Source organism: Paenibacillus sp. J31R122, from assembly GCF_056269185.1.
Genome location: NZ_JBWDNM010000019.1, coordinates 56,647 through 108,770 on the forward strand (window position 1 = coordinate 56,647; position 52,124 = coordinate 108,770).

Genomic DNA, 52,124 nt, shown 5'->3' on the forward strand with positions numbered 1-52,124 from the left:
TGCGTTAAAACGCTAGGTAAGTATTCTTGTGGATGCAAAATAATCACCACCAACACGCTTATTAGTATGGCTGCAATCCAAATCAAGCTTTTGAATACTCTTGATTTTAATTTTTGAGTGATAAGCTGAGAAATTAACAAAATAGTAATATTTAAAAATATTGTTATCGGAATACTTACAACTCTTCCAAGACCTGTATAAGGGAAGTATTCGATTAATAAAAATATGGCTGATATACTCGGAATCATGGCTAAAAAGAAAGATATTACCGACTTCTTCATGTTGATCTCCTAATCTGGTCCTCTGAAGTTTTACATAACGTCTTATTTATAGACTGCTGGTGAGGAAAAATAAAGTTCTTTAATCATAAAAATACTCTATGAGACAACACGAGTAAAGTGAAAATAGAAACGCCTAGTGCGGACCAGCATGCTAGGAGTTGTGAGAGGTCGGGGGCTAGCCACCCCCTCCTGCTCGATTACTGCTTTTTTCAGTTCAGTCGAAGTGGGACATTACGGACATTCTGGTTCAGAAGGAGCTTTGTAATCAAACGGCCGCCGATGATGCTGGACACAATAAGCGACAGCATGAGCTGCATCAAAATGTAGCCGGTACCGGACGCCGAAGTCCCGATAACAGCTTGCGAGAACAGCGAAATGTATGTGATTGCGCCGAACATGCCCATCCCCATCAAGAAGCCCGATCCCCCTGATGGCGCGGAAGACGATAAGCTGTGTCATGTCCTGCGACAAGCCACACAGCACCGAGAGCCAGCGAGGAACAGTCCCATGTCCTTGTAAAAATGTACTGTACAAACTAACATAATCAGCAAAAAATAGCCTTGACCGATTAACGGCCAAGGCTATTTGCATACGAGTGAATCGGAGCCGGTTCGCGATTAGTGACCCATCATTGCCGGGTCCGGATTTCCCCTGCCGGCGGTCCTGTCTTCTTCCTGCTGCTTCGGTTTACGCAGAAGGAGCGACAGTGCGACACCTGCGGTCACGAGGCACGCGGACAGGAAGAACGTGTCGCCGTAACCCGCGACGACAGCGTTTAGCGGATTCGCGTCCGCTCCCGTGCTTGCTGCGTGGGAAGTGATTTGCTTCGTCAGATAGCCCGTCAGGCCCGCGACCGCGAACGAGACGACGACTTGCTGAGCTGCTGTTGTCAGCGGTGTGACGCGGCCCACCAGACGACGAGGCGCAGAGTTCAGGACATGCGTGTTGAGCGGCATCATGGAGAAGCCCATACCGAGACCCATGATGCAGATGCACAGGATGATCACCCACAGCGAAGTATCCAGCGTTATGCCGGACAAGATGAACAAGGCGATGGATACAACGGTAAGACCGGCGAAGGCGAGCGGACGCGCGCCGATCTTGTCGAACAGCCGGCCGCTGATCGGCATGCCGATTCCCGCACATAGCGCATAAGGCATCATGATCCAGCCCGTTTCAAGCGCGGTGTAGTGCATGACGCCTTGCAGGTACAGCGGCACGATCAGCATGGCGCCGAACAGCGCGAGCTGTACGATCCACGTCAAGATGATGCCGCGTGTAAAGTCGGACGACTTGAACACTTTCAACTCCAGCAGCGGCTGCTTCTGTCGCAGTTCCACGATAATGAATAGGATGAGCGCAATGCCGCCGACGGTCAAGCCCGTGATCGTCGAAGTACTCGACCAGCTGGTGCCGCCTTCGCTTACGCCGTACGCCAGCATGGAGAAGGCGATCGGCGCGAGGCACATGCCGATGACGTCCAGATGCGGCGCCGCATGGCGGTCCGATTTCGGCAAATATTTATACCCGAGAATGAGGGCGATAATGCCGATCGGCAGATTGATGATGAAGATCCAGTGCCAGCTGACGGAATCGACCAGCCAGCCGGATAGCACCGGACCGAACGCCGGCGCCATCAGCATTGGGATGCCGAGTACGCCCATGATGGATCCGCGGCGCTCTGGGGGTGCGAGCCTGAACACCATGGCCATCCCGATCGGGCCCACCATGCCGCCGCCCAAGCCTTGAATGATGCGGTAAATGATCAACTGTTCCGGTGTTTGCGCGATGCCGCACAGCACGGAGCCGATCGTGAACAGAGCGATCGTAATCATGAAAATTTGCTTGAAGCCAAATTTATCGGTCATCCAGCCTGCAAGCGGGATAACGGCGGATAAGGCCAGCGTATAGCCGGTGACGGTCCATTGGATCGTCTTCAGATCGGTGTCGAAGTATTCAACGAGTTTCGGAATGGCATTATTGACGACGGTGCTGTCCAGAATAACCATGATCATAGCGACAATAATAGCCATGAGCGGCGGCAAAATGGCTTTCAGCGAGAAGTCGTCACCGCCGGCTGCCATCGGTTTTGTTTGCGTAGGAGCTGACATAGGTCCCTGCTTTCTGCTCATCGAGCGGTGTATGGATGAAAATAATGGTCGAGGAACAAATCAATCTTTTCTTAGGTGGACGCCGACACGAGGAAATAGGAGTCGTCGTGGGATTCTTGCTTACAACCGGCCTTGATGACGGGCTACAGGATGGCGCCGAAGATTTGCTGAATCATGAGCGCAGCTTATCGCGGCTGACGTCGCCCCCGATCCGTCAAAATGGCGCTTTCTCGTACAAATTCGCAGGCAATGCCTGCACGAACGGCGACCAATCGCCCGTCGTGTAAAGATGAAGCCGGTGCATGGCCCGCGTACACGCCGTATAAAGAAGCTTGCGTTCGTTGTCCCGGCCGTAAGCTTCGGGCGAAGCATCATAGACCAAAACTGCATCGAACTCGACACCCTTGGCGAGATACACAGGAATGACCATCACTCCTTTTTCAAAGCCCAGCGTCTCCTTCGTATTGAGCTGCAGAGCTTCTCCTCCTTGAATCCGTAACGATTCATGGGCCTCCCGGCTTTCGGCTGCGGTCTTCGTAATGACGGCGATGGAATCGAAGCCCTCAGCCCTGAGCGCCGCGATGTCTGCCAGAATTTGCGCATCACGCTTCTCCCCGCCGTCCAGTCTCGTCAGAAGGGGCTTTGGGCCTCCCCTCTCAAACGGTGTAATTTCTGCCCCGCCTGGAAGCATCGATTTCGTAAATTCAACAATCTCCCTGGTTGAACGATAACTGCGTACCAGGCGGACAAGGCTTGTTTCGGCTTCGCCGAAAAGGCGGACAAGCGGCGAATCAGCTGCGTCCAAGCTTGTAGCCTGCATGAAAATCGCTTGCCCGAAATCGCCGAGCACCGTCATCCGGGCATGGGGAAACAGCTTTTTTAGATACTCATACTGAAACGCCGAATAATCCTGACCCTCATCAACGAACACATACCGGATTTCCGTGTTCGTCCGGACGCCTTCGATCAGTTCTTTTACATACAAATATGGAGTCGCATCCTCGTAGAATAACTCGTTCCGGAGCAGCGCTTCCTTGGTTTGCCTGCATATTTCAGGCCACAGCGTCGGGATAAAGGCCCCATTCGTTTTCTCCCGATAAGCGGCTTCGTCGTCAAACAATTGACCATATATGCCTTTAACATCTACAAACGAAAATTTCTTCACATTTTTCCTTAGCGGTTTAAAGCTTTCTTTCGCGATCCTTCGGCGGAGCAGGTCTTCCTCCCTCCGGGCGAAGTCAAAGTCGCCTTCATCTTCCCGGCGCTTGTTGTTCATTTTCTCGCGGACTACGGCGTATTGTTCAGCAACGTGGAATACTTCCTTCTCTTTATGCAGCATTCCAAAGACTTCCGCGTACTGCTCGATGTCGAGATAATTCAACTCTTCCTCTACCCAAGTCGCTTCCCGTTCCATGCGTTCCAGCGAAGCCAATTCCTTCAGCAGCCATTCCTGCAAGAGAACGACGCGATTGAACAACGGCAGGGAATGGTCATAACCGTAAAATTTTGCTCTCATTTGCTCCGCGGTAATCAAATCGTGTTCCCGAAACCGAATCCCGTTGAATCGCATTCCTTCCCGTCCCAACCACTTTCCATAGTACTGCAGGGCTTGCAGGAAAACCTCGGAAGCTTTGTATTCGATCCCCCGAAGACGAGCCTCATATCCCGGCGCCCCTTGCGCGGTCAGTACATATTCGATCTGATCAAAGGGATCCTCCGGCCGTAACGAGGAACTTAACCAATAGTCGAGATATTCTTGAAAAGTCGTCTGCTGCATATTCTCTTCGCCGAGCTCCGGAAGGACGGTGGAGATATAACTGGTAAACATCGGATTCGGTGAGAAAAGAACGATCTGATCAGCCCTGATCGTCTGGCGGTGTTTGTACAGCAGGTACGCCACCCGCTGCAATGCCGCGGAAGTCTTACCGCTGCCGGCCGCCCCTTGTACGATAAGCATCCGGCTTTTGTCATTGCGGATGATGGCGTTTTGTTCCTTCTGGATGGTTGCCACGATACTCTTCATTTGCGAGTCCGCACCTTTGCCGAGCACTTGCTGCAGCAATTCGTCTCCGATCGTTTCGCTCGCGTCAAACATGTTGCGGATTTGCCCGTTTTGAATCTGAAACTGCCGTTTGAGCTCCATCGTCCCTTTGATTCGACCGGCCGGCGTGACATAAGACGCCAGGCCGGGGGAATGGTCGTAGTACAAGCTCGCGATCGGCGTACGCCAGTCATAGATCAGAAAGCTCAATCCGTCTTCGTCGACGAAGGAAGATACGCCGATATAGATCTGCTCGCTGTGGTTCAGGCCATCCTCCTGAAAGTCGATGCGTCCGAAATAAGGAGATGGGAGCAGACGGTTCATGCTTTTCCATTGCTGCGTCAACAGCTTGTGGCCGCGCTCCCGTTCGGCCAATATCGCGGACTGCTGGTTAATCGTGTAGAAGGTTTCTTCGAAATCTTCGTACGTGCTTGTGTTGATCGTAACTTCTTCCCAAAACCGCATGCGGATGTCCGTAGCCTGATCGCGCAGCCCGGCAACCTCTGGCTCCAATTCGGTGATTCTCGCCTGCAGCTTGTTCCTGACCCGTTCCAGCCGCTCCTGTTCTTGCCGCCAATCCTTCGTATCCATCTCTCCCTAAACACACTCCTTCTTCCGTTTTTTGGGATAAAAAAAAGCATTGACAAATCAAAGTTCCAGATGTACAATTAAAGTAGGAATAAAATTGGTTACACTCCTTATTTTAATTTGTCAGTAACGCTATCGATTATATCATAGCGTTAATTAGTGTTCAATTTATTTTTTTCATTACCCTCCGGCAGAGCTGAACACTGACCCGGATTGTGGACAGTTTAAACAAACCACTGTGGAGTTAAGCTGCCAGGATATGACTCTTGAATTCATCAGGGTCATTTTTTTTATGTCCACTGGCTCTGAATTGTAATAGGTAATGTTGTAAAGACCAAAATAAAAAAATGAGGGAACCGGATCATATCCAGCCCCTCGCCCCTATCAAACCTGACTCTCGATTCCCTTGCAATACTCTTTGATCTTGGAAATATCGTTGCCATACCGCTTCACCAGAGTAAGCAGCTCGAGCTGAGCTAGCCACAGAGCATCGTAATCTGGATTGCTCAGCAGCTCCTCCCAAGCGGCGTTCTGTATGTTCCCACAGGCTGCTTGCGCTACCTGTTACCCTTGGTTTCGGCTTTTCACAGCGTTTAATTCCTGATCTAACGCAATCACCTTGCTCGATAATTCTTGAACCGCCTTAATCAACGGAGCGACAAACTCTTCATACCGCAGGCCCTGCTTCTTCGTCGCCTGATCTTCAGTCCAACCGGCGAAATCGCTGATTCCTAACGACATCAGCACCTCTTTCACTTCTTGTGAGATCAAGCCGTAATGCGGCCGGTTGAATTTATGCCGGATTGTCCGCTGGACAGCTGTCTGTTCTCCGTCAGCCCCGTCAGTCATTTCGGTAATCACTGCATCATAGTCTTTAAATTTATAGGATACCGGACGCAAAGCATTGATAAAAGACAAACCTAAGTCGCTGTCGTGGATGTTCTCCTTATCCCTGACGTCGGATGTGACGATCGTAGGAGAGCCCGCGTAAATGGACTTCCAACGGTTTGACATCGAACCTAGCGTATATTCATTGTCGTTTATCGGATTGAGCTGCTTCGTTTGTACCATCGCGCCATTCAAGAAGAAGGAGTTGGCTCGCCATTCCATTTGAGTAACCGTAGTTCCTAAACGAGTAACTAGCTCATAATTGACCGTCTCTCCTTCCGAATCGTTTTGGATTTGCCGGTTCAACCCCCCGTTGTTTATCGTCCATTTCCAATTTTTCTGATCCGCCGCCCCGTCAGTCTCCCGCATCACCAGATAAGGCTGCTTGCTTTCCAACTGCAAATCTTTCTGAACAATTGAAATACGGCTTTTGTCGACTGCCCCGTATTCATACTTCGTCCAGCCGTTGGAGAATACATGCGTACCGATCACGCAATCTCTCGTATTGTTCTGAAAGCTGAAGCCGACGCCGGAGACACCTTGGAAATTGATCCCGTCATATACGTTCTGTGGACAATTGTCGAGATAAATGCCGTAATCCAACCCAAGCCCAGGAGTCAATCCGTCGCAGTTTAATGCCCCGCAGTTCTTGAAATGGAAGCCGTAGGCCGTACCTGAAAATTTCGTAATGCTCGTATCCGCCTGCACACGAATGTTGCTAATCCAGGATTTGTTCACTTGCTCGAGCTTAAATCCGTACCATTCTCCACCGTGATCGTAGCCGGACTTATGCCGTCCGACTGCTACATTATGGATCGACGTCCAGGACCGGTTGTTTAAGTGTAGGCAAACTCGCTGGGAATTGAAGAGGCTATCGTGAATTCGTCCCTCCGAAAAAACTGTAGTGCCGGTCGATACGAGGCCTTCGTAGGAATGCGCGACATCTACATGCGAGATAAAGAAAAACACACGATCCCCGATCTCGATCCCTCTTTTAACCCCATGTATAGTTACTCCGCTCACCCTAACAGAAAGCATTCCGCCCGCTGCGGACATTTTCAGGAACGTATGGTCGGGCTGCGTTTGAGGATCGAGACTCGTCTGGTATATGCCGATTGCGTCGATCTCCTCGATATACGCTCCCCAACAGTCGCCCATCCGAATGCATGTTTCCCAGCCGTAATCGTAAACAAAACCGGATGAGATCGACTGCAGAATATTTCCGCGGAACTCCAAACCTCTAAAGAAATATCTTGTTCGATACGTGAAGTAAAGCGAGGAGTCGGTCGGAGTGGAAATCGCGTGTCGTCCGTGTGCCCCTTTACTCATCAGGGTCATATGCTCGACTCCGCCTTCCCGTCCGGCGATCGTCTCCGCTTGAAAGGCGAAACCGTCCAAACCAGCCATTTGATCGAACACGACGGTGGTTCGCCCACTGCCCTCTCCGACCAGCCGGATCAAAGGGACCAACAAGGTGGAAGTAACTCTATACGTCCCGGCTGGGAAATTGACATTCCTCCCATTAGCGGAATTCAATGCCTCCCGGATGGCCGACGTATCGTCTGCTGCACCGTCACCCTTTGCCCCGAATTCCCGAACGTTAATCCAATCCGCTCTTCTTAAAGGATGATCCGGGTGATCGGGACGGAAAGACTGCCCGTACACCGAGTCGGTCACGGAATTTTCTTTCGCATAGGCCGATTGCAATGAATTTCCGAGCAGCCCACCGGCTGCCAGTGCGGCGCTAGCCATCCCTAGTCCGGCCAAAAACGTCCGTCTAGCCATTGGTGCTGCTGTACTGTTATCGTCACCGCTAACGACACCCAGATTACCTTCGAATGATTCGACTTGTTCGTTCTTATCCTTATTATCGTCCATGGACACGTTCCTCCGTTCGGATTCAGTTATCGTTACTTGTTCAAAGCTTGAACCTTCCGGTATAAATCTCCAAAGATGCGGTCGCGGTTCACGCTATTCGCGCATCGAATAAAATGACGCTTCGAATCAAAGCTCCACCGGCACATGTCGGAATTCGTAATAATCGGGCTATGCACGAGACTTGTCGGAACCCAATTTGGTTCCAAAAGCCAAGCGACTGCGGACATATCCCAAATGACACGTGAATAGGCAAAATGGTCTTTGCGGCAATGCTCAAATGTTTCTACTAAATAATCCCCGACAGGGCCTTGATGCCTCAGAAATTTCTCCGTTTCCGCCAAGGTGGTTATCAAGTGCGAGGCCACTCCATGACAAGGAATCAACACTAACGGCACGCCGCTATCAAATACGACACGGGCGGCATGTACATCCTGGCGCAGGTTGAATTCATCACAGTTAGGCCAGTGAAGAGCGTGACCGCCTAGCCACACGACGACAATCTTATTGCGAATGCTGGGCTCCAGCAGAATGGCCGATGCCACATTCGTAATTGCTCCTATAGCAACCACGTACAGCGGGTCATCATCCGAAGAAGCCAATGCTCGCTCGATCAGATCGGAAACAGCTTCACTTGGAACCGGTGTGGCGGCATCAGGCAAGTACCGGTTGGAGCCTTTAAAAGCATAGCCTTCGGGCGTCAGGCCCATCAGCCTAAGTATCTTCCCGATTTCCTGAAAGCTCTTCTCCATTCCGTCCCCGGGACTGTCAGAATTCGAATTATAAAAGGGGGCAGCGTATATCGCTTCTACCTGAAGCCGTTCCGGAGAAGTCAAAGCATGTACAACAGCAAATTGGTCATCAATTTCATTGTAAGTATCAGTATCCAGCACCATCCGGACCTTGCCAGTCGGTGGACTTAACCGATTCAAAATAATGTCTGTATGCAGTGCAGGCAGATTCATTTTAATCCTCCATCTCATATTAAAGGTGACTGCGAGACGCTTTTGTGTTCATCTGTGTTGCGATAGCTTTGCGGCGTGACACCTTCTGTTTTTTTGAAAATACGCAAAAACGTTGTCCTGCTGTAGATGCCGACCTTGTCAGCGATCTCACTGATCGCCAAATCCGTTTCAGACAAAAGCTGCTTCGCCCGATTGACACGTACCATGTTCACGTATTGCGTGATGTTCATCCCTGTCTTCTCTTTGAATATCCGCGATACATATTTTGGGGATACCCCCAGCCGGTCTGAGATACTCTCCAGATAAAGCTCACGGTCGTATTCCGTTTCGATCATTTCCGTAATTGCAGAAATCAGTGTATTCGTTTTGTTGGCTTGTTGACGGGAATGCAGCTCGACTGCGAGACGATCATAGAAATCAAGCACCGCTTCTTTCTTCAGATCAAGCTCCACGGGCCATCCGTTGGAATCACTTAGCAGCTTATGGAGCTCTCTGGTCACAAGACGGTCACGTTCCAATCCCTGTTCTAAAATAAATCTCAAACCTGTTCGGTATACCTCCGCAATCCACATGCCCAGAGCATGGGGCGAGGCGCTTCGGGTCTCGTGATGAATGATTAGCTGAGCGATCTTCTCCCTTAAGGAAGGTTCTCCAGCCTTCAGCATGTTCAACAGCTTGATCTCGTCTGTAAACGTATACACGACACTTGGGCGAATATCGAGCCGTTCATAAGGTATAATCTCGCAATCCCGTGTGCTGTCGGCGTACTGCAGGGCCAAGATGGCTTCCTTATACGATTCGGCGATTCCTTTCATACCCTCATGAACTTGCCCGATTCCTACGTGAACGATGCAGTATTGAAGGTCGAACTGAAACGTTTGCATGAAGCTGTCCAACGCATCGCGCAACCCGGCTTCATCATTATGGTCGTCATTCGGTTCGATCACACAGGCGTACAGGTGACGTGTGCATTCCAGCACGTACAGACGGAAGTGTTCACTCAAGAAGCTCCATATCAGCTTCTTAAGTTTACTCCATACAATAATGCGGTCTTCGTCCGGGATTTGTTCGTAAAAGGCGTCTTTGAACTGAAAGTGAATGCTACAGCAGCGATACCGATCCCCTTCAAAACCAAGCCGTTCACGAAACATCTGATGAAGATCAATATCGTTCGGAAGCTCGCGATCATGGAACAAATGAAGCAGCGCCTGATCCATATATTCCTGCCGCACGCTTTTTAACTGCCGCTCGAATTTCAGGTTATGACGGATCAGCTTGCGGATACCGATGCCGATTTCGTCAAAATCATTGTCGGCCTGCTCCGGATCGTCCATCGTTTCACTCTGATCTGTGAGCGCATCCTTGATCCGCTGAATTGGCGTATAAAGCTTAAAGGCAAAGATGAAAGAGAACAACAGCCCGATGACGACCAACACAAGACAAATCACTACGATCATGCGTAAAATGCCGCTTGCTTGACGGTTGAATTCATTGACCGGCGTCAAGGAATACAGCTTCCATCCGTACAGATTCGATTGGACGTAGGAAACAATGTAGGGCGTTTCTCCAAGGAATAATTCCGTACTGGCCGGATCGTCGGATGGAAACGTTTCCGTCAATTTACTGATCAAGGCTGCCTCACTGCCTTCCTTGTCTTCCGGACCAAGCACAGCCCGGCCGTATCCGTCCAAGGCAACAAATTGTGTAGAGGGATACGGCGCATAGCCTTTCAGTTTTTTTTGCAGAACGTCCACTGAGATATTGGCCACCAAAATCGCATTATACCCTCTCACCATACTGCTGACGATCACCGGAACAACTTTTTTGACAGACTGAAAGGTGTGCATGGAAGACGGTTCCAAGATTTCGATCGACCGGTCAGACAGGATCGAACGTTTCCAATAGTCGGGCCCGAACGAATCATAACTTGCCGCACGCTTGAAGAACGGATCAAAATCTTCAATGCCTGAGGTCGTATATACTTTCTCGTGATCGATGAACATGAACAGATCATCGGCAAATTCGGTCAGAATCGCCCCTGTTCGTTTCAGGCTCTGGAGAATGTCAATCAAATTTGCCCTGTCTTCCAGTGTATACTGGGCATCGGGCTTTAAAAGCCTATTGACGGAAACCTCGCTGAAAAAGCTGATTCCTGCTTCCTGAACCGTCCGCAAATGAGCGTCAACCAAATCTGCTGAAATTTGTAGACTCATCCTAGCATTAGCCGCGAAGTCTTGCTTGTATTTGGACACAAAATTGGCGTATGTCGCAATGCCAATGATAACTATCGGAATAAGAAGGGACAAGAAATACAGCAAGATTTTATAATAGAGCCGGTTTGCCGGCATCAAACCTTTCATCCGCTTCATCGTTGTTCCCCCCTCGATCCTTTTATAACGTTTCGATCGGTACTCTCAGAGCTGAAATGCTTTCCTTGCAAACCGAGTAAATGACATGAAGATATCCGTCGTGCACCAGCGTGTGAGGATACCCGTAATCGCCGCCCTTGTACATTCCTTGGAAGAGCCGTTCACACATTTCATTTTTCAGAATGAAGTGGCGGTTGAACAGCATCCCATCTAGCGATAGCGACAGGACTAACGGACTGCGTTTGCCTCGGGGCTCTGGATCTGGCGTTCCAACATAGTAAATCGTCCCGTCCGGTAACCGACCAAAATGAAATTTGCTGTTGTTATCGGAAAAACTAGTCGGCAGCGGATTCGACCAACTCGCCCCGTCGTCTGCGCTCCGCGTCACCCATAGCTTGCGGCTATTGCTTCTCAAAAGCATATGAAGGATTCCGTCGGCAGTTTGATAGAACGAACCCTCGCATAAGCCAACCGGCCATTGGCGCGCTTCCTTCACCTGCCAGAATGATTCAGAGTCGTCACAGATCGTTCCGGACATTTCAGGCGGATATATACCCGATTGAACCCACCCGGTCATTCCAGTTGGATCGTCCGAATACGGAAACATGATATTGCCGCTGATGATCAGCCTGCCCGATTGCGTCTGCTGCGGTCCGTGATTCGGGATGATGGGTAGATACATCGGGATCGGCTCGCTCCAGCTCATTCCATCCTTTGTGACTATGGCATACAGGAACGTATTCATATGTCCTTTGTCGCCGCTCTTACGCGATCCGTTCTCCAAATGCTCCAGTTTGTATTCGTACTGCCCATAGTAGACAATTAACGTGTCGCCATACTGGTGAAATCCAGCAGCAGTCAGCACCAGATCCGAATATATTCCCCCAGTAGTGTCCACTAAAGCCTGAGGTACCGACCAACGAAGGAAATCATCCGAGACCGCCATTAGCACTCGTTGGCCGACGTCGTCCTCGTTAATTCTCCCATTCGACCAAATGGCATAAAATTTACCTTTGTAATGCGTAATGTGGGCATGGTGCGAATAGGACCAATCGTACTCGCTTGCCGGCTTGTAAATCGATACGGTTTCAACTTCGAGTTTAGGCCGCTTGCGGTCGTTAAGCGTATTGGCTATCATTTCTTCACTCTTCCGAGAGCCGAATTATATATGGTTTCGAGCTCAGGCGCTCCGTTATCATTCAGAGCCTTTGCGAAAGCGTCAAATTCAGAAAGCGGCTTGGATCCCATAATAAATTTCACGACATCAGCCGTTATCGGACTTAATTTGGAATTAATTTGCTTGATCTTCTCGTTCTCATCCTCTGTAAAAGGCGGCTTCAAAGACGGTGCGCGATTTTTGGAACCCGGGTCCTTGTCGATTTGCTCTCCCCAACGAACCAAATCAGGATTTGAAACTTGTACGATTGGCGTTTCGTCCACATGCGGCGCCAGACTTAAATATCCCGCTCCTAGCTCAGATAGCAAAGCTCTTGCCGGATCTGCTGCCGTTTTATATTTATCAAGGACACTTGAAAGTATTTTGGGCTTGCCGTCTACGAGTTCATATGTTTCGCCTAGCACACCGAAGTTGGCGACCTGAATACCCTCATCGCTGTATAACCAATCGTAAAACTTTACGACCGCCGCAGGTTCCTTGACCTTGGAGCTGATCGCATATAATTCCGAAATCCATCCGGATTTCGGGTAGGCGAAGCCTCTAACCTTGCCCTGACTGTTGCTAAGATACGGAATTAGTTCCAACTTTGCTTCCGTGTCTTGCTGCTGCAGCGCCTGGTTGTAGTTCACCGCAAACGTATTATTATCAAAATAAAAGAATGCTTTGCCGGCAGTCAGCTTCTCCGCCCACTTCTGCTGCGTGTTCACAGAAAAATCAGGGTCGAGCAGTTTTTCGCTGTAAAGCTTATTCAAGTAAGTAAGCACTTCCTTGAAAGCGGGTTTGCTAGTTCCGTATACATAAGAGCCGTCTTTCACATCGTAATCGAAATACATTCCGTACCCGCCACCCATACCAAGAGCGACAGCGTCCAGAAAAGAACCCATCCCCCGAGAAGTCCATGGCGTCGAATCCGGATAAGCCTCCTTCAACTTTTTTAGCACCTGATAAAGCTCTTCGAATGTTGAGGGCGTTTTCAAATTATGCTTTTTCAGCAAATCGGTACGAATCATCGGAGCCTTTCCAGCCGACAGCTGGTTTTGGGCGGTAATTGGGAAGCCGTACAATTTGCCTTCGATCAGCAGCTTGTTTGTTTCCGGATTTTCCTCCAACCGTTTTTTAAGATTCGGAGCTTGATCCATATATTCGGAAATATTAAGGAAGACGCCTGTCTTGGCGTACTGGTTGAGATCGTTTTGATCAATCAGAATAATGTCAGGAATATTGTTCGTGCCGATGAGAACCTGCTTTTTCTCTATATAGTTGCTTTGTGGAATGCCTTCCACCTGGAGCTTGACTCCCATTTTTTTTGCGATTTCATTCAGTACTAGCGTATCCTGCCTAAGCGCCTGCGACGGATGCTCGTAGCGGATCATCTTCAGTGACATTTCTTTCTGGCCTTCCATCGCGGAAGGCTCCCCCTCGCTGTTTTTGGCAGTGCAACCTGAGAATAGCGCTACAGCTAGCGTGACGAAAACTAGGAGTTGGAACTTCATTATTTTGTTTTCCATATTACCCCTCCATGATCATAATTAATTGTAACAGCTTGCCTAACAATTGAATATGTCAAAACTTTCGCACAAATCAGCTCTAACCTTTCAAAGAGCCAATCATCACCCCCTTGATGAAATATTTCTGAATAAAAGGATATACCGCGATAATCGGCGCAACCACAATCATGATGACGGCATATTTGATGTTAGTTGACGTGACCCCCGCGTAAGATCCACTTAGCTCTTGGCTTTGCTCCGACATTTGTCCCATAACGACCATATTCCGTAACAAAATTTGCACCGGATACTTCGCCTTTTCATCTAAATAAATCAAGGCCGGGAAAAAGCTGTTCCAATGGCCTACAGCGTAAAACATTGAGATGGTGGCAATGATCGGCAGCGAAAGGGGCAATACGATCCTCCATAACACAAGCAGTTCCTGGGCCCCATCAATTCGGGCCGCTTCAAACAGCTCATTCGGGATTCCTTGAAAAAACGTACGCATTACGATCATATTCCACGCGCTGATGGCCCCAGGTATGATGAGGGCCCACATCGTATTTATCATGTTCAGCTTTTGCACAAGCAAATAACTGGGAATCAACCCACCACTGAAAAACATGGTGAACACGATCATCAGGGTAAAGAAGCTTCTACCGTGAAATTCCTTCTTAGAGAGTGGATAAGCACAAAGAATGGTGCAGCATAAATTGACAAATGTGCCTACTGTCGTATATAGAATCGTATTTCCATAAGAACGGATGATTGCCGAATCGTGAAGAAGCAAGCGATAGGTGTCCAGATTAGGACGGATCGGCCAAATATTCACTTCCCCCCGCAGCACGGAATGTCCATCGCTGATGGATACAACGAAAATATGATACAACGGATAAAACGTAACGAAGATCAATCCAATCATGAATAGGATATTGAATGCGTCAAACGTTCGGGATCCGATCCCTTGGTAGTTTCTCACTGAGTTCCTCCTTTACCATAAGCTCGTTTCACTAACCTTTTTGCTGATCCGGTTGGCGGCGCCCAAGAACAAGACGGCTACGACAGAATTGAACAACCCTACGGCCGTCGCATAGCTGAAGTCGCTGGAAACAAGTCCCCGATGGTACACGTGAAGAGAAATGACATCGGAAGCAGGCATATTGGAGCCGTTCGAGAGAAGCAGTACTTTCTCGAACGAAACCTGCATCACCGCTCCTATGTTGAACAAAAGCAAAATGATGATCGTAGGCGCTATGCCCGGCAGCGTGACGTGAATCATTTGCTTCCAACGGTTGGCCCCATCGATGACCGCTGCCTCATATAATTGAGAATCCACTGCTGTTAGGGCGGCCAAATAAATGATCGACCCCCAGCCAATCCCCTGCCATATTTCCGACCCGATGTAAATCGTTCGGAACCATTCCGGCAGCATTAAAAAGTGAACGGCTTCCATTCCGAACAGGCCAAGAAAACGGTTGATGATTCCATCATAAGACGTGAAGTTGACTATCATCCCCACAACGACAACTGTGGACAAGAAGTGAGGCAAGTAGCTGACCGTTTGAACGAACCGTTTAAACACCTGATTCTTGAGCTCGTTCAGAAGCAAGGCCAGCACGATCGGAGCCGGAAACGAAAACAAAATATGGTATAGGCCGATCATCAGCGTATTTTTGAGCAGCTTGTAGAAGTAAGGGTCGCTGAGGAACTGACTGAAATATTTTGTCCCTACCCAAGGGCTATCGAATACTCCCTGGAACACGTTGTACTTTTTAAAAGCAATAATGATCCCGAATAACGGGATGTAATGAAACACGATAAAATAGACGAATGGAATTAAAAACATGACATAATAGTACTTGCTTTTCGAAATCGATTTAACTATGGAAACCATCCCCCCCCTGTTCTTGTTTTTCGCCGGCAGTTACAGTATAGACACGAGACTGTTTCTATTCCCAGCACCAATGCAGGCTTTGAAGATTCATTTCTCCACCCGGTGAGATGTTTCAAGTTTCTACTTTGATGCATTTAACCACTTCATAGCCTTTTAAGCTGGTCGGGACTGAGATAAGTGAAGGAAAGGATTGATATTCCCGTTCGTATCACTTAAACTACATCTGACATTTGCCGAGCAAACAAATAAGGAAACTTATATTAAGATGGGAGTGTTCATTTTGAATAAGCCAAAAATTGTAGTAGTAGGAAGCTTGAACATGGATATGGTCATCTCGATGAGCAGGATGCCGGCCGTGGGAGAAACGTTGCAAGGGCAAGCTATTCATTACATGCCGGGAGGCAAGGGAGCAAATCAGGCAGTCGCCAGCGCGCGGTTGGGCGCCCAGGTTGCAATGATTGGTTCAGTAGGGACAGATATGTTCGGACAACAATTAGTTCGGAATTTATTGGACAACGGGGTGGATATTTCGGCCGTTCAGAACCTAGAAGGAGTACCAACCGGTACCGCAACCGTGCTCCATACACCCGAAGACAACTGCATCGTGGTCGTTTCCGGTGCGAACAATCATTTCTCAGAGGAGAGCATTGAGAAGCATCGCGGGTTGATTGCGGAAGCCGACTTGCTGCTGGTGCAGTTGGAAATTCCGTTAAAAACAGTGGAGTATGTCTTGCAATTGGCTCGTGAATGCTGCGTCACTACAGTGCTGAATCCGGCGCCTGCCCAGCCGCTTCCCGAAGATTTACTGAGAAATTGCGATTATGTAACCCCTAACGAAACTGAGCTAAAACAGATGGTGGGTCGTGATTTCTCTACTCAGGAAGAGCTTGAATCGGTTCTTTCCAGCTGGGAGGAGCGTTTCGGACATAAGCTGATCGTGACCCGGGGCGAGCATGGCTGCTCATACCTGGAGAATGGGAATATCCAGACAGTACCCGCATTGAAAGTCGATGTCGTCGATACAACTGGCGCTGGGGACGCATTCAACGGAGGATTAGGCTTCGGCATCGCGTCAGGCTGGACATTAAGTGAGGCCATATCGTTTGCGGGGATGGTAGCCGGAAGGTCGGTCATGAAGCTCGGTGCCCAGGCAGGAATGCCATATAGTGCGGATCTTGCAGGAGGCCAGTGATGTCCATTCAAGAGTTAAGCAAATCGTTCAAGGTTGCCAAACGTTCGACCGGGCTGCTGCAAGCGGTAAAAGCATTAATCATCCGCGAGCATATAGAAGTTCACGCATTAACCGATATCTATTAGTGAGTGTTCACTTTCCGGAATCCCTTGTCAATATGCGTTTAATTGAATGTGGATTGCTTCGGCTTACAAGCAGCTTAGTTAATAATTCTGGATTTCCTGCAAGCTTACGATCTGTTTCGGATGTTGATAATTCCCTATATCGCCAATCTCTGCAAGAAAACCAGCTATCGTATCTCTGCCGATTCCTTTTATAACTAAAAGTTGATCTACACCGGGTGTTTGCTCTATTTATTCGTCGATCTTTAGATGAAGTTCATCAAACTTGTTTTGAATGAGTTGATACTGTTTGAGCAGCAGTTGCAACTCCATCTTAGCTAGACCCGTGCCCTCTTTAATACCTACAGAACGGTTAGCAGCTGACTTTATCTCCTGTATACGTCCAATGCCAGCCCCACGTTTTGCTACTTGTCTCAGATGCCTAGGCAAGAACTCATCTGATAATGATACGATCTCATGTGACAGCATGCTCAGACTTAGCATTTGTATGGCTGACTTACATTCCAGTCATTGAACACGGTGAGGAATTCCGTGAAGTAACGGTCCAACCAGTTATGGACACGCCCCTGTGCAACGTGCAGGTCCGTAAATAGGTGATCACTATTTTTCATAGCCTCACGTAATTCTGCATAAATACCTTGAGGAATTGTGGATTTGTCTTAAAGTTTGCCACTACCCCACCCCCTTCCCCAAATCCAAAAAGCAATTAATGTTTGATGCGAAAGCAGGCAAATGACAGGTATAGAACAGGAAAAATTAATGAAAAAATGCAGTTAAAGTTTGATGTGAGAGCAGGGAAAAACGTTGGGGAAAAGGCAGGGGTTAGGAAAGTACCGAGAAAAGATGGTGGGAAGGGCTTTTCAACCGGATAAAAGAGCGGGGGAAAGCCTGAGAAGTGCAGGCGTGATGTGGGATTCCGGATCTTAAAGAGCAGAAGAAATGGCAGGAGAAATGATTGTGGATTAGTGCGATATTGGCAGGAGATTGCGTGTAGGGAAAAGAAAAAGCCGAGCAATTCTGAATATATTCTTGTTTTAGTGATGCTTTAATCTAACTTCAAATTTAAAAAATACCACTCCTTCTCTTGAAACCATTCAAATCCAACATCTTTCTTAAAATGTAGTGTTCTATCCTTACTCTTATCTTTCCACTTTCCAGCCCAGCTTGGAATAATGGGGGTTTCATTAATGTACAAAGTTCCATGACTGATACTCACGAATTCAGCGTGACCAGAATGGTGACCATTCATATAATACGGATTGTCTGTTAGGCAGAAGAAGCGTTTAACTAAAAAATCCTCAAAATCAAATAGCCGTTCAATGTCTTTCAATACATCATACATATCAATGTCAGTTGCACGATTAGATGACTTTTTAAAGCATTTCAGTTCAACCGCCGCTTTGATATCATTGTAATAACAAACAATATCCACATTCTTGGACTGATAAGAATGCTCCAATTCAATCGTAAATACATCAGCCCTATCTAAGCACATTAATTCACCCAGACTGTTAATCAATGATGCATAATGGAGCTGCATAGAAGATTCTTTATTAACTTTAATACGCCCAAGGGCAAGCCTTTTGATAAATATACTCCAAGCTAAATCAAGTACATAATTTAAGCGTTCGTTATGCTCAACTGGGACATCTATCATTCACATCACCCTAACCCTGTCTTATTGTATCTTCAATACTTCTCAATAAAATCATCAAAATCATTTAAGGTTAACTCTTTTCCTGCTTGGTAAAGTGGAAATTTCCTCGCATCATTTGGATGTTTCTTAGAGAGTGAAATCCAATTTAACGGCTTTACTTTCTCAAATCCAGACCAATTTGATGACGACAATACAATGAGGCATACTCTCCCAGGAGGTAAACCGAATGCTTCAACCTTTTTATTATAAATTTGCTGCCACTCATACCGACTATATCCCATATCAATTTTCATCTCTAATATATACTCAACTTTTCCGTTTTTCATAATCAGTATATCTGGTCTTTTCTTTTAAAAAGTTTTTTCCATTGCTAATTGAAAGCCAACAATATTTCTCAGAAATGCAGAGGTATACAACCCAACAGATTCAGTAAAGTAATCAGCGAAGGACGGGCTTCTTATCTCGATGTATTTTATCATTATAGTCTCGACTATTTCGATTGGCATAAAACATTCTTGTTACAATAGCTTTTGATATCAATTTTTGTTCAAGAACCAACTCTTTATTTGACTGTACGAATGATTGTATTCGCTCCCAGTATGTAACAAATAATTGTAATGCTCCTTCATACTTTTCGAGATATTTTGTTCAAACGATAATAAATCGTTCAACTCATGCACCTCTCTCTATGATAATTCATTCCCTACAAATAATCGGAATCTCGTTTCCTTTACCACTTGCCTATTTAATCTGCTGTAAATACATTCCACGTTCATTTTGTATTACAATTGATGAAGAATTATATTCAAAAAACTTGATTAATCGCTTTTCTCTTTCTTAAATCCTAAAGCGGTTAAAATAATGCCTGCCATATAAGCAAGTACGGTTATATCGACTATTTTGTTAAGACAGAAATGGAAAAACTGAATGATTTGCATTGATGATGTTTCCTTAACCAAGACATCCAACTCTTTAAAGAAAGATGTTGTTGGCATAGGAATGGCAAAATGAAGACTGAATGCATAATAAAACGACTTTACATAATCAAGTAAAAGCAGCAGATAATCATTAAATGTTGCAACTTCCTTTAACTTGATTCCCGAAAATGTTAAGTACATTAGTGAATATGCCAGGTCAGCAAATATAATGACTATTGCTACTTTAAAAAATAGTTGCTGCACCTCAATTCGACGCATTGTTTTAAAATTAACAGGTTTCAAATCAATGAAAACCATCTTTATAAGATAATCAATTATAAATACAGCGATAAGTAACGAAAAGACAATAATCCCAATGAGCGTTACAATATTCGACTGAGATTTAATTAACATTATGGAAATTGAATGATTAGGATACAAAGTAATAAACCAAACAACAAATCCAAAGAAGGAACTTATAAACACTATAAAACCGAATAACCAAACACAGAATTTAATATATGAAGCAAATGTAAGTGGCATTTTTACTTTATGATGTAATACCGATTCCGTCATGTCACCTATAAACTCAAACGTTTTGTAAACAATTAGCGTTATTGTAATTACGCCAAAGAGGAAATAGAATAAATTGTACCATGAGAAAAAAACAGGAACAGCCATTATTACGTATAAAAGAACTAAGTCGACTTGTTTTCTCTTTTTTTCTCCTTCTTTTAAACTCTGTTCATTATCTTTAACAATTGAATAAACAATAAATATAATATAAAGCGCCAGTAGAACTACAAACCTTGCCTTATTATCTTGTTCAACCATAAAAATTGCATATGCAAATACAAGTGGTAATAAACTCATAGTGTTATCCCATTCTATTTTCCCAACAATTCGTCCAGTAAGCATTAATCTAGCTCCAATTCTTTATCTTGATTCCAAGCTATATAATTCTTTTGAACTATATAAGCTATGGTTCAACAGTTCGACAAATATCCACAAGTTTCCTTCATTTCCTTCAGAATCCTATATTTCACTATTATTTGAACCAAGTACATATCATACTAGCTGTTACTGATGTCTCTACTTGACCGGAAATTGACGATGTCTGCTGTCCATTATTTGACGCTGAGCGTGACCGCTAATTCTATTAGATAAGGGAAGTTGTCACTGTAAGAACCACTTTCCCATTACTTATATCTCAACCAGATACGTATCTTTCTTCCGCAAATAAAACCATGTCTGACCTAAAATAGCGTACTGGTCCGATACTGCTTACCGTTGTCGAAGTAGACTACCTCGGGCACACCATATTGCTGGATTGCTTTGCGGAAGGTGTCTTCCACAATGGCTTGCTCAAGAGAGTCATAGAAAGCAGCATGAACCACAAAGCGCGTTGCATCATCGATGAATACGACAAGATAGGTTTGTTTGCTCGTGCCACCGGGTCCAATGGGGAGAAAGGGACCATACTTGATGTCACTTTGCCACAGTGTGGATTTGTCTTAAAGTTTGCCGCTCCGCTTTACTCCCACAAGGCATCTCAGCTTTTCTCCTCCCGCTCCTTAAAAATCCCATTGTACGCCATGTTTGACTGAAATTCAGGGAAAATCATGGGCGTGAGGGCTTAGGAAAATCACAAATCGAACCGTAAAAGTCTGACTGAAGGCAGAGGTAAAAGCAGGAGAAAACATTGGGATTAGGTTTGAAAGGGAAAAAAATATGAAAACAGTTAAAGATCAAATCGGAATACAGCCAGTGCTGGCAAGGGATTGACGGGATAATAATCGGGATAATGAATCGGAGAGAAAAGAAAAAGCCGAGTGAAATCAGGAGGAAATGCCTGAAATCAGATCGGCTTGTAGTCGTACTTTATAAGCTTTGTGCATGGTTTTAATGGTGGGCGTTAGAGTTTGTTGGATGTTAATACCAACATGTAGCTTTATAATAATGTTTGATCATTTAAATATCAAATACCCTTGATTTATCGTTACATCATCAGAGGTTTTTTATAATAAAAATTGATAAAAAAGTCTGACATAATATGTGGCTAAATAGTTTTGTAATATAGTTTGATAATTCTTATCATTACTAAAACTGTAAAAAAAGAAATCCCCCTTATAAAAGGGAGATTTCTTTTGAAAATCGTCCGTAGGAAACGAGTTAAAACTCCATGAAATTAATCATGTGTATTTATTCAACGCATTTCCCGTGACTTCTTCCGCCCATTAACACCTAACTATGCCTTCAGAGCTCAAAAAGACGCCTATGTGTTCATTATGCAGGAGAACACAAGCGGATATCGGGTGAATCCCCCACTTCAGCAGGGTTTGCGTTAGTTGGGATATCCGGAATCGGTAAATCGATCTGTGCCTGAACTTCCTTCTCGCAGTAATTTGCAAGAGGCCAAAAACGACCGTGCGGCTCAAATACTCTTCGTATTAGGGGTCAGGGAGACGCTACAGAGCATAACTTCAAGAACGATGATGAGTGGAAATGGCTGCTTGAAGAATTGTGGAGATATCAATGGACGAACATCAAGGTTGATTTGGATCCAACCTTCATTGCAGTCCAAAATTAATTATTAGCACTAACGCTTGACTTGGAAATCTGCATATGATATAAAGTGATTAACGCATACGAATGCGTAAATGCACCCGAATGTTGGCGCATAAGAATGCGTAAATTCACACGGACGTTTACGCATACGTATGCGTAAACGCGGAAGAGTCTACCACAAAGTGCACTTGCGGAGAAAATGCGTGTGTGAAAGGAGAATTGTATGCGGATAACATCTAAGGAGCTAGCTAAGCTTATTGGCGTTTCACAATCCACAATATCGCGCGCCCTTAACGGGTCCGATCAAATATCGGAGCGCCGAAAGCAAGAAATAATGGAACTGGCCAAAAAACACAATTTCGAATTCAATGAGAATGCCAGGAACCTACGGACACAAACTTCCAATTCCATTGGATTATTGATGCACACTTATTTTGGCAGCTTCATGGAAGACGATTTTCGCGCTCTTCAATTCAGCTATATTCAGGCTGAACTGTCCAAGCACGATTTCGACCCCATTTTCCTGAATGACGTGACTTTAACCGAAGATGTAGACGCTTTGGACAGGGTGATCAAAAAGCGGCAGCTGGCGGGATTGGTCCTATTCCGCAGAATCGAGAATGACGATGTGATCGAGTATCTAAAGGGCCTTTCCATCCATTTGTTCTCCATGACGAGATGCAACGAGAAGATGCAATTCATTCCCAGCGTCTCTTTCGACAACTATACGATGGGATATCTGGTGGGCGAACACTTCGCAAAGCGAAAATTCAAGCGTATTGCGTACATTCGCAACCGAAATCACCAGTCCGGCGATATAACCACGCAGGGCCTGATGGATGCTTTGGCGGAAAAAGATATGCGAATCTTGGAAGAAGACATCTATTTCACCCAGTTTGATTTCAAATCGAGCTACGACACCGTTGTGGCCAATCTATATCGGATGCGCCAATACGACGCCATATTTGCCTATAACGATACCATGGCCCTGGGGGTAATCAGCGCGTTACAGGACAACGGAATCTCGGTGCCAGGCCAGATATCGGTGATGGGCAGCCACGACATTCCCATGGCCCAGTGGTTTTCTCCGCACCTTACCACGGTGCGTACCTTTGTAGATAAGCATGCAAAAGTGGCCAGTGAAAGAATCGTCTCCATAGTCAAAGATGGTATCGACCCCAGCCCAGAGAAGCATTATATCATCAAGCCAGAGCTTATTATCCGGGAATCGTGTCTTTAGTTTTTCCAACTGAATCATTCACCAACCCAGACTGCGAGTGGAAGCGGTTCCATTCGCTTTGCCCTCACATTTACATTTAATCGCTTTATTTGAATTAATTTGAACATTATTCAAACGGTCAATTCGATTTGGAACGGAGGGAAGCTATTGAGTAGAGGATCATTGGCCAGTAGATCGGTTAAACCGTATCTATATATTTTGCCCATGGTGATCATCTTTGGGGTGTTCAGTGTTTACCCCATGCTGCGAACCGTATATCTATCCTTAATGGATACTAACGTCAGCTTTACCCAAATGCAATTTATCGGTCTTGGAAACTATGAGGCCATCAACGGGGATCGGCACTTCTGGCGCATTGTTGGGAACACGGCCATTTACGGCTTTGCCCAAGTCATTCTCACCGTGGTGCTGGGGTTGCTATTTGCGGCGATAGCCAACAGCAAAACCGTTAAATTCCGCACACTATTCCGGATGTCCGCCTTTTACCCCTTCGTGTTACCCATCGCGGTGGCCGCAATGGTGTGGATCTACATGTACAACCCTTCCCGCGGCGCCATTAACCTGCTGCTGGACCAACGTATTCAGTGGTTAAATAGCTACGAATACGCCTTGCTGGCACTCATCGTCGTCTCGGTATGGAAATCACTAGGATTCAGCTTTTTACTGATTCTGGCGGGGATGCAGAATATCTCTCAGGACTATTATGAGGCCGCGGCGCTGGAAACAAACAGCCATATCAAGCGCTATTTCAAGCTCACGCTGCCCATGCTGATGCCCACGCTGTTTGTGGTCTGTCTTCTGTCCGTCACCAGCAGTTTCCAATCCATGGATCTCGTCGCCATCATGACCCAGGGCGGCCCGGGCCATTCGTCCAATGTGCTGATGTATTACATCTATCAGGAAGGCATTATCAACCGACGCATTGGTTACGGTAGTGCCATGAGCACGATATTCCTACTGGTTTTGTTTATCTTCACAATCGTTTATCTACGACTTGGCGAACGGAGGGTAGAATATGAGCGCTGAAGTAAGAATGCTTGTCCGAGATAAAAGCGGCATGGCGGCCAAACGCAAAAGAATTACGTCCACATTAATATTTAACGCCATTATTCTGCTTGCCAGTCTTGTGTTCCTGTTCCCCTTGGCATGGATCTTCATCACCAGCATGAAGGACCAGGTGGACGTATTGAAACATCCGTTGGCCATCATCCCATCGGAGTTCATGTTCGTGGAGAATATGAAGGAAGTGTTGCGCCGCGCACCTTGGGATGTTTTTTACAAAAACACCATCATCGTAGCGGTGGGGGTCTTAGTAGCCCAGCTTTGTATCAGCATTCCGGCTGCTTACGCTTTCTCCAGCTTTAAGTTCAAGTTCCAGAACTTCTTCTACCTGTTTGTGCTAGCGCGGCTGCTGGTCTCCCCAGAAAGCCTGCTGTTGCCCAACTACCTCATCATCAACGGGTTGAACCTGTACAACACCCTGCTGGGCATCGCCCTTCCTAGCTTTGCCTCGGCTATATCTATCATCATATTCCGCGGGGCATTTATGGAGATACCCACCGCGCTGAAAGACAGTGCCCGCATCGACGGCTGTGGCGATTTTAGATACATGATGGTGATTGGCATTCCTATGATAAAATCTCGCATTATCGCATTTTCAATTACATCACTGGTGTATCAATGGGACTCCTATTTCTGGCCCATGGTCATCACCGAATCCGTGCAAAAGCGCACCCTTGCCGTGGGCATGGCCTACTTTGGCATTCAGGCAGAAAGCGCCTCAGAATGGGGTCTGACAATGGCGGCGGCCATTTTGGTGATTTTACCGCTCCTGATCGCCTTGGTGTTTTTCCAGCGTCAACTGGTGGCTAGCTTCGTCACCTCAGGCATCAAATAGCCGGCCACGTTCCTAACCTTGGACCCGCAATGCCTGTAACGTTATATTATACGCGAATTTCGTGTGTAATAATATATTGAACGGAGGAAATGATCTATGAAGAACAACAAATGGTTTGCACTGCTAGGTACTGCGTTATCCATGATTCTCGTTTTTCTGGCCGGTTGCAATGGCAACTCGTCTACTCCACCGGACTCCCAGACGTCAGCCAAACCAACCGCCAATGCCTCCGCACCCGCCAGTAACGGCGATGTGGTTGAGCTGGTCTATTATTTTCCAACCCAGACCTCGGGTCCCCTGGCTCTTGCTATGGAGAAGATTGTGGATAAATTCAATGCGGCGAACAACGGCATCCACGTGACCGCCACCTTCACCGGCAACTACGATGAAACGCTGCAAAAGACTCTGACGGCCATCTCGGGCGGCAATGCCCCTAACGTGGTCCTTAGCGGCTACAACCTCTCCAACCTGCTCAGCATTGACGCACTGGTGGATATGAACACCTTGATCGCCAACGAACCCGCTGGTTTCCTAGACGACTATGTACCAGGCTTCTTCACGCTGTTCAGCTACCCTGACAATTTGCTGTACGGAATGCCTTTCCAGCACAGCGGCACCATTCTTTATTATAATAAAGATATTCTGGCGGCCGCCGGCCTGGACCCTGAGAACCCTCCAGCTACCTGGAGCGAATTGAAAACGGTTACCGAAGCCCTCAAAGCTTATAATGCCAAACTTGTACCGCTTGAGTTTATGGGCGACGTGTGGATGACCGAGGCCTTGGCGCTCTCCAACGGCGGCGCCATCCATGTGGACATGGACACCATGTCCCTCGACAATCCCAAACTCATCGAAACCGTCAACTTCTTTAAAGGTCTAATGGACGCCGGCCTGGCCGAAGACAACACCAGCTACGGCGGCGCGGCGGAGAACTTCCTGGCCGAGACCACCGCTATCATGACAAACTCCAGTGGCTCTTTGGGCAATGTGTCCAAGACCGCTACTTTCGACTGGGGTATCGCCCCTCTTCCCGCTGGCGACGGCAAAGACCCTGTTTCCCTCTTGGGCGGCGGCGGCTTCATTATCATCGACGAGCACCCTCAGGAGAAGATCGACGCCAGCTGGGAGTTTGTGAAATACATGACCAGCCCGGAAGTTTCCGCCGAGTGGATGATTGCTACCGGGTACTTCGCGGTGCGTCACTCTTCCTACGACTTGCCCGAGATTCAGGCCATGTTCGCCGAGAAGCCACAGTATGCCACGACAGTAGAGCTCCTTCCGATCCTGAAGAGCCCTTACATGATCCGGCAGAATTTCGGAGATGTGTCCAACACTTTCAAATTGGCGTTGGATGAGAGCTATCTGAACAATGCCGACATCACCGCTACGCTGCAGCGGGCACAAAAAGAAGCTCAAGCCTTATTGGACAACGGAAAATGAGGCTGCATATTATTCGACACGGCGACCCGGACTACGAGAATGACAACCTGACGGACCTGGGCAAAAGAGAAGCTCAGGCGCTGGCTCAGCGCATGGAGCGTCTGCCTCTAGTGCAAATCTATTCGTCACCTATGGGACGGGCCAAGGCCACCGCCGGGTATACCGCCGAGAGAACAGGGATACCCGTGCAAATCTTGGAATGGATGCGGGAGATGGGTGATTTGACAGCTAGCCCCGATTCAAGCGTTCCGGACCCGGTGGTGATCTGGAACCTGCCGGGGCATCAGCTGCGCCAGGCCGAGGGCGGGGAAGGAAAGCACGAAGCGAACAGCGATCTTTTCCCTCAGCCCCTTACCGCCAACCGTTTCCATGAATTGCGCACCGGCTGGCTCGAATGGTTGCGGCAGGCTCACATCCAGGTGACCGACGTGGGCTGGACGACCGATACCCCGCTTGTGGACAAAGATGTGGCGATCTTTTGCCACCATGGCGTGGGACTGGCATTGTTGTCGTTGATTATGGACATACCGGTGACCGCGCTCTGGCGTTCGATATGGCTGCCACCCTCCTCGGTGTCCACGGTACTTCTGGAGCAATATGATCAACACCGGATTAACCCGAGGCTTGTATGCATCGGTGATACCTCACACCTGTATTCACTTGGATTGAACAACAATACCAGCGGGTTGCTCTACAACTTCCATTGACGGAAGCTAGCCCCGAGATTTCGGGGCTGGTTTTTATCGTTACACACGGCTCAATCACAAACCCATGACCGGAGGAGCATTGAGATGGAACATTTCAGCTTTGGTCTGATGACAGACATGCACTATGCAGACCGCCCAATGCGGATAGGGCGTTATTATCGAAACACCTTAGACAAAGCGAGGCAATGTATTGACGCGTTCAACGGTGTACCAGTGGATTTTTGCGTACACCTGGGAGACCTCATCGACTGGCCCGGTCAGCCGGACAAGGGCCGAGAGGCCCTGGCAGCCATCATGCCGATAATGCGCAAGTTTCGCGGCCCCATGTATTATCTGCTGGGAAATCACGATGTAGACTCAGTGCCTGGCACCGAACTGGCCGCCCTGTGGGAGATGCCCGGCGGACAGACCTGGTATTCCTTTGACCACAAGGGTGTGCATTTCATTGGGCTGGACTGCAACTTCGACGCCGAAGGCATGCCCCACCAGCCGGGAATCGGGAGATGGGATGATTGCTACTTGCCCCAATCCCAACTGTCCTGGCTCAAGGCCGATCTGGCGGCAGCACAGCCGGACATCGTGGTGGTGATGGTCCATGCCCTTCTGGATGACATTGAGGACCCCCATGTCATCAGAAACGCTCCAGCAGTGCGGAGCATACTGGAAAACTGTAATAAATGCGTGGTAGTGCTTCAAGGACATATGCACACCGGGCATAAAAGCGTGAAGAACGGCATTGGTTATCACACCTTGCAATCAGTGGTGAATGGGCGGACCCGCACCTGTTTCTGGGTAGTGGAGGTGGGCCCCAGCGGCATGACCGCCGCCGTATACGACAGCACCCGTAACCATGGCCGCCCCACCCGGCGGGTGTTGCTAGAGTTTTGAGAAGATAGAGGAAACAAGCCCGATATATCGGAAGCGGATAGCTTGTCCGCTGCGGTAACAATGTGGTCGCGTAGATGGGAAGAGCCATGCAATTCGTTCTTTGCCTTCAACGCCTCCACCTTGCACCATCCGAGTTCATGATACAGGTTTCCAGTTCTTGCGAACTTACATCCATACCGAACTTTCCGGGAGGCCTCCTGCGCACTCGCAGATTAATCCTCCTTGCATCCCCGAATGGATTCTAAGATCCATAGTCTAGAGGCATACCGGAAAGAAAGTCCCAAATTCAATTTTCAAAGAGCATGCTAACATTTAACCCAAATCTGCATTCAAGAAATCTTATACAAGGAGGGTTCTACTATTAATAACAAACGGTTGATCTCCATGTTGCTCACAGGGTTCTTGATTCTTACGCTATTCCCGGCTATGCTGTGCATTTGTCTTAAAGTTTGCCACTCACTCATCCTTCCCCCTCAATCCCTCTCTCCCCTACTCCCACAAGCCCTCCCACCCTTTTCCCTCCCCTTTCCCCAAATCCCAAATGCAGTTAAAGTTTGACGAGAGAGCCTGCAAAAGACAGGAATTAAACATAAAAAATCATAGAGAAAATGCAGTTAAAGTTTGACGTAAGAGCAGGGAAAGACGTTGGGGAAAGGCTGGGATTAGGGGTTAGGAAAGAGTCGAGGAAAGAAGATGGAAGGGCTTTTGAGCCGGATAAAAAATTGAGTGAAAGCCTGAGAAGTGCTTGTGTGATGCGAGATTGCAGCTATGAATAAGCTGGGGAATTGGCAGGGTAAAAGATTGGGGATGGCAGGAGACGAGCGTTAGGGCTTCCGATTGGGTAAAAGAAAAGCCGAGCGATGTCAGGGGGTAAATACCTGAAAATCGGTCGGCTTGCGTCAAACTTTAAGTGGTGAGTGGTGGACTTTAAGTGATAGTTGCAGACTTTAATTGCTGTCTACAGCTACCCGAAGGTAGCCCCATGTGGAGTCATGATGTTATTCTGGATGCCGCTTCTGTAGACAGTAGAAGAGCTCCAAATAGCAGTATATCCGCTTCTTCCAGTCTAATACATTATTTATCAGTCTACAACTTTATTTTTCTCCCTACTCCACCGTAACACTCTTAGCCAAGTTCCGTGGCTTATCAACATCATGCTGCAAAGCAAGCGATGCATAGTAAGAAATCAACTGCAGCGGCACTACCGACAAAGCCGGCGACAAGATCGGCAGAGTCTTCGGAATGGCGAATAGCTCATCGACGGAATCCGCTACTTCGACTTCTGTTCCAGCATTTGCAATGCCGAGAACATGCGCGCCGCGCGCTTTCACTTCTTTAATGTTGCTTAAAGACTTCTCGTACAGTTCCTCTTGTGTGAGGAGTGCGATGACTGGAATGCCATCTTCGATTAGAGCTAGCGTTCCATGCTTAAGCTCTCCAGATGCATAGGCTTCGGAATGAATATACGAAATTTCCTTAAGCTTAAGCGAGCCTTCTTGTGCAACTGCGTAGTCTACGCCGCGTCCGATGAAGAAGAGGTGTTTGTGATGCGAAATCGATTCTGCTAACTTCTTCAGCATATTGGATTGCTCTAGAATGCTCTCAACCTGCTCAGGGAGCAGCTTCATCGCTGCGATTACTTCAGCAATTTGAGCCGGTGTTTGCGTCTCAAGCGTTCCTGCCAAGTATAATCCGAACAGGTAGAAGGCAATAAGCTGTGATGTATAGGCTTTTGTCGAAGCAACCGCAATTTCAAGACCTGCCCAAGTGATAAGCACATCATCCGCTTCACGAGCAACTGAACTGCCCACTACGTTAGTGATTGCTAGTACGCGAGCACCGTTACGACGCGCTTCGCGTAATGCCGCAAGTGTATCAGCTGTTTCACCGGATTGACTTACAACAATTACCAGCGTATCTGGTGTAATAATTGGCGAACGATAGCGGTATTCCGATGCTACATCCGTCTCTACCGGGATGCGCGCAAGTGATTCAATAACGGTCTTGCCGACAAGTCCCGCATGGTAGGCTGTGCCGCATGCAACGATCTGCACTTTGCGGATGGACTTCATATATTCCGGTGTCATGCTTAGCTCTTGTAATTGTACAGACTTGCCGTCTTCTGCAATACGGCTCATCATTGTATCTCTATAAGCCTTCGGCTGTTCGTGGATTTCCTTCAGCATGAAGTGATCAAATCCAGCTTTCTCCGCCGTTACAATATCCCAATCGACATGAAATATTTCCTTGGAAATACTTTCGCCTTCTGTCGTCATTAGTTCGACACCATCACGTGTCAATACAGCCATTTCGCCGTCGTTCAAAATATAAACATTTCGCGTATACTCCAAAATTGCCGGAATATCCGACCCGATAAAGCTTTCTCCCTCACCTAGACCAATAACCAGTGGGCTTGCATACCGAACCGCGACTAACCGTTCCGGCTCATATTCCGTTAAAACGCCAAGCGCAAACGCTCCGCGCATCCGTTTAACCGCACGCTGCACCGCTTCGACAATATTGCCGTCATATTCGTCAGCAACAAGATGCGAGATAACCTCTGTATCTGTTTCTGACACGAAAATATGTCCTTTTACTATCAGTTCTTCCTTCAGCTTCAAGTAATTTTCGATAATGCCGTTATGCACAACTGAAAACTTTGCCGTAGTATCGATATGCGGATGCGAATTCACGTCCGAAGGTTTACCATGTGTTGCCCAGCGTGTATGACCGATTCCGACAGAACCTTCAAGCGGCTCTTCGCGCAATATACCCTCAAGTACAGCTAAGCGTCCTTTTGATTTTGTAATTTCTAGCCCATTTTTCGTGAAGACAGCAATACCTGCTGAATCATACCCTCTATATTCGAGCTTCTTCAAGCCTTCCAGCAAAACAGCTTGAGAGTCGCGTTTACCTATATATCCTACAATTCCACACATAATTTAATAAGCCTCCGATAAGGTGTATTTCCCGTCCTAACCGGATGCATGCCAATGCGATACACAGGCAATATGAAGTTGTCACAAATTGATCCCATTCGTTGCGGCACAATGTAACCCTTCTATCCGTGCCAACCCGACCGGCGGCATCCTGGACATTTGGGATCCAAACATTTCAACAACAAGCGTAAACGGCTGTTGCCATCCTCTGGCAGCAAAGACTCGTTTCGCGGTGAATTATAGACGGAGTATTAGCGTAAAACTTATACTTTCTATAATTAACTTGAAACGACAAAATCATCCTCTTGTTAGGATGCTGTCGATTCATATCTTACTTGTACATATGGAGCAGCCTGCCGCACATTTGTAAGATCGGTCGCCCAATCCTTTTGTGTAACGACTCTCGGTTGGCTAGCAAATACCGGAAGGTCCCCGCCGAATGTTTCGAACACCCTCACCTCGTCAGCTTCCCGTATGAATACCCATTTCCCGCTATGATACAGCTTCGATAACAGATCATTCATCACGCAAGCTCTGGCGCTTATCTTACTAAAATAACCTCTATCCACGCTTTCCTTCTAGAATACTATTCCCTATCATATTCATTTTCTACATATTCCGCAACCTCTTATTTGAAAATATCGGAAAATGAGGACATCTTAATACTAAGAAAAGGATAATCAAACACGGGTTTGACTACCCTTTTCTAATCACATTTATCATAAATGATGTCAATTATTTAGCATATATCTGATTAAGGTGGCTCATACTAAATGACCTGTAAGATTAACCTAGTTCACTTTTAACAACATCAGCTATTTGATCTACGTAGGCTTCTACTAAGTCCTTGTCGGGCCCTTCCGCCATAACACGAATGAGTGATTCGGTACCAGAAGGACGAACCAATACACGCCCGTTATCGCCAAGCTCGCGTTCAACCAGCCTTACAGCTTCTTCAATCGCTGCATTGCCTTGGTACAAGCTCTTATCCGCTACACGAATGTTCACGAGCTTCTGCGGATATTTACGCATTAGCTGCTTAAGCTCACTTAGCTTCTTGCCAGATGCCGCTAATGTATCAACAAGCTGCAATGCAGTTAGAATGCCATCACCCGTCGTAATATAATCGAGGAAAATAACATGACCAGATTGCTCTCCACCAAGATTGAAGCCTCCGCGGCGCATTTCTTCCATAACATAACGGTCGCCTACTGCGGTCTGTGCCGATTTCATACCGATACGCTCTAAACCTTTGAAAAAGCCGATGTTAGCCATGACCGTCGTTACAACGGTATCTTCCTTCAGCTTTCCAGCACGTTTCATTGCATCGCCAATAATGCAGAGGATAAAGTCGCCATCTACCTCTTCGCCTTTCTCATCAATCGCGATCAAACGATCAGCATCGCCATCAAACGATAGACCAAGATCAGCACCATGCTCTAGAACCTGTTCACGCAAATATTCCGGATGAGTGGAACCTACACCCGCATTAATGTTTAAGCCGTCCGGCTCTGCTCCAACCGTAATAATATTCGCGCCAAGCTCACGGAACACCGTAGGCGCAAGCTCATATGCGGAGCCGTTTGCGCAGTCCAGCACTATTTTCAAACCGCCAAACTCACCTTTAATCGTCGTCTTCAAAAAGTCTAAGTATCGTTGCTTCGCCGTTTTGTCACTCGATACCGCACCGATGTCTCCACCCTCTGGCCGCGGCAATTCATCGGTCTCAGCATCAATCAATTGCTCAATCTCGAGCTCCGTTTCGTCAGACAGCTTAAAGCCATCACCCGCAAAAAACTTAATGCCGTTATCTTCAACTGGATTATGCGAAGCAGAGATCATAACACCTGCATCCGCCCCCAGTTCACGTGTAATATAAGCAACTGCAGGGGTGGATACGACCCCTAAACGCACCACGCTAGCACCAATCGACAAGAGACCAGCAATGAGCGCTGATTCCAGCATCGGCCCGGAGATTCGTGTGTCCAGTCCGATTACAACCTTAGGCTTATTTGCCTGTCTTGTTAATACATAGCCGCCGCAACGGCCGATTTTATAAGCCAGCTCTGGTGTAAGCTCTCGATTCGCTACACCGCGCACGCCATCAGTACCAAAATATTTCCCCATATTTATTGAACCCCTTTAGCTATATATTGAGATCATACTATTCATCAGTTACTTGTTTGCTCCGGTTCAGTCGTTTCAACCGGAGGCGGCTCCTCAGTTGGAGTGCCCCCGACTTCTTCCGCTTCTTCTTCTTCCACATTCCCAACGGAGCTGTCCTTAATTTCTATTGTTACTGTCAAGGTCGTTCCATTTGGAATAACTGTCTGTATATATGCCGGTACGTCTACCTCTAGTGGCACGATATGCGTGCCGACAGCCATTCCCTCTAGATTAGCTATAATTTTAACATCACTGGCCTTCACTTTAGACAGAACCGATTCGGCTCCGCTTAGTGTCAAATCGATTTTACCCGCTTCAGGAGTCCGTATAAGTGCAGTCAGACCATCCGAGAGACCATTGATCACGACATCGTTTCCAGTGAGCGTACGCGTAACAGTCGGGGCTACTACGACATCCAGCGCAACCTCCGCAGGCCCAACCAGCTTAATTCCATCGATTAGCTGCGTCTTCACCATAACAGTTCCCGTCTCTTTAACTTTAGCCAAATCCAGCACCACGCCATCGTAGACCTGCAGTCCATCTAGTACCTTCTGCTCACCGTATACCGTTATTTTATCTAATGCGGTTTTTATAGACACGAGACTTAAACCCGCTGGGAGGTTTCCAGTATACCTTACCTGCAGCGGCACAGTCTTAAATGGCGGAGTAATCTTCACCTCTACATGCACCGTCTCTGGATAGACGATTGCATTTGACATCTCTATGCCTTCTTGATCGTAAACGACTACTCTAGCTTTTTTATTGACAACCGTCTTGTCCGCTCCTTCAATCTTAACCTCAGTGGATACCGAGCCTACACGATCCATATCATCCTTCGGCAGCGTAACCGCTACTATGTTGGTAGGTAAATCTACAGTAGGCGTTCCGGCGACATAGCCTTCCGCAGGCTTGCCATCGGTTAGAATCTGAAGATCAAATGCCTTCGTTACAATTTCCTCCAGCTGCACCGTAACCTTTTGCGGAGATTTCTCTACAAGCTGAATACCTTTAGGTAAGTCTACGATCAAGGGCAGTTCTTGCAAGCCCGGTTTGGCATGACTCAAATCGACCTTTACGACATAATCATCTTCAGAATTGGCTGCAAGCAGAGATATTCTTCCTTCTACGACTAGCCGCACAACGGTCGGCTCCATTGCCGTTAGCACGAGTTTATCCGTATCTAAGCCTTCTGTTTGTATGACCGCTGCTTCGATAATTTTCGTATCGGTGCTCGAAGTAACCTGCTGCGGTGCCGAATTCGGATCGATATGAACAACCGCCCATAGGAGCAGAGCGACAAATATAGATATAATTTTGAGTGCGGTCGGGTGATTTAGCCATTTATCCATCTTGGCCTCCTTTCCGCTTCCAGAACGAAGAAACCATAGCACGCTCTTTACTGCGCCCGTTAGTCTTCGGTGTAAGCTCCTCAAACAGTTTTGAAATAAGCGATTCTTCATTAATATCGCGAACGATCATCCCATTTAGCGACAACGACACTTGTCCCGTCTCTTCCGATACAACGACAGATATAGCATCACTCACTTCACTAACGCCAATCGCCGCGCGGTGACGTGTGCCAAGCTCTTTGCTTATAAAAGGATTTTCCGAAAGCGGCAAGTAACAAGCAGCCGCCATAATTTGGTTGCCGCGAATAATAACCGCTCCATCATGCAGCGGCGTATTCGGTGTGAAGATGTTTATAAGTAGCTCTGAAGTAATTTTTGACTCCATCTGAATGCCAGACTCAATTAATTCATTCACGCCCGTAGTTCGCTCGAACACAATCAACGCGCCTATCTTACGGTTCGCCATAAATTGAACAGCCTTAATGACACCGTCAATTTGTTCATTGACTACGTCTCGCTCCAGTGAATATGATCTGGCGAACAGCTTGCCTCGTCCAAGCTGCTCTAGAGCTCGTCTTAGCTCCGGCTGGAAAATTATAAGTACCGAGACAACACCGAACGTAAACATTTGATTCATAAGCCACTTCAGCGTATATAAATTTAACCAGGTGCTGATTGCCCATGCCACAATAAGTACAAAGATCCCCTTCAATAGCTGAACGGCGCGAGTTCCGCGCACCAACAATATCATTTTATAAATAATATAACTGACTATACCTACATCTACGATGTCCTTAAACCAGTCATGCCACGTTAAATCTGAGAAATAACTCATATGCCAACCCCCAACAGCCGATCACCTTTGTTTATTTTGTATCGGATTTCAACCTTATTATTTTCTAGATATGGGATTGGAAATCCTTCATTTTCAAAATAAATTAATAATATTATTGTGGCAAAAAAAACGCCTCCCTATTAATGGGAGGCCGCTTGTCTTAATTAGCTTTTCCGCCAAAAGTTTGGGTCACTTTATACCAGAACCAGTCAAGCGCTTGATCGATCGTTCGACTCTGTCCCGCAATATATCCAGTGGAAGCTAGGTTTATGGAGCCGTCAATAACAGTAACGTTACCTTCTACTTCTCCCATAACATTAGCAATACCATTCTCCACTGTCAAATTTCCTGTATAATGTGCACCCTCTGGCACGATTACGGTGTTACCTTCTATAATGATGTGCTGCAGGTCATCACCCGCTACAGTTAACTTGGAATCCTCTTCCCACATTGTCAAGAAACTGCCAAACATAACAAGCGCGAATATTGCTGCCGCGGTAACTCCAGGGTAACGGTAAATAAACCGAACGAATTTGTTCCGCTGCTTTCTCTGAGGCTTCGGCAATTGCTGCATAATACGCCCTGTTAACTGCTCAGATGCTTTCTTGTCATAATCCGCGGCAGGGTCAATCGCTGTCAAAGTGTGAAACGCTGCTGCGTCTGTCTTCTGTAGCTGTTCTAACCGATTACGGCATCCAGGACAAGAAAGTAAATGAGATTTTAACGTAACGATATCTTCACGAGGCAGCTCGCCGTCTAAATAGTCATGCATCCATACGATGGCGACGTTGCAATTCATATCAGCCATTCCTTTCCTTCAATTGCTCAAGCATAAGTTCTATGCTCGTTATAGGATACGTTATGAACGAAGGGATGTTTCACTTTTTTTAAAATATAGCAAAGTATAAGTTTCACACTTATTCCAATGCCTATATTTTTACGAGAAACCGAACGTCCTTAGACAAGGACGACGAAGTCGTTTCTTCTTAATTTTATATATCTTTACGAAAAAATACTTTAGCCATATAGGATGGCAGCAGTCGTTTACGCTTAGCAGATTAATATTTCCTGCTACAATTTGTGTTCAAGCTTCTTTCGCAAAAACTCCCGGCCGCGATGCACGCGAGTCTTAATCGTCGTAACAGGCATGTCCAGCACATCGCCAATTTCCTGTAATGACATATCCTGCATATAGCGAAGCGTCATCACCGATTTGTACTTAGGCGGAAGCGAGTTAATCGCTGTATGAATAATTCGCTGCGTATCTGATAATAGAAGCTCTGTCTCCGGTGTACGATTATCGCTCGGAATCATCGAATAGCCATCAAGACCTTCATGCTCTGAATTCTCCGCATCAAGTGAATAGCTAGGCTTCCGTTTGCGCAATCGATCGATGCACAGATTCGTAGCGATTCTATATATCCATGTCGAAAATTTCAACGTATCGTCATACCTATCTAAGTTTTTGTATACACGAAGAAAGGTATCTTGAACGACATCCTCCGCCTCCTGACGGTTACTCAACATCCGATATGCCATGTGAAAGAGCTTATCCTGATATAGGTCCACGAGCTCAGCAAATGCTTGCTGATCTCCCTTGAGCGCTAAACGCGCAAGGCGTGCCTCTAATACATTCACCCTGACTCCTCCAAACCTTCCATTCGTTCAACTGAACGTCGTGCCGCATGCTCAGCAACCATAATGCCTGCAAGAATAAGAACGATACCTACAGCCATCCATGCACTGAGCCTCTCACCAATAATAAGCCATGCGCTAACAGCGGCCACAGGCAGCTCCATGGCGCCTAGCAACGATGCCAGCCCGCTTCCAATCTTAGGAATACCTATATTAAAGCAAATGGCGGGTACGACGCTGCCGAGTAAAGCAAGCAGCGTTCCCCACCCTAAAAGCGTCCATTCGCCATCTCCTGCCCATGCCTTCGAGCCGTATAGTAGCGCTATGACAATGAAACCAAATGACATCATCATCGCAGACTTCATAACAGGATCATAATCCGTCTGCAGCCTGCCCGTAAGAAATAAGAACAAGCTATATGTTACCGCCGAAGCAAAGCCGTAACCGACCCCAGCGAGATCAATTGCTTTGAAGCTGTCATGTTCAAACAATCCGACTGCAAGCAATGTGCCTGCCATCACAATGACAATAGCGGTTGCTTGCTGCCTTGTGGGCAATCTTTTCAGCCAAAAACATTCTAGCAAAATCGTAATCCACATGAACTGAAAAAGCAAGACAATTGAGAAAGAAGCTTCCAATCTTTGTAGCGCTAAATTGTAAAATATAGTCGTCATACATAAGCCGAAAATTCCGATAACCGCAAGCATAATCCATTTTCCACGTTGGAAAGGGTTGCGCCATAGCTTAGGCCTCAACAGTACGAACAGCCATAGCAGCACAACGCTGATTCCGACCTGATGTACTGTTATTTGCTCGAAGCTATATCCTGCTGAATAAGTGAGCTTAATAATGGGCGACAGTATGCCATAGCTGGCCGCACCAAATAATACGATTAACACCGACATTAAATAAGTCGATGGTTGTTTCATTGCAGCAACCTCCCGAATTGTAAACCATTCTGACCATTATAAGCTTTTGAAGCACACACGGCAATCGACCTAGGGCTAGGCAATGGGGCGACTTGCGACTAGGTCATTTCAAAAAAAGTCCGGAAGCATTATGCTTCCGGACCCATTATTCTGTTATACCATCATTCCTGCAAATATTGTTTCCACTCGCTCATTCTGAGATGCCATGTTTTATAGACTGTTCGTTTTCAACTCGTCCAATACTTTATTAATTGTCGTCGTAGGAATTGCAAAGCCAATGCCTTGCGCTTCGGCATTAACAGCTGTGTTGATACCGATCACTTCACCTTTTTCATTAAGCAGCGGTCCGCCAGAGTTGCCGGGATTAATCGATGCGTCTGTTTGCAGTAAATGCTCATATTCATGATCTCCTTGCTCATCCGCTATCGTAATCGGACGTTCCTTGGCGCTCAACACGCCCATTGTTAAGGTTTGGTCAAAACCATATGGGTTTCCGATTGCTATGACCCAATCACCAACTTGTGTCTCTTCAGAGTTTCCAAGCTTAAGTGAATGGAATGCTTTCCCATCTGGACTCTCTACCTTCAATACAGCTAAGTCCAGCTTATAGCTTGTTCCAAGCACCTTTGCCGTCAGCGGCTCATCATATCCTTGAACGGACACCTTAACCTGCTTCGCATCTGCGACAACATGCTCATTGGTCAAGATATAACCGTCATCCTCGAAAAAGAAACCAGTTCCTGAACCCATCAGCTCAAGCGCTCCTGTATCTTGCTCTTCTGTTTGCTGCTGCTGCTGTTGCTCTTCCAATCTTGAGCCCCCGCCGCCAAAAAATTGGCGGAATGCCGGATCGTCGAACATCGATTGCGACCTATTAGGCTGTGTATAGGTTTCTATTTTCACAACTGCAGGACTTGCCTCTTCATATATGGATGCAATATCGCTGCTTGTATTTAGCGAAGCTGTTTTGACCGCCGCATCTTGCTGTGCGGAAGTGTCACCTACAGTACCACCCGTGCTCTGCGGAGTTTGATTTCCACCGCTGAACATGTTGTTTTTATCCGCCATATAGGAGAACCCTCCAATGACGACAGCACCTATTAGAAAGGAAGCGATCATTGTCTTAGCTGAGTTCCTGCTGCGCTTTGACCTGACTCCTCCTCCCATTGAAGGCTGCATCATATTCATCTGCATGCCGAGTTCCTTTTCATAGGATGACTTAAGCTCACTTGTCGGTTTTTGAGACGCATAAGTGTACGTGGAAAATGGTGTTTCATTATTTGAATGAGTAGTAGAAGTAAATGGGCTCTTGAACTGTTCCGGGCGGTTGTTATCTTCTTTCATTGTAATCATCCTTTCAAATGATGGTGTCTGTTTCCTATGTACCTATCATGACGGATGTACCTTAATCTAAACTTAAGAGGATTTAAATTGAACATAAGAAAAATGAGCAGCAGAATAAAAATGACTTATAACCTTACTTCAACCACGTTTGTAAAAACACAAAAAGCCAGCCTCGGTGAAATCACCAAGACTGGCCTAGATTAATTGCTATATAACTGTAACAGCTGCGATTATTGGTTAGCCCGTATTCCGAAGGCCTGCAGCAATTCCGTTGATGGTAAGAAGCACTTCACGCAGAAGGTCCTGATCATCCTCGTCGTTTGCACGCAAAGCGCGAAGCTCTGTTAGCAGCTGCACTTGCATGTAGCTAAGCGGGTCGACGTACGGATTACGCAAGCGAATCGATTCCTGAATAACAGGTACATTGTCTAAAATTTCAGTTTGACCCGTAATGCTAAGAATAAGTTCAGAAGTCAGCTTATACTCCTGCTCGATTTGGTCGAATATACGATCGCGAATCGTTTTGTCCTTAATCATGTCCGCATATTCTTTGGCAATAACCAAATCGGCTTTTGCTAGAGCCATTTGCAGATTGTCAATCAACGAGAGGAAGAACGGGAATTGCTCATACATCGTCTTGAGTGTATTAAGCTTCGATTCGTCATCACCTATATATTGCTGGAACGCAGTTCCCGCAGCATACCAAGCCGGCAGCAGGTAACGGCTTTGCGTCCAAGCGAATACCCAAGGAATCGCGCGTAAATCTTCAAAGCGATCGCTGTTTTTACGTTTCGAAGGACGGGAGCCAATGTTAAGCTCTCCAACCTCAGGCAGCGGCGTAGATTCCTTGAAGTAAGTCAAGAAATCTGGATCGCGGAAAATAAGGTCCTGATACTTCGTGAGTGCCGTATCTGAGATTGAACGAGCAATTTCATCCCATTCCGCTTCAGCAGCCAGCTCTTGTTCTGGATATTTTGCCAGACGAGCCGCAGTAATAAGCGCCCATGTCGCTTGCTCCAAGCTGCGGTATGCGATGCCCTGCATTGAGTAGCGGGAGGAAAGAACCTCGCCTTGCTCTGTAATCTTAATACCTCCGCCGACTGTATGCGGCGGCTGCGCCAAAATACTGCGGTTAAGAGGCATTCCGCCGCGGCCTAGTGCCCCGCCACGACCATGGAAGAATTTCAATTTCACATCATAATCGTTGCCCGTAGCTGTAATTTCATTCAGCGCTACACGCAGCTCCCAGTTCGCTGTAACCGCTCCGCCGTCCTTGTTGCTGTCCGAGTAGCCCAGCATAATTTCATGCAGATTACCTCTTGCTTCAACCGCTTGACGGTAGATTGGCATCTCAAACAGCTGTTTCATAATTTCAGGCGCAGCATGAAGATCGTCAATCGTCTCAAACAAAGGTACGGATTGAAGCGTGCAGGTCACAGTACCGTCAGATTCCTTACGGAATAAGCCAACTTCCTTAGCAAATACCATAACCTCAAGCATATCGCTTGCAGCCTCAGCCATACTGATTAGGTAGCTGGAAATACAGTTCACGCCAAACTCTTGTTGAGCGCGATAAATGATATGGTACACGTCCAAACATTCGCGAGTTGATTCGGTGTAATCCAAATGGCTCGAAGTAAGTGGACGTGGATCGTTTAATAAACGGTGAAGAAGATCTGTTTTCTCTTCTTCAGGAAGAGAAGCATAGTCATCGACTATGTTCATTTTCGCCAATATTTCAGTCATTGCGTTCTCATGCTCTTGACTGTGCTGACGCACATCCAATGTCATGAGATGGAAGCCGAACAGCTCAACCTGACGTACAAGCTTAGCCACAATCGTATCGGCCACATAGTCCGCATAGTGATGACGCAGGCTGCGATCAATAATTAGCAGATCTTCGCGCAGCTCATTCGGATGGTTATAACGCATCTGTGAGCCTTTCGTCGAATCTCCACGTGTATTAGCCAGCTTCTCAAGCATGAAGCCTAGTTTAATACGATAAGGCTCCTTCGTATTTCTCCAAAGCTCAACGCATTTCAGCTCGACATGCTCGCGGTCCAGACGAATGGATTCCACCAGCTCATCCGTTACCGTTACCAGATTTGTGCTGAAGCTTAGTAAATCCATCAACTCATTAAGCTTCTCTTCGTATTTCTGGATAGCCAGCTGACGATGCATCGTTAGCGTCTCCCAGGTTACCTTGGAGGTTACGGACGGATTACCGTCACGATCGCCGCCAATCCAAGAGCCGAAGCGCAAGTAATCAGGCACATGCCAATTTTCATCCTGATAATATTTGCCTAGGCAACGTTCAAGCTCTTCATAGACACTTGGTAGCACCTCAAACAACGTTTCATCAAAATAGTATAAGCCGTTACGAACTTCATCAATAACGGTTGGTTTGCGGTCGCGAAGCTCATCGGTTTGCCACAAAATGAGAACTTCATTCATAAGCTTTTCACGCAGCTTCTCGCGTTCGCGATATGTCAGTGTCGGATTGTCTAGCTCCATTACATCGACAGCAATACGTTTATGAATATCAAGCACCGCGCGGCGCGTTGCTTCCGTAGGATGCGCAGTCATAACTAGCTCGAGCGAAATGTTGCTCATAATGTCTTGAACATCTTCAATAGAGATGTTACGTTCCTTCAAATCCTGAATCGCACTCTCAATCGAACCGCGTTGAACGGCTTCACCGGCTGAAACCTCATAGTCCCGCTTACGTCTAATCCGGTGATTTTGCTCAGCAATATTAACGAGCTGGAAATAAATTGCGAATGCCCGTATTACTTGATGACGTTTTTCCGGATCTAAGGAAGCTATGTTTGATTTAAAATGTTCAAAAAGCTCCGGCACGAATTCAGCGCGTAGAGCTTTACTTTGTTCGCGAATTTGCTCAACGACATCAAGTAGTTCACGCCCTCCTTGATGAACAAGAACTTCACCGAGTATATTGCCTAGAAAGCGGACATCCCGGCGCAGCAAATTGTTTGCTTGCGGCCGATTTGCTGTCAAAGTCGTTGCAGATTGATCCGACATACTGTTCCTCCTAAAAATTTTGCACATGCAAAACTTGATACCATAAGCATACACGTACGTTAATTTCGTTTTTTTTCACTTCAACCATCATACTACAAAATGCTACAGGGTTGAAGCCCCGATACTGATCCTTGCAAAAACAACCAATGCTTGTCTGAATTGAATAACTTTCTTTATAGAGCATATTTAAACAAACATTTTTGAGTAAAACTCAAGAGAAGATTTTTGTTTGATGATTATAACGAAATGTTGATTGGTACTTATAAATGAATTCTTGATTGATATTAATAAACAAATTCTTGATTGATATTAATAAACAAAAATTCTTATGCTTAAACAACAAAAAAGCTCTTGATTTCTCAAGAGCTTACGCTTCATTAGTTGGAGCGGGTGATGGGAATCGAACCCACGCTATTAGCTTGGAAGGCTAAAGTTCTACCATTGAACTACACCCGCAGAAGAAAATGATGGTCGGGACGACACGATTTGAACATGCGACCCCCTGGTCCCAAACCAGGTGCTCTACCAAGCTGAGCTACGTCCCGAGATATTTAACAAATCATTTCTTGGTAAATCGAATATGGCGCGCCCTAAGAGATTCGAACTCCTGACCTTTTGATTCGTAGTCAAACGCTCTATCCAGCTGAGCTAAGGGCGCAACTTATGGAGCGGAAGACGGGAATCGAACCCGCGACCCTCGCCTTGGCAAGGCGATGCTCTACCGCTGAGCCACTTCCGCACGAATTACTTCAGTTGCTTACTTCGTTTATTTCGTTTGTGTCGTTTGTTGTTGCAGCGACAAGTAATAATATATCACCCCCAGAAACAAAATGCAACTACTTTTTCAAAAAAAGTTTAAGTTATTTTTCCGCCGATGCTTTTCTCTTAATTTGCATACTTAAATGAGCATGTTTCAAAGGCTGTAAACGCCGTGGTTATGAGGGTTTTCACTGATGGGCAGACTTCAACCCTATGTGTGAGTAATCTTATTAATTGCATGAGATTGTATGAGTTAATTCGCAAAAGTATGTGATCAGACTTACTGCTTTTAAGCTTTACTCACTTTTGTGTAGGGAATTTTGCTTGCTATTAGGTTACGCACACTTATTTGCGGAATGTTACTTACTGTCCAGATACACTCACTTATTTATGGTATGCGATTTATTATTAGGATAAACACACTTATTTGTGGGAATGCGACTTATTACCAAGATACACACACTTATTGTGGGAATGTGACTTATTACCAAGATACACACACTTATTTGTGGGAATGCGACTTATTACCAAGATACACACACTTATTTGTGGGAATGCGACTTATTACCAAGATACACACACTTATTGTGGGAATGTGACTTATTACCAAGATACGCACACTTATTTGTGGGAATGCAGCATACTACCAAGATAAGTGCAGTTAGGTTTGTAATGAACTACTACCAAGATGCTCACTCTTATATGTAAGAAATCTTATTAACAGTACTGATATGTTCGTTAATATGTGGGTAACTCTTCTTATTCTAATTCTTTGCCCACTTTTTTGTGGGTATCCATCACATCTTTTAAGCTTCAATCACAAATTTGTAGGTAACCCTGTTAGGTGTACATCTACACAAGCTATTTTTTAGGAAATCTCCCTCACATAGGAGGAGTAATTTAATTAACAGCAAGCTTTACTCACAATTGTGTAGGGTTTGTTATTAACTTTAAAGAAAAACCATTCTTATATGTGAGTATCCTTAGCAATTTTGCAGCTTCACTCATTGAATTGTGGGTAACCTTGCTAACTTTACTGCTTCCTTCGATATTTTTTAGAAAACCTTATTCACATAGGGGGAGTATTCTAATTATCTGCAAGTTTTACTCACAATTGTGTAGGATATGTTACTAACTATATAGAAACACCACACTTGGTTGCGAGTATCCGTAGCAATTTTACAGCTTCACTCGCTTTTTTGTGGGTAACCTTGCTAACTTTACTGCTATACTCGCTAATTTGTGGATTAGCATGTTTAATGTATGTTTCAATGCTATTATAGGTACCCCAACTATCGTTGGAGTTACTGCTATAGTTTAAGTTACTTAAGAACGGTAAATCTACTCCCTATTGTGAGGGTATTCTCACTAATTGTGAGGTCTCACTCATTATCAAGACTGAGCTTTTTACCGAAGTTAATGATTAATGAGGTAAACCTCACTCCCCATGAAGTAAACCTCATGCCGAGTGAGATTTAATTCACTCTTAGTAAGAAGCGTATGCTGTGCAGCGTTTTTAATGAGGTTTACATCACACATTTGTGAGGTTGCCTCATTGTTTGTCAGTTACTTTATCTTAACTTCTCCTGGAGGTAAAAAAGTGCGGAGAATATTCTTTCTTTTGCTGCATTGTAAGTAGACTGTTGCATGTAGAGCTGTTTCATTCGTCGGTTGCATATAGGTAGACTGCTACGTGCAGAGCTGCTTCTTTCGTGGTTTGCATATAGGTAGACTGATACATGTAGAGCTGTTTCATTCGTCGGTTGCATATAAGTTGACTGCTATGTGCAGAGCTGCTTCTTTCGTTGTTTTGCATAGAAGTAAACAGTTGCTTACATAGCTGCTTCTCTTCAATATAATCTATGAGGACTGATTCATATGCGGATTTACGGGGATACGGTTTCTTTGGGATACATAACAGGATTTACGGGGATACGATTTCTTTGGGATACATAATAGGATTTACGGGGATACGGTTTCTTTGGGATACATAACAGGATTTGCGGGGTGACGGTTACTAGGGGCGGAGATATGGTCATTTTTGCGATATCGGATCCCTTTTGGGTAGTTTCCATTGTATGTACATAGCTAACGACAACCGTAATAAACACGAAACATGAGCGTAAAATATCGACGTAACTATGAAGCTCGGTAACCAGCTGTATACAGCAAAAGTCCGCGCTCCACTGTGGGATCACGGACTTTTTTATTATCAATTGCAAATATTAAACGCCTGCCGCAGCTGCTAAAGCCTCTTCTGGCTGTGTAAGGCTGCTCCTAATCTCTACTTTTTCCGCTGCTGGCTCTCCAGCAAGTGCATACGGCAAGCATAGAGGAACGCCTGTACGAGGATCTGGAACGATATCTGCTTCAATATTAAATACTTCGCGCATTATTTCAGGCGTAATGACTTCCACTGGAGACCCCTCTCCGACTACTATGCCTGACTTAATTGCAATCATATGGTGCGCATAACGTGAAGCGTGATTCAAATCATGTACAACCATAACGATAGTTCGGTTATTGGAGACGTTCAGCTTCTGCAGTAAATGAAGTACTTCAAGCTGATGCGCCATATCGAGGAAGGTCGTCGGTTCGTCAAGGAACAATATGTCCGTTTCTTGGGCCAACGCCATAGCTATCCATGCGCGCTGACGCTGTCCGCCTGATAACTGGTCAACTGGACGATCGGTAAAATCATTCATACCCGTCGCTTCAATTGCCCACTGCACGATACTGCGGTCGTCTTTACTCATCGAACCAAAACCCTTCTGATAAGGGAAACGTCCGTAAGATACAAGTTCCGAAACGGTTAACCCGTCTGGCGCGGTCGGATTTTGCGGCAAAATAGCTAGCTGCTTCGCCACTTCCTTCGTAGATTGCTTATGAATAGACCTACCGTCCAGGAGAACACTGCCTCGGGAGGGGCTCATTAGACGAGCCATTGTTTTCAAAATCGTTGACTTCCCTGAGCCATTTGCTCCTACAAGCGCTGTAATCTTCCCTTGAGGAATAGCGATGTTTAAATCTTGGACGATTAAGCGATCATCATAACCAATATTGAGATGAGAGGTCGTAAGGCGAATCATTAGACATGCACGCTCCTTCCGCTGCAATTGATTAACTTCTTTATATATTCATAAAAAATTACATGAGTAGATTGTCAGAAAATGAGAACAGTTATCAAATAAATTTAATGATAATTGTTCTCATAACAATTGTCAATAAATTAATGCAAAAAAAGGGCGCCCGTTAAGGCACCCTATAAAAGCCTAAGATATATGAAAACGGATGAGTTAAAATAGTAATGTCTTTTCCGTAATATACAGAATCTGCGGAAATAGCTTCGACCGTAATCGAAAAGCATATGAGGAAGCCCCTTTGCCATTTTCGAAAGCTAAATCTTATCCCTGTGTCCCATCGCCTGTGGAAAAGAGTCCATTTTCAATCGCACGATCCACCCATATTTTTAATGGTGTTCCTTGGATGGCTGTTCGCAATATCGGATTTATATGCTCAGGCTGCGGCAAGGAAGAAGTGTTTGTCGCAATCCAGTTATACAATCCTGCCAATCCAGCAGCTGTCTCTTCCCCTAATAAAGGGCTGATAGATGCTTCAAACATTTCGACTGGCAGGGAGTAGAATTGAATGTCCTGATTAAGGGACTGACTGAATCTTTCAGCTAATTCATTGCCAGTAAGCGCCTCAGGACCTGTCATTGGAATGGTTTGACCTGCTAGATCAGGATGTTTGAGTGCATAAACCGCATAATCTGCGGCATCCTCTATACTGATCCAAGGTATCGCTTTATCGGCAGGAACGGGATAAGCCAGTACCTGGTTGTTAAAAACTCCGGGAATCAAGAAATTTTCCATATATAGTGTAGGCTGAAGAATAATAGAAGGAATTCCGCTTTGTTTGACGTACTCGATGAGTTCTCTTTTAATTTCAATTGCTATGGTATCTGTGACCTGATTAGGTACATAAAGGCTGGTATTCACTACTAATAATTCTACATTTGCGCTTTTTGCCACATCAACTGCGTGATGTATATAAAGGCGAAGTCGATCTAAATTATAATCAACAGGCAGGAGAAGCAGCACCTTGTTTACTCCCTGATTGGCTTCAGCCAAGCTAACAGGGTCAGCCAGGTCCCCAATGAATGCTGTAATACCCCTTTGAGCAAGCTCATCGGCTTTTTCCTTGCTCCTTGTAATCGTATGAACTGCATAACCCTCCGCAAGTAATTTGTGTGCCACTGCACCTCCTTGTACACCTGTTGCTCCATAAACAAGAATTTTGCTGTTTTTCGTCATCATTATCATCCTTTCCATTTTTTCTACCATCATTTCTTAAAAAGAGCACTTGAAAGTTGTTCATCGTTGTATACATAATAAAAGATAGACGTACTTTATGTAAGTACGCACATTTATGATATGTAGTATCCCATTTGATACCGGCAAAGGAGGCAAGCTGTTTTGGAAAAGCCAGAAGCACGATGTCCAGTGGAAGTATCAGTTAGCTTAATCGGCGGGAAATGGAAGCTGCTTATTTTGTATCAACTAGATAATCATGGCACCAAACGATTCAACGAACTACGTAGAATTTTCCCCGATATTACGCAGCGTACATTGACCCGTCAATTACGAGAACTCGAGAGTGACGGTCTTGTGGACCGTAAAATATACTCAGAAATTCCCCCGAAAGTGGAGTACTCCTTATCAGAGACGGGGAAAAGCTTAGTCCCCATATTATTGCTGCTTAAAGACTGGGGCCTATCCTATATGGAGCAAGACCAAATGAGAGTGAGAGCAGAGCTTAAATAACTTATAAGAGGAATATAAGATGACGGACGTAGAAAATCGTCTGAAAGAGCACCCTTAACAGATACAGAGAGAGTTTTAAACGTGGCAACAGCTTCTGATTCGAATAACAACCCGTTTCCGAGCAAAATTTTGGATGTGAAATGATAAAAAAATGACCCAGCACCGGTAAGGTATTGGGTCATTTTTTTGTAATATCTGTATTTGATTTTCTAGAACTGTGCCAACAACTACCACTTTAATTTTGCTCCGAAAACGAGAGCGTTGCTTATTAGTCTGCCAGGTACAGTTGCATATTTGCCTTGCGCGTACATACCTGACGATGCGCCTCCGTCCATATTCATCGCTTGATAAGCACCAAGATTAAGTAGTATTTGCCCCCATTGCTTAGCCGTAGCGCCGGAAACGGTAGCTAGTATTACGGTCCCGTCCTTTTTGACGAGTATACCGCTTCGTGCTGCCGAATTTGTTAATATTTTTACACTTGAAAATCCTTCACTCACTGGATCAACTGCTAGCTTGCCGTCCTTCACAAGTCTTGGACCTGCTCCAATTGCGGTATGAACACGGCTCCAGTTAATTGCTTGACCTGCAAGATTTGTCATCGATATTTTATAATCAACCTTGGTTCCAACTTTGAAACGCTCAGCCAGCTTCTCCTCTGCCCCTGTGTATACAAGAACGTAGCCGTCAGATGGAATATCAGCATTTGTATTCTTACTAACTTTAGTGACAATGCCATTGCGAACAGTTATCGAGGTGCCATAGGCAAATCCGATCTTTTTACCACGCTTTGGTGTAAACATAATTGAAGAGGAAGTACCTACAGCAGGCGTCCGATTCACAAAATAGGCATACCAATTGTTAGGAAACTTGTCTATACCGTCGGTTCCCCCAACTATTTTCAGGCGTAAATGGTCCATCAGCACGGTGCCGTCCCATGTGAAGCCTATTGTTGTCCCGGTATTTCCAATATGTTCGAGATTTCCATCTGCAATAACGTGGCCGTAAGGCTCTGGTATGCCGCCGTAAGCTTCAAAATAGGAACCATTAATGGCAGCATCGGCATTATACGCTTTAGCCATATCCTGCAGTGACTGCACGACTCCAACCTTGCGGTTCGCAAGAGCTGTGGTCATAGGCATCCCTTTTGGAATCGTAACCGTTTGAACAGAATACGATTTACCCGCGATAGTAACCTTCTTCGTTTCCCTTTTTACTGTCAGATTGGATACAGGTGCCGAAACCTGTATAGGCAGCTTTAGCTCGCCCTTATAGCCCGGAGAATTAACGGTAACAAAGATGTTAGCTTTACCCGCTGCAACCGGGGTTACAATATTTTTGTCGTTGATGCGAACGATTGCTGTGTTGTCAGAGCGGACGCTGAAGGTGACTGGAACGGACAGCTTCAGCTTATCCGTGAGCAGGAGCCTTGTATGCAGCGGCAGCTTTATCGCAGCCGCTGCATAAGTAATCGCAACGGGGCGAAATGGCCCCGCGGCGATCAACTGGTCGGCGGACGTGTATGCGATCCGTCCGCCGCTCAGCGGCAAAACGCCGCTCGCGGGAACCGCGGCGTTGCCGCGATAGGTGTACGCAATCGACCCGGCAGAGCCGTCGATTGCGTACACCGCGCCTGACCGAGCGCCGGCAAGTACTAAGCCGGCGGCGCGGTCAGGCGCCAGCGCAGCGGGGCCGAAGCCGCCCGCCCCGCTTGCGCTGACGCGCCACAGTTCCGCCCCGTCAGACGGGCGGAACGCAGCAATACCGTTGCCGCCCAGCTCTGCGGCAACGACAGCGCCAGCGTCCCCGGGCATAAGCACCGGGGACGTCCAACCCCCTGCGGGCGCTGCGCCTAGCTCGCGTACATAGCGGACTTTACCGTCCGCTTCATACGCCGCTATCGCTTTGCCCGCAAGCAGCACCACGCCGCCGCTCAAATCGGCGGCCAGCTTCGCCTTATGCAGCGGCTGCTCAAGAGCCGCCTGCCACACAATCGCGCTGCCTTGCACCGCATACAGCGCACCGTCGCTCCCAAGCGCGTAGACACCGCTTTTTCCCGCTGCCAGTTCCTTTACCGTTACGCCCTCCGGCAGCAGCGCCGCTTGCTTCTGCCCTTCTTTATCGAGCGATAATATGCCGCGCTGAGAAGAGAAATAAGGCAAACCTTCTCCATCGGTAACCATAGCGGAAGGCTGCAAGTCTTCCTTCTTGCTACTAAAGTAGAAAATTGCTACTTGCTTCCCGTTACCTTCTCCATCATATTGATAAAGCCGAGCCCCTTTGCCAGCAAACCATATTGCACCATTCTTATTAGAAGCCGGGGCAGATAATGGACTATATGTATTAACGCTCTTCAATTCTTTGCCGTTACTATCCAAAATCGTAACCCATCCGTCGGCCGTTACCGTGAATAGTTTGTTTCCCTTCATAGCTAATGCAGGATACACCGTACCTTTTCCTTTAAAACGCCAATATTCAACCTCTGTCTTGCTGATTTCTTTAACAGTGGTATTCGAATTAGTTGTTGTGTTTGTAGCCGTTGAGTTACTTATAATTCCACTATCAGTCCCTGCAGCTTCAATATAAGAGTTTATATATTGTTCACTCCCTGGATATCCAAAGCTAATTGCAACTGCTACGATAATGCCCACTGATCTTTTGATCCACTTGCTCTGTATAAGGTTCATAATACCTATTCTCCTTCATCTCCAGCTAATCCATATAGTCCCAAATAACTATATCGACATTACCCGTAAAAAAGTGAAGGATCTCATTCGGATCTTGAACTTAGAATGCACAAATACATAGCTTCAACGATTTAAGTCTGTAAACAGCAAAAAACCCTTGTTCGCCAAGGGTTTCTTCATGATATGGTGCGCGTGGAGGGACTTGAACCCCCACGTCGTGAAACGCCAGATCCTAAGTCTGGTGCGTCTGCCAATTCCGCCACACGCGCGTAGTAAATGCTTCTTTCCTGTTACAATCCAATGTAGGAATCTCACCTACAACATTTGTTCGACCAAATGTCTATTAATACTTTAACCTAAAAAGTCTCAAAAAGCAAGAAGTTTTTTGAAAAGGTTATGGTGCGCGTAGAGGGACTTGAACCCCCACGTCGTGAAACGCCAGATCCTAAGTCTGGTGCGTCTGCCAATTCCGCCATACGCGCGTGGTTAATGCAGGGTAAAAAATGGTGAGTCATGTAGGATTCGAACCTACGACACCCTGATTAAAAGTCAGGTGCTCTACCAACTGAGCTAATGACTCATAATTAAAATGGCTGGGGATTCAGGGATCGAACCTGAGAATGACGGAGTCAAAGTCCGTTGCCTTACCGCTTGGCTAATCCCCAGCAGCGATATGGTGGAGGCTGACGGGATCGAACCGCCGACCCTCTGCTTGTAAGGCAGATGCTCTCCCAGCTGAGCTAAGCCTCCGAGAATAATGACACCCTTATTAATAAGGGAAATGGTGACCCGTAGGGGACTCGAACCCCTGTTACCTCCGTGAAAGGGAGGTGTCTTAACCACTTGACCAACGGGCCATGCAATAATTAAAGCTTGTACAACCGAAGTAAATGATCTGGAGCTCTCAACCGGATTCGAACCGGTGACCTCATCCTTACCATGGATGCACTCTACCTACTGAGCTATGAGAGCATAATGGCTCCCCGAACAGGACTCGAACCTGTGACAACTCGATTAACAGTCGAGTGCTCTACCAACTGAGCTATCAGGGAACATTGCATTTTTGCGTTGAAATGTCTCCGAGAGCTTCAACTGCAAAAGAGGCACGGTTGAAAACCAAGGCATTGCGCCTTGAAAACTGGATACGAAAGTAGTCTTCCTGAACCTTAGCTGTTTGTCTGCCGGATGTATGGGTCCTTGCAAACTTATTTAGGATAAGCCCTCGACCGATTAGTATTCGTCAGCTCCACACATTGCTGTGCTTCCACCCCGAACCTATCAACCTCGTCGTCTTCAAGGGGTCTTACAT

38 protein-coding genes, 12 tRNA genes, 1 rRNA gene and 1 pseudogene (1 of these 52 running past the window's edge) are annotated in these 52,124 nt (G+C 46.3%); 9 read left to right on the forward strand and 43 right to left on the reverse strand.

Features of this window, described 5'->3' with window-relative positions:
• From AC0YN7_RS25615 to AC0YN7_RS25665, 11 genes are all read right to left on the reverse strand, one after another.
• Nucleotides 1–281, reverse strand: the 5' portion of a protein-coding gene (locus AC0YN7_RS25615; protein WP_475812862.1) for a hypothetical protein. 37 nt of this gene lie to the left of the window's left edge; only the first 281 of its 318 coding nucleotides appear in the window; the start codon lies at nucleotides 279–281; its stop codon lies beyond the left edge, outside the window.
• Nucleotides 282–490: 209 nt separating this feature from the next.
• Nucleotides 491–679: a hypothetical protein gene (locus tag AC0YN7_RS25620; protein ID WP_475812863.1), complete on the reverse strand. Its 189-nt coding sequence runs from the start codon at nucleotides 677–679 to the stop codon at nucleotides 491–493.
• 219 nt (nucleotides 680–898) lie between these two features.
• On the reverse strand, nucleotides 899–2,392 hold the full coding sequence (locus tag AC0YN7_RS25625; RefSeq protein WP_475812864.1) for an MDR family MFS transporter: 1,494 nt from the start codon (nucleotides 2,390–2,392) through the stop codon (nucleotides 899–901).
• Nucleotides 2,393–2,606: 214 nt separating this feature from the next.
• Nucleotides 2,607–5,024, reverse strand: coding sequence for an RNA polymerase recycling motor HelD (gene helD, locus AC0YN7_RS25630; protein ID WP_475812865.1), 2,418 nt, complete (start codon nucleotides 5,022–5,024; stop codon nucleotides 2,607–2,609).
• Between the two features lie 561 nt (nucleotides 5,025–5,585).
• Nucleotides 5,586–7,787: a tail fiber domain-containing protein gene (locus AC0YN7_RS25635; protein ID WP_475812866.1), complete on the reverse strand. Its 2,202-nt coding sequence runs from the start codon at nucleotides 7,785–7,787 to the stop codon at nucleotides 5,586–5,588.
• A 32-nt stretch (nucleotides 7,788–7,819) separates the two neighbouring features.
• Nucleotides 7,820–8,749 (reverse strand): nucleoside hydrolase, encoded by a 930-nt coding sequence (locus AC0YN7_RS25640; RefSeq protein WP_475812867.1) that lies wholly within the window; start codon nucleotides 8,747–8,749, stop codon nucleotides 7,820–7,822.
• A gap of 14 nt (nucleotides 8,750–8,763) precedes the next feature.
• Nucleotides 8,764–11,118 carry a helix-turn-helix domain-containing protein gene (locus tag AC0YN7_RS25645; RefSeq protein ID WP_475812868.1) on the reverse strand — a complete coding sequence of 785 codons (2,355 nt, stop codon included), beginning with the start codon at nucleotides 11,116–11,118 and terminating at the stop codon, nucleotides 8,764–8,766.
• A 22-nt stretch (nucleotides 11,119–11,140) separates the two neighbouring features.
• Nucleotides 11,141–12,256, reverse strand: coding sequence for an exo-alpha-sialidase (locus AC0YN7_RS25650; RefSeq protein WP_475812869.1), 1,116 nt, complete (start codon nucleotides 12,254–12,256; stop codon nucleotides 11,141–11,143).
• A complete protein-coding gene (locus tag AC0YN7_RS25655) occupies nucleotides 12,253–13,803 on the reverse strand; it encodes an extracellular solute-binding protein (protein ID WP_475812870.1) in 1,551 nt (516 codons plus the stop codon). The genes AC0YN7_RS25650 and AC0YN7_RS25655 overlap by 4 nt, the downstream gene beginning before the upstream one ends.
• A gap of 79 nt (nucleotides 13,804–13,882) precedes the next feature.
• On the reverse strand, nucleotides 13,883–14,761 hold the full coding sequence (locus tag AC0YN7_RS25660; RefSeq protein ID WP_475812871.1) for a carbohydrate ABC transporter permease: 879 nt from the start codon (nucleotides 14,759–14,761) through the stop codon (nucleotides 13,883–13,885).
• A 12-nt stretch (nucleotides 14,762–14,773) separates the two neighbouring features.
• Nucleotides 14,774–15,676 (reverse strand): ABC transporter permease, encoded by a 903-nt coding sequence (locus AC0YN7_RS25665; protein ID WP_475812872.1) that lies wholly within the window; start codon nucleotides 15,674–15,676, stop codon nucleotides 14,774–14,776.
• Between the two features lie 280 nt (nucleotides 15,677–15,956).
• Here AC0YN7_RS25665 and rbsK point away from each other — a divergent pair, with 280 nt between their 5' ends.
• Complete coding sequence (gene rbsK, locus AC0YN7_RS25670) at nucleotides 15,957–16,868, forward strand: ribokinase (protein ID WP_475812873.1); 912 nt, start codon at nucleotides 15,957–15,959, stop codon at nucleotides 16,866–16,868.
• On the forward strand, nucleotides 16,868–16,993 hold the full coding sequence (locus AC0YN7_RS25675; RefSeq protein WP_475812874.1) for a hypothetical protein: 126 nt from the start codon (nucleotides 16,868–16,870) through the stop codon (nucleotides 16,991–16,993). Before rbsK ends, AC0YN7_RS25675 begins: the two co-directional genes overlap by 1 nt.
• A gap of 78 nt (nucleotides 16,994–17,071) precedes the next feature.
• Here the strand turns inward: AC0YN7_RS25675 and AC0YN7_RS25680 are convergent, their stop codons facing one another.
• The 6 genes and pseudogenes from AC0YN7_RS25680 to AC0YN7_RS25705 all read right to left on the reverse strand — a co-directional run.
• Entirely contained in the window at nucleotides 17,072–17,221 is a 150-nt protein-coding gene (locus AC0YN7_RS25680) for a transposase (RefSeq protein ID WP_475812901.1), read from the reverse strand.
• The gene (locus AC0YN7_RS25685; protein WP_475812875.1) at nucleotides 17,222–17,473 is read right to left on the reverse strand and encodes a hypothetical protein; all 252 of its coding nucleotides are present in this window, start codon (nucleotides 17,471–17,473) and stop codon (nucleotides 17,222–17,224) included.
• 562 nt (nucleotides 17,474–18,035) lie between these two features.
• On the reverse strand, nucleotides 18,036–18,647 hold the full coding sequence (locus tag AC0YN7_RS25690) for a hypothetical protein (RefSeq protein WP_475812876.1): 612 nt from the start codon (nucleotides 18,645–18,647) through the stop codon (nucleotides 18,036–18,038).
• Between the two features lie 32 nt (nucleotides 18,648–18,679).
• Nucleotides 18,680–18,973 (reverse strand): hypothetical protein, encoded by a 294-nt coding sequence (locus tag AC0YN7_RS25695; protein WP_475812877.1) that lies wholly within the window; start codon nucleotides 18,971–18,973, stop codon nucleotides 18,680–18,682.
• Nucleotides 18,974–19,465: 492 nt separating this feature from the next.
• On the reverse strand, nucleotides 19,466–20,482 hold the full coding sequence (locus AC0YN7_RS25700; protein WP_475812878.1) for a hypothetical protein: 1,017 nt from the start codon (nucleotides 20,480–20,482) through the stop codon (nucleotides 19,466–19,468).
• Between the two features lie 353 nt (nucleotides 20,483–20,835).
• Nucleotides 20,836–21,075 (reverse strand): annotated as a pseudogene (locus tag AC0YN7_RS25705) (DDE-type integrase/transposase/recombinase); the annotation flags it as partial.
• A gap of 1,280 nt (nucleotides 21,076–22,355) precedes the next feature.
• Here AC0YN7_RS25705 and AC0YN7_RS25710 point away from each other — a divergent pair.
• The 6 genes from AC0YN7_RS25710 (at nucleotide 22,356) to AC0YN7_RS25735 (ending at nucleotide 28,304) form a co-directional block, all read left to right on the forward strand.
• Nucleotides 22,356–23,372 (forward strand): LacI family DNA-binding transcriptional regulator, encoded by a 1,017-nt coding sequence (locus tag AC0YN7_RS25710; protein ID WP_475812879.1) that lies wholly within the window; start codon nucleotides 22,356–22,358, stop codon nucleotides 23,370–23,372.
• A 147-nt stretch (nucleotides 23,373–23,519) separates the two neighbouring features.
• The gene (locus tag AC0YN7_RS25715; protein WP_475812880.1) at nucleotides 23,520–24,398 is read left to right on the forward strand and encodes a carbohydrate ABC transporter permease; all 879 of its coding nucleotides are present in this window, start codon (nucleotides 23,520–23,522) and stop codon (nucleotides 24,396–24,398) included.
• Nucleotides 24,388–25,269, forward strand: coding sequence for a carbohydrate ABC transporter permease (locus AC0YN7_RS25720; RefSeq protein WP_475812881.1), 882 nt, complete (start codon nucleotides 24,388–24,390; stop codon nucleotides 25,267–25,269). The genes AC0YN7_RS25715 and AC0YN7_RS25720 overlap by 11 nt, the downstream gene beginning before the upstream one ends.
• Before the next feature lie 96 nt (nucleotides 25,270–25,365).
• Nucleotides 25,366–26,709 (forward strand): ABC transporter substrate-binding protein, encoded by a 1,344-nt coding sequence (locus tag AC0YN7_RS25725; protein ID WP_475812882.1) that lies wholly within the window; start codon nucleotides 25,366–25,368, stop codon nucleotides 26,707–26,709.
• Nucleotides 26,706–27,416 carry a histidine phosphatase family protein gene (locus AC0YN7_RS25730; RefSeq protein ID WP_475812883.1) on the forward strand — a complete coding sequence of 237 codons (711 nt, stop codon included), beginning with the start codon at nucleotides 26,706–26,708 and terminating at the stop codon, nucleotides 27,414–27,416. Before AC0YN7_RS25725 ends, AC0YN7_RS25730 begins: the two co-directional genes overlap by 4 nt.
• 84 nt (nucleotides 27,417–27,500) lie before the next feature.
• Nucleotides 27,501–28,304, forward strand: a complete 804-nt coding sequence (locus tag AC0YN7_RS25735) for a metallophosphoesterase family protein (protein WP_475812884.1) — start codon at nucleotides 27,501–27,503, stop codon at nucleotides 28,302–28,304.
• Between the two features lie 1,106 nt (nucleotides 28,305–29,410).
• Here the strand turns inward: AC0YN7_RS25735 and glmS are convergent.
• The 16 genes from glmS to AC0YN7_RS25815 form a co-directional block, all read right to left on the reverse strand.
• Nucleotides 29,411–31,243: a glutamine--fructose-6-phosphate transaminase (isomerizing) gene (gene glmS / locus AC0YN7_RS25740; protein WP_475812885.1), complete on the reverse strand. Its 1,833-nt coding sequence runs from the start codon at nucleotides 31,241–31,243 to the stop codon at nucleotides 29,411–29,413.
• Nucleotides 31,244–31,551: 308 nt separating this feature from the next.
• Nucleotides 31,552–31,812: a hypothetical protein gene (locus AC0YN7_RS25745; RefSeq protein ID WP_475812886.1), complete on the reverse strand. Its 261-nt coding sequence runs from the start codon at nucleotides 31,810–31,812 to the stop codon at nucleotides 31,552–31,554.
• 217 nt (nucleotides 31,813–32,029) lie between these two features.
• A complete protein-coding gene (glmM, locus tag AC0YN7_RS25750; protein ID WP_475812887.1) occupies nucleotides 32,030–33,370 on the reverse strand; it encodes a phosphoglucosamine mutase in 1,341 nt (446 codons plus the stop codon).
• Nucleotides 33,371–33,414: 44 nt separating this feature from the next.
• Nucleotides 33,415–34,758, reverse strand: a complete 1,344-nt coding sequence (locus AC0YN7_RS25755; RefSeq protein ID WP_475812888.1) for a CdaR family protein — start codon at nucleotides 34,756–34,758, stop codon at nucleotides 33,415–33,417.
• Nucleotides 34,751–35,593 carry a diadenylate cyclase CdaA gene (gene cdaA, locus AC0YN7_RS25760; protein ID WP_475812889.1) on the reverse strand — a complete coding sequence of 281 codons (843 nt, stop codon included), beginning with the start codon at nucleotides 35,591–35,593 and terminating at the stop codon, nucleotides 34,751–34,753. The genes AC0YN7_RS25755 and cdaA overlap by 8 nt, the downstream gene beginning before the upstream one ends.
• A gap of 160 nt (nucleotides 35,594–35,753) precedes the next feature.
• Nucleotides 35,754–36,401, reverse strand: a complete 648-nt coding sequence (locus tag AC0YN7_RS25765) for an anti-sigma factor family protein (protein ID WP_475812890.1) — start codon at nucleotides 36,399–36,401, stop codon at nucleotides 35,754–35,756.
• Nucleotides 36,402–36,664: 263 nt separating this feature from the next.
• On the reverse strand, nucleotides 36,665–37,231 hold the full coding sequence (sigW, locus tag AC0YN7_RS25770; RefSeq protein WP_475812891.1) for an RNA polymerase sigma factor SigW: 567 nt from the start codon (nucleotides 37,229–37,231) through the stop codon (nucleotides 36,665–36,667).
• Nucleotides 37,228–38,157 (reverse strand): EamA family transporter, encoded by a 930-nt coding sequence (locus tag AC0YN7_RS25775; RefSeq protein WP_475812892.1) that lies wholly within the window; start codon nucleotides 38,155–38,157, stop codon nucleotides 37,228–37,230. Before AC0YN7_RS25775 ends, sigW begins: the two co-directional genes overlap by 4 nt.
• A 210-nt stretch (nucleotides 38,158–38,367) precedes the next feature.
• Entirely contained in the window at nucleotides 38,368–39,501 is a 1,134-nt protein-coding gene (locus tag AC0YN7_RS25780) for a S1C family serine protease (RefSeq protein ID WP_475812893.1), read from the reverse strand.
• Nucleotides 39,502–39,738: 237 nt separating this feature from the next.
• Nucleotides 39,739–42,543: a phosphoenolpyruvate carboxylase gene (gene ppc, locus AC0YN7_RS25785; protein WP_475812894.1), complete on the reverse strand. Its 2,805-nt coding sequence runs from the start codon at nucleotides 42,541–42,543 to the stop codon at nucleotides 39,739–39,741.
• 382 nt (nucleotides 42,544–42,925) lie between these two features.
• A tRNA-Gly gene (locus tag AC0YN7_RS25790) sits at nucleotides 42,926–42,999 on the reverse strand.
• Between the two features lie 12 nt (nucleotides 43,000–43,011).
• Nucleotides 43,012–43,088, reverse strand: a tRNA-Pro gene (locus tag AC0YN7_RS25795).
• A 36-nt stretch (nucleotides 43,089–43,124) separates the two neighbouring features.
• Nucleotides 43,125–43,201: transfer RNA gene (locus AC0YN7_RS25800), tRNA-Arg, on the reverse strand.
• A 6-nt stretch (nucleotides 43,202–43,207) separates the two neighbouring features.
• Nucleotides 43,208–43,282 (reverse strand) — tRNA-Gly (locus AC0YN7_RS25805).
• A 2,245-nt stretch (nucleotides 43,283–45,527) separates the two neighbouring features.
• A complete protein-coding gene (locus AC0YN7_RS25810) occupies nucleotides 45,528–46,391 on the reverse strand; it encodes an ABC transporter ATP-binding protein (protein ID WP_475812895.1) in 864 nt (287 codons plus the stop codon).
• 315 nt (nucleotides 46,392–46,706) lie between these two features.
• Nucleotides 46,707–47,651 carry an SDR family oxidoreductase gene (locus AC0YN7_RS25815; RefSeq protein WP_475812896.1) on the reverse strand — a complete coding sequence of 315 codons (945 nt, stop codon included), beginning with the start codon at nucleotides 47,649–47,651 and terminating at the stop codon, nucleotides 46,707–46,709.
• A gap of 129 nt (nucleotides 47,652–47,780) precedes the next feature.
• Between AC0YN7_RS25815 and AC0YN7_RS25820 the strand changes: the two genes are divergently transcribed.
• Entirely contained in the window at nucleotides 47,781–48,128 is a 348-nt protein-coding gene (locus tag AC0YN7_RS25820) for a winged helix-turn-helix transcriptional regulator (RefSeq protein ID WP_475812897.1), read from the forward strand.
• 227 nt (nucleotides 48,129–48,355) lie between these two features.
• Here AC0YN7_RS25820 and AC0YN7_RS25825 read toward each other — a convergent pair whose 3' ends face one another.
• From AC0YN7_RS25825 to AC0YN7_RS25870, 10 genes are all read right to left on the reverse strand, one after another.
• Complete coding sequence (locus tag AC0YN7_RS25825) at nucleotides 48,356–50,815, reverse strand: phosphodiester glycosidase family protein (protein WP_475812898.1); 2,460 nt, start codon at nucleotides 50,813–50,815, stop codon at nucleotides 48,356–48,358.
• A 184-nt stretch (nucleotides 50,816–50,999) separates the two neighbouring features.
• A tRNA-Leu gene (locus AC0YN7_RS25830) sits at nucleotides 51,000–51,084 on the reverse strand.
• A gap of 128 nt (nucleotides 51,085–51,212) precedes the next feature.
• Nucleotides 51,213–51,297, reverse strand: a tRNA-Leu gene (locus AC0YN7_RS25835).
• A 22-nt stretch (nucleotides 51,298–51,319) separates the two neighbouring features.
• Nucleotides 51,320–51,395, reverse strand: a tRNA-Lys gene (locus tag AC0YN7_RS25840).
• Between the two features lie 10 nt (nucleotides 51,396–51,405).
• Nucleotides 51,406–51,480: transfer RNA gene (locus tag AC0YN7_RS25845), tRNA-Gln, on the reverse strand.
• 9 nt (nucleotides 51,481–51,489) lie between these two features.
• Nucleotides 51,490–51,565, reverse strand: a tRNA-Val gene (locus AC0YN7_RS25850).
• Between the two features lie 32 nt (nucleotides 51,566–51,597).
• Nucleotides 51,598–51,672: transfer RNA gene (locus AC0YN7_RS25855), tRNA-Glu, on the reverse strand.
• Nucleotides 51,673–51,711: 39 nt separating this feature from the next.
• Nucleotides 51,712–51,787, reverse strand: a tRNA-Thr gene (locus tag AC0YN7_RS25860).
• Nucleotides 51,788–51,791: 4 nt separating this feature from the next.
• Nucleotides 51,792–51,867 (reverse strand) — tRNA-Asn (locus AC0YN7_RS25865).
• A 158-nt stretch (nucleotides 51,868–52,025) separates the two neighbouring features.
• A 23S ribosomal RNA gene (locus tag AC0YN7_RS25870) occupies nucleotides 52,026–52,124 on the reverse strand; the annotation flags it as partial.

Excerpts from the sequence above, each read along its gene's own strand:
- AC0YN7_RS25620 (WP_475812863.1), bottom strand. The coding sequence starts at position 679 with ATGTTCGGCGCAATCACATACATTTCGCTGTTCTCGCAAGCTGTTATC.
- AC0YN7_RS25625 (WP_475812864.1), bottom strand. The coding sequence starts at position 2,392 with ATGTCAGCTCCTACGCAAACAAAACCGATGGCAGCCGGCGGTGACGAC.
- helD (WP_475812865.1), bottom strand. The coding sequence starts at position 5,024 with ATGGATACGAAGGATTGGCGGCAAGAACAGGAGCGGCTGGAACGGGTC.
- AC0YN7_RS25635 (WP_475812866.1), bottom strand. The coding sequence starts at position 7,787 with ATGGACGATAATAAGGATAAGAACGAACAAGTCGAATCATTCGAAGGT.
- AC0YN7_RS25640 (WP_475812867.1), bottom strand. The coding sequence starts at position 8,749 with ATGAATCTGCCTGCACTGCATACAGACATTATTTTGAATCGGTTAAGT.
- AC0YN7_RS25645 (WP_475812868.1), bottom strand. The coding sequence starts at position 11,118 with ATGAAGCGGATGAAAGGTTTGATGCCGGCAAACCGGCTCTATTATAAA.
- AC0YN7_RS25650 (WP_475812869.1), bottom strand. The coding sequence starts at position 12,256 with ATGATAGCCAATACGCTTAACGACCGCAAGCGGCCTAAACTCGAAGTT.
- AC0YN7_RS25655 (WP_475812870.1), bottom strand. The coding sequence starts at position 13,803 with ATGGAAAACAAAATAATGAAGTTCCAACTCCTAGTTTTCGTCACGCTA.
- AC0YN7_RS25665 (WP_475812872.1), bottom strand. The coding sequence starts at position 15,676 with ATGGTTTCCATAGTTAAATCGATTTCGAAAAGCAAGTACTATTATGTC.
- AC0YN7_RS25675 (WP_475812874.1), top strand. The coding sequence starts at position 16,868 with ATGTCCATTCAAGAGTTAAGCAAATCGTTCAAGGTTGCCAAACGTTCG.
- AC0YN7_RS25685 (WP_475812875.1), bottom strand. The coding sequence starts at position 17,473 with ATGCTAAGTCTGAGCATGCTGTCACATGAGATCGTATCATTATCAGAT.
- AC0YN7_RS25690 (WP_475812876.1), bottom strand. The coding sequence starts at position 18,647 with ATGATAGATGTCCCAGTTGAGCATAACGAACGCTTAAATTATGTACTT.
- AC0YN7_RS25695 (WP_475812877.1), bottom strand. The coding sequence starts at position 18,973 with ATGAAAAACGGAAAAGTTGAGTATATATTAGAGATGAAAATTGATATG.
- AC0YN7_RS25700 (WP_475812878.1), bottom strand. The coding sequence starts at position 20,482 with ATGCTTACTGGACGAATTGTTGGGAAAATAGAATGGGATAACACTATG.
- AC0YN7_RS25710 (WP_475812879.1), top strand. The coding sequence starts at position 22,356 with ATGCGGATAACATCTAAGGAGCTAGCTAAGCTTATTGGCGTTTCACAA.
- AC0YN7_RS25720 (WP_475812881.1), top strand. The coding sequence starts at position 24,388 with ATGAGCGCTGAAGTAAGAATGCTTGTCCGAGATAAAAGCGGCATGGCG.
- AC0YN7_RS25725 (WP_475812882.1), top strand. The coding sequence starts at position 25,366 with ATGAAGAACAACAAATGGTTTGCACTGCTAGGTACTGCGTTATCCATG.
- AC0YN7_RS25730 (WP_475812883.1), top strand. The coding sequence starts at position 26,706 with ATGAGGCTGCATATTATTCGACACGGCGACCCGGACTACGAGAATGAC.
- AC0YN7_RS25735 (WP_475812884.1), top strand. The coding sequence starts at position 27,501 with ATGGAACATTTCAGCTTTGGTCTGATGACAGACATGCACTATGCAGAC.
- glmS (WP_475812885.1), bottom strand. The coding sequence starts at position 31,243 with ATGTGTGGAATTGTAGGATATATAGGTAAACGCGACTCTCAAGCTGTT.
- glmM (WP_475812887.1), bottom strand. The coding sequence starts at position 33,370 with ATGGGGAAATATTTTGGTACTGATGGCGTGCGCGGTGTAGCGAATCGA.
- AC0YN7_RS25755 (WP_475812888.1), bottom strand. The coding sequence starts at position 34,758 with ATGGATAAATGGCTAAATCACCCGACCGCACTCAAAATTATATCTATA.
- cdaA (WP_475812889.1), bottom strand. The coding sequence starts at position 35,593 with ATGAGTTATTTCTCAGATTTAACGTGGCATGACTGGTTTAAGGACATC.
- AC0YN7_RS25765 (WP_475812890.1), bottom strand. The coding sequence starts at position 36,401 with ATGGCTGATATGAATTGCAACGTCGCCATCGTATGGATGCATGACTAT.
- AC0YN7_RS25775 (WP_475812892.1), bottom strand. The coding sequence starts at position 38,157 with ATGAAACAACCATCGACTTATTTAATGTCGGTGTTAATCGTATTATTT.
- AC0YN7_RS25780 (WP_475812893.1), bottom strand. The coding sequence starts at position 39,501 with ATGAAAGAAGATAACAACCGCCCGGAACAGTTCAAGAGCCCATTTACT.
- ppc (WP_475812894.1), bottom strand. The coding sequence starts at position 42,543 with ATGTCGGATCAATCTGCAACGACTTTGACAGCAAATCGGCCGCAAGCA.
- AC0YN7_RS25810 (WP_475812895.1), bottom strand. The coding sequence starts at position 46,391 with ATGATTCGCCTTACGACCTCTCATCTCAATATTGGTTATGATGATCGC.
- AC0YN7_RS25815 (WP_475812896.1), bottom strand. The coding sequence starts at position 47,651 with ATGATGGTAGAAAAAATGGAAAGGATGATAATGATGACGAAAAACAGC.
- AC0YN7_RS25825 (WP_475812898.1), bottom strand. The coding sequence starts at position 50,815 with ATGAACCTTATACAGAGCAAGTGGATCAAAAGATCAGTGGGCATTATC.